General features: G+C 50.5%; 61 protein-coding genes (1 of these 61 only partly in view). 40 read left to right on the top strand and 21 right to left on the bottom strand.

Annotated features, from left to right (window positions below):
- The 3 genes in view from AC4PME_RS05290 to AC4PME_RS05280 are tightly spaced (each overlapping or abutting the next) and all read left to right on the top strand, a layout consistent with a single transcriptional unit that may run on beyond the window.
- On the top strand, window positions 1-620 hold the end of the coding sequence (locus AC4PME_RS05290) for an autotransporter assembly complex protein TamA (RefSeq protein WP_119503174.1). The gene continues 1189 nt to the left of window position 1, outside the view; only the last 620 of its 1809 coding nucleotides appear in the window; the start codon falls outside the window, past its left edge; it ends in the stop codon at window positions 618-620.
- Window positions 617-4360 carry a translocation/assembly module TamB domain-containing protein gene (locus AC4PME_RS05285; RefSeq protein ID WP_491044832.1) on the top strand — a complete coding sequence of 1248 codons (3744 nt, stop codon included), beginning with the start codon at window positions 617-619 and terminating at the stop codon, window positions 4358-4360. Before AC4PME_RS05290 ends, AC4PME_RS05285 begins: the two co-directional genes overlap by 4 nt.
- Window positions 4360-5379, top strand: coding sequence for an LLM class flavin-dependent oxidoreductase (locus AC4PME_RS05280; RefSeq protein WP_491044899.1), 1020 nt, complete (start codon window positions 4360-4362; stop codon window positions 5377-5379). The genes AC4PME_RS05285 and AC4PME_RS05280 overlap by 1 nt, the downstream gene beginning before the upstream one ends.
- A gap of 8 nt (window positions 5380-5387) precedes the next feature.
- Here AC4PME_RS05280 and AC4PME_RS05275 read toward each other — a convergent pair whose 3' ends face one another.
- Together AC4PME_RS05275 and AC4PME_RS05270 are read right to left on the bottom strand one after the other, a co-directional pair.
- On the bottom strand, window positions 5388-5969 hold the full coding sequence (locus AC4PME_RS05275; protein ID WP_491044833.1) for a hypothetical protein: 582 nt from the start codon (window positions 5967-5969) through the stop codon (window positions 5388-5390).
- Window positions 5959-6459 (bottom strand): RNA polymerase sigma factor, encoded by a 501-nt coding sequence (locus tag AC4PME_RS05270; protein ID WP_491044834.1) that lies wholly within the window; start codon window positions 6457-6459, stop codon window positions 5959-5961. Before AC4PME_RS05270 ends, AC4PME_RS05275 begins: the two co-directional genes overlap by 11 nt.
- Window positions 6460-6621: 162 nt before the next feature.
- Here AC4PME_RS05270 and AC4PME_RS05265 point away from each other — a divergent pair, with 162 nt between their 5' ends.
- From AC4PME_RS05265 to hypE, 22 genes are all read left to right on the top strand, one after another.
- Complete coding sequence (locus tag AC4PME_RS05265) at window positions 6622-6891, top strand: hypothetical protein (RefSeq protein ID WP_491044835.1); 270 nt, start codon at window positions 6622-6624, stop codon at window positions 6889-6891.
- Between the two features lie 77 nt (window positions 6892-6968).
- On the top strand, window positions 6969-8297 hold the full coding sequence (locus AC4PME_RS05260; RefSeq protein ID WP_491044836.1) for a sensor histidine kinase: 1329 nt from the start codon (window positions 6969-6971) through the stop codon (window positions 8295-8297).
- Window positions 8290-9285 (top strand): NADH-quinone oxidoreductase subunit B family protein, encoded by a 996-nt coding sequence (locus AC4PME_RS05255; RefSeq protein ID WP_491044837.1) that lies wholly within the window; start codon window positions 8290-8292, stop codon window positions 9283-9285. Before AC4PME_RS05260 ends, AC4PME_RS05255 begins: the two co-directional genes overlap by 8 nt.
- A 10-nt stretch (window positions 9286-9295) precedes the next feature.
- Window positions 9296-10747 (top strand): nickel-dependent hydrogenase large subunit, encoded by a 1452-nt coding sequence (locus tag AC4PME_RS05250; protein ID WP_491044838.1) that lies wholly within the window; start codon window positions 9296-9298, stop codon window positions 10745-10747.
- A gap of 12 nt (window positions 10748-10759) precedes the next feature.
- Window positions 10760-13114: a carbamoyltransferase HypF gene (gene hypF / locus AC4PME_RS05245; RefSeq protein WP_491044839.1), complete on the top strand. Its 2355-nt coding sequence runs from the start codon at window positions 10760-10762 to the stop codon at window positions 13112-13114.
- A 245-nt stretch (window positions 13115-13359) separates the two neighbouring features.
- Window positions 13360-14430, top strand: coding sequence for a hydrogenase small subunit (locus AC4PME_RS05240; RefSeq protein ID WP_491044840.1), 1071 nt, complete (start codon window positions 13360-13362; stop codon window positions 14428-14430).
- A 5-nt stretch (window positions 14431-14435) separates the two neighbouring features.
- Complete coding sequence (locus tag AC4PME_RS05235) at window positions 14436-16241, top strand: nickel-dependent hydrogenase large subunit (protein ID WP_491044841.1); 1806 nt, start codon at window positions 14436-14438, stop codon at window positions 16239-16241.
- A 24-nt stretch (window positions 16242-16265) separates the two neighbouring features.
- Complete coding sequence (gene cybH, locus AC4PME_RS05230) at window positions 16266-17009, top strand: Ni/Fe-hydrogenase, b-type cytochrome subunit (protein WP_491044842.1); 744 nt, start codon at window positions 16266-16268, stop codon at window positions 17007-17009.
- Window positions 17010-17012: 3 nt separating this feature from the next.
- A complete protein-coding gene (locus AC4PME_RS05225) occupies window positions 17013-17393 on the top strand; it encodes a HigA family addiction module antitoxin (RefSeq protein ID WP_491044843.1) in 381 nt (126 codons plus the stop codon).
- A 152-nt stretch (window positions 17394-17545) separates the two neighbouring features.
- Window positions 17546-18178: a HyaD/HybD family hydrogenase maturation endopeptidase gene (locus tag AC4PME_RS05220; protein ID WP_491044844.1), complete on the top strand. Its 633-nt coding sequence runs from the start codon at window positions 17546-17548 to the stop codon at window positions 18176-18178.
- Window positions 18178-18492: a HypC/HybG/HupF family hydrogenase formation chaperone gene (gene hypC / locus AC4PME_RS05215; protein WP_491044845.1), complete on the top strand. Its 315-nt coding sequence runs from the start codon at window positions 18178-18180 to the stop codon at window positions 18490-18492. The genes AC4PME_RS05220 and hypC overlap by 1 nt, the downstream gene beginning before the upstream one ends.
- Window positions 18493-18502: 10 nt before the next feature.
- Window positions 18503-18934 (top strand): hypothetical protein, encoded by a 432-nt coding sequence (locus AC4PME_RS05210; protein WP_491044846.1) that lies wholly within the window; start codon window positions 18503-18505, stop codon window positions 18932-18934.
- Between the two features lie 10 nt (window positions 18935-18944).
- Complete coding sequence (locus tag AC4PME_RS05205; RefSeq protein WP_491044847.1) at window positions 18945-19814, top strand: hydrogenase expression/formation protein; 870 nt, start codon at window positions 18945-18947, stop codon at window positions 19812-19814.
- Window positions 19789-20046 carry a rubredoxin gene (locus AC4PME_RS05200; protein WP_491044848.1) on the top strand — a complete coding sequence of 86 codons (258 nt, stop codon included), beginning with the start codon at window positions 19789-19791 and terminating at the stop codon, window positions 20044-20046. Before AC4PME_RS05205 ends, AC4PME_RS05200 begins: the two co-directional genes overlap by 26 nt.
- On the top strand, window positions 20046-20594 hold the full coding sequence (hybE, locus tag AC4PME_RS05195) for a [NiFe]-hydrogenase assembly chaperone HybE (protein WP_491044849.1): 549 nt from the start codon (window positions 20046-20048) through the stop codon (window positions 20592-20594). Before AC4PME_RS05200 ends, hybE begins: the two co-directional genes overlap by 1 nt.
- A complete protein-coding gene (locus AC4PME_RS05190; protein WP_491044850.1) occupies window positions 20591-21691 on the top strand; it encodes a hypothetical protein in 1101 nt (366 codons plus the stop codon). The genes hybE and AC4PME_RS05190 overlap by 4 nt, the downstream gene beginning before the upstream one ends.
- A complete protein-coding gene (hypA, locus tag AC4PME_RS05185; protein WP_491044851.1) occupies window positions 21684-22025 on the top strand; it encodes a hydrogenase maturation nickel metallochaperone HypA in 342 nt (113 codons plus the stop codon). The genes AC4PME_RS05190 and hypA overlap by 8 nt, the downstream gene beginning before the upstream one ends.
- A 2-nt stretch (window positions 22026-22027) precedes the next feature.
- Window positions 22028-22966: a hydrogenase nickel incorporation protein HypB gene (gene hypB / locus AC4PME_RS05180; RefSeq protein WP_491044852.1), complete on the top strand. Its 939-nt coding sequence runs from the start codon at window positions 22028-22030 to the stop codon at window positions 22964-22966.
- Window positions 22963-24441 (top strand): sigma-54-dependent transcriptional regulator, encoded by a 1479-nt coding sequence (locus AC4PME_RS05175; RefSeq protein WP_491044853.1) that lies wholly within the window; start codon window positions 22963-22965, stop codon window positions 24439-24441. The genes hypB and AC4PME_RS05175 overlap by 4 nt, the downstream gene beginning before the upstream one ends.
- A 9-nt stretch (window positions 24442-24450) precedes the next feature.
- Window positions 24451-24735: a HypC/HybG/HupF family hydrogenase formation chaperone gene (locus AC4PME_RS05170; RefSeq protein WP_491044854.1), complete on the top strand. Its 285-nt coding sequence runs from the start codon at window positions 24451-24453 to the stop codon at window positions 24733-24735.
- On the top strand, window positions 24732-25859 hold the full coding sequence (gene hypD, locus AC4PME_RS05165; RefSeq protein WP_491044855.1) for a hydrogenase formation protein HypD: 1128 nt from the start codon (window positions 24732-24734) through the stop codon (window positions 25857-25859). Before AC4PME_RS05170 ends, hypD begins: the two co-directional genes overlap by 4 nt.
- Before the next feature lie 6 nt (window positions 25860-25865).
- On the top strand, window positions 25866-26906 hold the full coding sequence (gene hypE, locus AC4PME_RS05160; RefSeq protein ID WP_491044856.1) for a hydrogenase expression/formation protein HypE: 1041 nt from the start codon (window positions 25866-25868) through the stop codon (window positions 26904-26906).
- Window positions 26907-26981: 75 nt separating this feature from the next.
- Here the strand turns inward: hypE and AC4PME_RS05155 are convergent, their stop codons facing one another.
- The 4 genes from AC4PME_RS05155 to proB form a co-directional block, all read right to left on the bottom strand.
- Window positions 26982-27563 carry a HupE/UreJ family protein gene (locus AC4PME_RS05155; RefSeq protein WP_491044857.1) on the bottom strand — a complete coding sequence of 194 codons (582 nt, stop codon included), beginning with the start codon at window positions 27561-27563 and terminating at the stop codon, window positions 26982-26984.
- A 228-nt stretch (window positions 27564-27791) separates the two neighbouring features.
- Window positions 27792-28721 carry a D-2-hydroxyacid dehydrogenase gene (locus tag AC4PME_RS05150; RefSeq protein WP_491044858.1) on the bottom strand — a complete coding sequence of 310 codons (930 nt, stop codon included), beginning with the start codon at window positions 28719-28721 and terminating at the stop codon, window positions 27792-27794.
- Entirely contained in the window at window positions 28722-29153 is a 432-nt protein-coding gene (locus AC4PME_RS05145; protein ID WP_119503180.1) for an acyl-CoA thioesterase, read from the bottom strand. It lies immediately after the preceding gene.
- Window positions 29154-29204: 51 nt separating this feature from the next.
- Window positions 29205-30305 (bottom strand): glutamate 5-kinase, encoded by a 1101-nt coding sequence (gene proB, locus AC4PME_RS05140; RefSeq protein ID WP_349590869.1) that lies wholly within the window; start codon window positions 30303-30305, stop codon window positions 29205-29207.
- 245 nt (window positions 30306-30550) lie between these two features.
- Between proB and AC4PME_RS05135 the strand changes: the two genes are divergently transcribed.
- The 4 genes from AC4PME_RS05135 to AC4PME_RS05120 all read left to right on the top strand — a co-directional run bounded on the left by AC4PME_RS05135 (window position 30551) and on the right by AC4PME_RS05120 (window position 35209).
- Window positions 30551-33010 (top strand): M1 family metallopeptidase, encoded by a 2460-nt coding sequence (locus AC4PME_RS05135; RefSeq protein WP_303572496.1) that lies wholly within the window; start codon window positions 30551-30553, stop codon window positions 33008-33010.
- Between the two features lie 10 nt (window positions 33011-33020).
- The gene (locus AC4PME_RS05130) at window positions 33021-33533 is read left to right on the top strand and encodes a DUF6702 family protein (protein WP_119503567.1); all 513 of its coding nucleotides are present in this window, start codon (window positions 33021-33023) and stop codon (window positions 33531-33533) included.
- 81 nt (window positions 33534-33614) lie between these two features.
- The gene (locus tag AC4PME_RS05125; RefSeq protein ID WP_491044859.1) at window positions 33615-33896 is read left to right on the top strand and encodes a hypothetical protein; all 282 of its coding nucleotides are present in this window, start codon (window positions 33615-33617) and stop codon (window positions 33894-33896) included.
- Window positions 33893-35209: an ABC1 kinase family protein gene (locus AC4PME_RS05120; RefSeq protein WP_491044860.1), complete on the top strand. Its 1317-nt coding sequence runs from the start codon at window positions 33893-33895 to the stop codon at window positions 35207-35209. The genes AC4PME_RS05125 and AC4PME_RS05120 overlap by 4 nt, the downstream gene beginning before the upstream one ends.
- On the opposite strand, the gene AC4PME_RS05115 is transcribed toward AC4PME_RS05120, so the two are convergent.
- On the bottom strand, window positions 35203-35511 hold the full coding sequence (locus tag AC4PME_RS05115; RefSeq protein WP_303572498.1) for a DUF6482 family protein: 309 nt from the start codon (window positions 35509-35511) through the stop codon (window positions 35203-35205). The two genes, AC4PME_RS05120 and AC4PME_RS05115, sit on opposite strands and share 7 nt — an antisense overlap.
- Window positions 35512-35872: 361 nt before the next feature.
- Here AC4PME_RS05115 and AC4PME_RS05110 point away from each other — a divergent pair, with 361 nt between their 5' ends.
- The 6 genes from AC4PME_RS05110 to AC4PME_RS05085 all read left to right on the top strand — a co-directional run bounded on the left by AC4PME_RS05110 (window position 35873) and on the right by AC4PME_RS05085 (window position 40841).
- Window positions 35873-36721 carry a DUF3014 domain-containing protein gene (locus AC4PME_RS05110; RefSeq protein WP_119503185.1) on the top strand — a complete coding sequence of 283 codons (849 nt, stop codon included), beginning with the start codon at window positions 35873-35875 and terminating at the stop codon, window positions 36719-36721.
- A complete protein-coding gene (locus AC4PME_RS05105) occupies window positions 36711-37265 on the top strand; it encodes a DUF1285 domain-containing protein (protein WP_474842415.1) in 555 nt (184 codons plus the stop codon). The genes AC4PME_RS05110 and AC4PME_RS05105 overlap by 11 nt, the downstream gene beginning before the upstream one ends.
- Before the next feature lie 73 nt (window positions 37266-37338).
- Complete coding sequence (locus AC4PME_RS05100) at window positions 37339-38622, top strand: metal-dependent hydrolase family protein (protein ID WP_491044900.1); 1284 nt, start codon at window positions 37339-37341, stop codon at window positions 38620-38622.
- Window positions 38623-38631: 9 nt separating this feature from the next.
- Complete coding sequence (locus AC4PME_RS05095) at window positions 38632-39216, top strand: YqaA family protein (protein ID WP_491044861.1); 585 nt, start codon at window positions 38632-38634, stop codon at window positions 39214-39216.
- Between the two features lie 70 nt (window positions 39217-39286).
- Entirely contained in the window at window positions 39287-39748 is a 462-nt protein-coding gene (locus AC4PME_RS05090; protein WP_491044862.1) for a hypothetical protein, read from the top strand.
- Between the two features lie 289 nt (window positions 39749-40037).
- Window positions 40038-40841 (top strand): DUF1206 domain-containing protein, encoded by an 804-nt coding sequence (locus AC4PME_RS05085; RefSeq protein WP_491044863.1) that lies wholly within the window; start codon window positions 40038-40040, stop codon window positions 40839-40841.
- A gap of 51 nt (window positions 40842-40892) precedes the next feature.
- Here AC4PME_RS05085 and tusA read toward each other — a convergent pair whose 3' ends face one another.
- The 4 genes from tusA to AC4PME_RS05065 form a co-directional block, all read right to left on the bottom strand.
- Window positions 40893-41147 (bottom strand): sulfurtransferase TusA, encoded by a 255-nt coding sequence (gene tusA, locus AC4PME_RS05080; protein WP_119503191.1) that lies wholly within the window; start codon window positions 41145-41147, stop codon window positions 40893-40895.
- The gene (pyrE, locus tag AC4PME_RS05075; RefSeq protein WP_119503192.1) at window positions 41134-41778 is read right to left on the bottom strand and encodes an orotate phosphoribosyltransferase; all 645 of its coding nucleotides are present in this window, start codon (window positions 41776-41778) and stop codon (window positions 41134-41136) included. Before pyrE ends, tusA begins: the two co-directional genes overlap by 14 nt.
- 9 nt (window positions 41779-41787) lie before the next feature.
- Window positions 41788-42501 carry a ribonuclease PH gene (gene rph, locus AC4PME_RS05070; protein ID WP_119503193.1) on the bottom strand — a complete coding sequence of 238 codons (714 nt, stop codon included), beginning with the start codon at window positions 42499-42501 and terminating at the stop codon, window positions 41788-41790.
- A gap of 142 nt (window positions 42502-42643) precedes the next feature.
- A complete protein-coding gene (locus AC4PME_RS05065) occupies window positions 42644-44617 on the bottom strand; it encodes an alpha/beta hydrolase family protein (protein WP_491044864.1) in 1974 nt (657 codons plus the stop codon).
- A gap of 242 nt (window positions 44618-44859) precedes the next feature.
- Here AC4PME_RS05065 and AC4PME_RS05060 point away from each other — a divergent pair, with 242 nt between their 5' ends.
- Window positions 44860-45723, top strand: coding sequence for a YicC/YloC family endoribonuclease (locus AC4PME_RS05060; protein ID WP_491044865.1), 864 nt, complete (start codon window positions 44860-44862; stop codon window positions 45721-45723).
- A 409-nt stretch (window positions 45724-46132) separates the two neighbouring features.
- A complete protein-coding gene (fic, locus tag AC4PME_RS05055) occupies window positions 46133-47236 on the top strand; it encodes a protein adenylyltransferase Fic (protein WP_491044866.1) in 1104 nt (367 codons plus the stop codon).
- A gap of 96 nt (window positions 47237-47332) precedes the next feature.
- Here fic and AC4PME_RS05050 read toward each other — a convergent pair whose 3' ends face one another.
- Window positions 47333-48610, bottom strand: coding sequence for a DNA cytosine methyltransferase (locus AC4PME_RS05050; RefSeq protein WP_491044867.1), 1278 nt, complete (start codon window positions 48608-48610; stop codon window positions 47333-47335).
- Between the two features lie 99 nt (window positions 48611-48709).
- Between AC4PME_RS05050 and AC4PME_RS05045 the strand changes: the two genes are divergently transcribed.
- Window positions 48710-49168: a very short patch repair endonuclease gene (locus AC4PME_RS05045; protein ID WP_491044868.1), complete on the top strand. Its 459-nt coding sequence runs from the start codon at window positions 48710-48712 to the stop codon at window positions 49166-49168.
- A 65-nt stretch (window positions 49169-49233) separates the two neighbouring features.
- Window positions 49234-49710 carry a nuclear transport factor 2 family protein gene (locus tag AC4PME_RS05040; protein WP_491044869.1) on the top strand — a complete coding sequence of 159 codons (477 nt, stop codon included), beginning with the start codon at window positions 49234-49236 and terminating at the stop codon, window positions 49708-49710.
- Window positions 49711-49763: 53 nt separating this feature from the next.
- Here the strand turns inward: AC4PME_RS05040 and AC4PME_RS05035 are convergent, their stop codons facing one another.
- The 3 genes from AC4PME_RS05035 to AC4PME_RS05025 form a co-directional block, all read right to left on the bottom strand.
- Complete coding sequence (locus tag AC4PME_RS05035; protein WP_490707854.1) at window positions 49764-50408, bottom strand: YiaD family glycine zipper/OmpA-like lipoprotein; 645 nt, start codon at window positions 50406-50408, stop codon at window positions 49764-49766.
- Window positions 50409-50612: 204 nt separating this feature from the next.
- Window positions 50613-51809: an HD-GYP domain-containing protein gene (locus AC4PME_RS05030; RefSeq protein WP_490707853.1), complete on the bottom strand. Its 1197-nt coding sequence runs from the start codon at window positions 51807-51809 to the stop codon at window positions 50613-50615.
- A 73-nt stretch (window positions 51810-51882) separates the two neighbouring features.
- On the bottom strand, window positions 51883-52236 hold the full coding sequence (locus tag AC4PME_RS05025) for an MGMT family protein (RefSeq protein WP_490707852.1): 354 nt from the start codon (window positions 52234-52236) through the stop codon (window positions 51883-51885).
- A gap of 32 nt (window positions 52237-52268) precedes the next feature.
- On the opposite strand from AC4PME_RS05025, the gene AC4PME_RS05020 reads away from it, so the two are divergent.
- Window positions 52269-52847 carry a tRNA-uridine aminocarboxypropyltransferase gene (locus tag AC4PME_RS05020; RefSeq protein WP_491044870.1) on the top strand — a complete coding sequence of 193 codons (579 nt, stop codon included), beginning with the start codon at window positions 52269-52271 and terminating at the stop codon, window positions 52845-52847.
- Between the two features lie 7 nt (window positions 52848-52854).
- Here the strand turns inward: AC4PME_RS05020 and AC4PME_RS05015 are convergent, their stop codons facing one another.
- The 6 genes from AC4PME_RS05015 to atpD all read right to left on the bottom strand — a co-directional run.
- Window positions 52855-53457 carry a glutathione S-transferase family protein gene (locus tag AC4PME_RS05015; protein WP_491044871.1) on the bottom strand — a complete coding sequence of 201 codons (603 nt, stop codon included), beginning with the start codon at window positions 53455-53457 and terminating at the stop codon, window positions 52855-52857.
- A gap of 47 nt (window positions 53458-53504) precedes the next feature.
- Window positions 53505-54470 carry a hypothetical protein gene (locus AC4PME_RS05010; RefSeq protein WP_491044872.1) on the bottom strand — a complete coding sequence of 322 codons (966 nt, stop codon included), beginning with the start codon at window positions 54468-54470 and terminating at the stop codon, window positions 53505-53507.
- Between the two features lie 142 nt (window positions 54471-54612).
- Window positions 54613-54975, bottom strand: a complete 363-nt coding sequence (locus AC4PME_RS05005; RefSeq protein WP_491044873.1) for a VOC family protein — start codon at window positions 54973-54975, stop codon at window positions 54613-54615.
- On the bottom strand, window positions 54965-55399 hold the full coding sequence (locus AC4PME_RS05000) for a GFA family protein (protein WP_491044874.1): 435 nt from the start codon (window positions 55397-55399) through the stop codon (window positions 54965-54967). Before AC4PME_RS05000 ends, AC4PME_RS05005 begins: the two co-directional genes overlap by 11 nt.
- Before the next feature lie 119 nt (window positions 55400-55518).
- Window positions 55519-55935 (bottom strand): F0F1 ATP synthase subunit epsilon, encoded by a 417-nt coding sequence (locus AC4PME_RS04995; RefSeq protein ID WP_119503207.1) that lies wholly within the window; start codon window positions 55933-55935, stop codon window positions 55519-55521.
- Window positions 55936-56002: 67 nt separating this feature from the next.
- Window positions 56003-56886 (bottom strand): F0F1 ATP synthase subunit beta (atpD, locus tag AC4PME_RS04990; RefSeq protein ID WP_491529511.1); only part of this gene is annotated, 884 nt, incomplete at its 5' end.

Raw genomic sequence — 56886 nt, 5'->3', positions numbered from 1 at the left:
GTTATCTGGATCGTAACGACCCGCTGAATATCACCAGAGGCACCTACCTCCAGGCGTTTTTCCAGTTTGGCCGTGACAACGCCGGTTCTGACATCAATATCACTAAGACCGTTTTGGAAGGCGGCATGATCCGTACACTCAATAAACACTGGCTGATGCTGAGAGCAGAAGGCGGTGCCATTGAGACCAATGACTTTTACCGTGTACCTGCATCACTGCGGTTTTTCGCCGGTGGTGATCAGAGTATCCGGGGCTTCGCTTACCGCGATATCTCACCGAAAAAGAATGTTTATATTGACCCGGAAACTGGTGAAGAGATTGTTGACGTCATTATCGACCCGGAAACCGGAGAGGAACTTACCGACGTGTCGGTGGGCGGCCGCTACCTGGTGACGGCCAGTGTTGAATACGCCTACCGTATAGCCGAAAACTGGCGTGCTGCGGTCTTCACTGACGCCGGTACGGCAACCAACGACTTTGACGAAGGCCTGGCTTATGGCTTTGGTGTGGGTTTTCACTGGTTATCGCCTATTGGACCTGTGCGGGTTTATGGTGCCAGAGGTCTGTCTGAATTCGAAAACAGCTGGCGGCTTCACTTTATTCTGGGGCCGGAACTATGAGCAGACGGAAGTTCACTTTCTGGTTTTTTACCACTCTGCTGCTGATTGTACTGGTTGCAGGCCTTATCATCAGTCCGTTAGGTACGCCTGTGATCCGCTATATTGCGAACAAGGCTGTCGATGGATTACATATCGAAAATATCAACGGAACGGTACTCAGTGACTTCTCTGTAGAAGGCGTAAGCTGGCAGAACGAACAGTGGTCGGTAAACGTTAAGCGGGCTGAAATCAATGTGGTTTTAGGCTGTCTCATCACATCCAAAGTGTGTATCGACTATCTGAACGTTGATGGCACCCGTGTTGAGCAACTCTCCGAAGCACCCGCTGAGGATGAGCCGGAACCGGAAAGTACAGAACCGGTTGAAATTCCGGTTCCGGTGAAAATCAATACATTAGGTATTACGGATGTGTCGGTTAAGTTGCTGGCAGGTCACATCACTCTGCAGTCTTTGTCACTGGAAGGTCAGGTCTTTAAAGAGGTGACGCTGTCACCGGTAAATATTGAAGGACTTATTGTCGCACTGCCAGAAAGTACAGAGAAAGCAGCGGATAATGCCGGTGATGACAAACCGGTGAGTTATGCACTGAGCTATAAAGCGCCGGAACTACCTGAAATAGTCATCCCCATCCCGGTCACCGTGGAAAATTTCACCCTGCGTAATACAAAGTTAAAGCAGGGCGACGTGGTGACGCAGGAAATGGCGCTGCTGAGTTTCAGTACCCTGACACTGGAATCGAGCGATATCGCACTGGATAAGCTCCACGTGGAACATACGCTGGCCAAACTCGATGCGGATGCAAAGGTGACCTTGTCCGGTGATTATCCTCTGTCTTTAGCAGCCAGTGCTGATGTTAATGCCGCCGGTGTGGAGGAGCAGGTCAACGTGTCTGCCGACGGCTCCCTGAAAGCACTAGCGCTGGATGTTGATGCCAGCGGAACATATTCAGCCAGCGTGGCCGGTAACGCCAGCATTCTGGATGATACACTGCCACTCGAACTCTCTGTTAGCTGGCCGGAGCAACCTGTACCTGACGTTAAGGACACCAGATTGTGGGAAGGTGCGCTGGATCTCACAGGTACCATGGGCAACTACCATTTTACCGCCAAAACCGGTGCAACCTTGCCGGATATCGGCGATATTCCCGTTGATGCCGACGTGGTACTTAACAGCAACAACATCACGGTGAATGCCCTGACAGTGGATATTCTCGAAGGGAAAATTACCAATACCGGCACACTGTTTTTAAATGAATCTGTCAGCTGGTCGGGAAAAACCAGACTTAACGGTATTTCAGCGCGCAGTTTGTCGCCCTATGCACCATCGCAAATTGAAGGCGGACTAACCAGTCTGATGCAGCTCACCGACAAGGGCGTTGAAGTCAGCGTTACCGATCTTGCAGTGGACGGCATCAGGGACGGTAGTGAGCTGAACGTGACAGGATCACTGGTGTACTCTCAGGCCAGCGACTTAATTGTTACCAATCTGGGTGTTGTGCAGGAAAAAAACCGGGTTCACGTTGCCGCGCAAGTATTTAACCAGCGTTATATTAATGCAGATATTGACTTGGACGTAGACGCCACTGAGCAGCTTTATCCTGATGTATCCGGTCAGATAAAAGGTCGTATCAAAGCCAAAGGTGAATGGAGCGATCCGGTGGCGGAAGGTGACATCACACTCACCGGCGTAAAAGTATCGCCGGTACTGAGCGCGCTGGCCGCTGAACAGGGAGAAATGAACGGTAATCTGGGGATCAGCGGCTCGTTATCAGCACACAATTTTAATGTGGATCTCACCCTGCCTGATCATCACCTGAAACTGGAAATGGACGGCGCGTGGAAAGACGAACGCTACACCGCCGACATCACAAACAGCCAGCTGGGATTACTGACAACACGGTGGCAGTTAAATCAGCCTTTCCGGGTTGCAGTGCGGCCAGAACCTTTCAGCATGAAAATATCTGAGAATTGTTGGGAGTCCCGTGAGAACGGTGAGCTTTGCATCGAAGATGTGTTGTTCAAAGATGAACGGACAAAATGGATTGTCAAAGCGAACGGTCTGCCACTCGGGTTGTGGGCTCATGAGCTGCTGCCCGACACATTTACAGCCAGTTCTGATGCGAAGCTGTCGGTGAATACAACCGGTGAATTTGGCAAGAATGCGCCAATGACAGCGAATTTTGATCTGGCAGTCACTCCGTCTGTCTGGACAATGGGGCCTGAACAGCAACTGAAGCTGAACCTCGATGAAGTCTCCGCCAAAGGCCGCTATGAAGACGATTTGCTTACCTCCACACTGAACATTCTCAGCGAACAGCTGGGGGCGGTAAACGCCGACATGAAAGTCAGACCCGTTGAAGAAAACATTCCGCTGGAAGGGACGGTGAATATCGACAATATCCGCATCGCACCGTTCAAACCCATGTCAAAAGCGATTAGGGAACTGGAAGGTTCACTTAACGGCCAGCTGGCAATTAAAGGCACGGCAAGCTCACCGTCGCTCACAGGCAGCGTGAAGCTGACTAACGGCAATGTGGATATTGAAGATATGCCGGTGAAAATAGGCGACTGGGAACAGACTATCGAATTCGTCAACCGCAGTGCCACCTTTAACGGCGCGTTTTTGCTTGGTGAAGGAAAAGGGACATTATCCGGCGATGTAAACTGGGAGGATGAGCTTACCGCTAATGTGAACCTCAAAGGCAAACGCTTCCAGATTAATCAGCGTGATATCCGCATGCAGGTGTCGCCTGACATTACGGCCAGCATCAAACCGGGCAACGTAAAGGTGACCGGCAATGTGAACCTGCCCTGGGCCAGAGTAAAAATTGAAGAACTGCCTGCCAGCGCGGTTTCGCCATCCAAAGACGTGCATTTACGGGGCGAACCGCCGGTTGAAGACCCGCTGGATATTATTGATGCCACTGTCATGGTAAACATCGACAAAGACAAAACCGGCGAAGTAAAGCTGGATGCTTTCGGGCTGACAGCTAACCTTTACGGCGGCATTGAAGTCAGAACCCATCCTGCGCTGGTGGGATACGGCGATTTGCAGATCCTTGACGGACGCTATCAGGCCTATGGTCAGGACTTGATTATTCAGACCGGTGAAGTGCAGTTTAACGGCCCGCTGGATCAACCCATGCTGCTGGTCGAAGCTATCCGCGACCCGGACAAAACAGAAGATGGTGTGGTCGCGGGTATCCGCATTGACGGCGCGGCTGACAGCCCGAATATAAACTTATTCTCTGAGCCGGCAATGAACCAGAGTAACAGTCTGTCATACCTGTTAACCGGCTCCGGCCCGGGATCATCCAGTTCTTCTTCGCCAGACTACAACGCCTTGCTGCTGGGCTTCGGTTTATCCAATACAGAGAAGCTGCAAGGCAAAGTGGGCAGTGCGCTGGGGATTGAAGATTTCAGCGTCGGCACCACATCAAGTGCAGGGGGCGGCGCAACGAAGTTATCATTGAATGGCCGCATAAACGATCGTCTTACTGTGCAATACAATGTTGACGTGGGCCTGAGCGGAGACAACAGCAGTACGCAAACACTGAGACGACGTCAGGAGCCACCCGACCTGGCACTGCGTTATCGTCTGCTACCCAAACTATTTGTAGAAGGTGTTCAGACTACCATTGAAGAACAAACGGAATTTGCTATCGATTTTTATTATGAGTTCTTTCTGGGCGGCCCGCAGGAAGCAGAGAAAAAAGCTGATGATGAGGCTGACGAGGAGTAATCATGCAATCTGTACCGTTTTCCATTCTTGACCTGGCGCACATCGGTGAAGGCCAGACGGCAGCCGATGCCTTTGAAAAAAGCAAAGCCATTGCGGCAGAGGCAGAAGCACAAGGCTACCAGCGCCTCTGGCTGGCAGAACACCACGGTATGCGGGGTGTAGCCAGTGCAGCAACAGCGGTATTACTGGCGGCTATCGGTAATGCCACCCGCCATATCCGTATCGGGTCTGGCGGCATTATGTTGCCCAATCACTCACCGCTGGTCATTGCCGAACAGTTCGGTACGCTGGCGACACTGTTTCCGGGCCGGATTGATTTAGGCCTTGGCCGTGCACCGGGTACAGATATGGCGACGGCCATGGCGCTTCGCAGAAATATGCACGCCAGCGTGGATGACTATCCCGCCGATGTGCAGGCTCTGCAGGCGTATTTGTCTGATGACAAAGGTGGCAAGGGAGTTATCGCCATGCCGGGCGCAGGCACCCGTGTACCACTTTGGCTGCTGGGCTCCAGCCTTTACTCGGCAAAACTTGCTGGTCAGCTCGGTCTACCCTATTCATTTGCCTCCCATTTTGCACCGGAAATGTTGCAGGATGCCATAAGCGTTTACCGCGCCAGCTTCAGACCCTCTGAACAGCTGGAGAAACCTTTTGTATCCGCCGGTGTGATGGCAGTAGTCGCAGATGACGAAGACGAGGCTGCCCGGCTGTTTACGTCGGTCCAGTTGCAATTTGCTAACCTGAGAAAGCAGGCCAACAAACCCATGCCGGCTCCGGTGGATCACATTGAAGCCGTATTGTCTGAATACGAAATCGCGGCCATCAATAACACCCTCCGCTTTGCCATTACCGGCACGCCGCAGCAGGCTGAGCGCCAGATTGCACAGTTTATTGAGGCTACCGGCGTAGATGAGATGATTTTCTCATTCCCGGTCACCGATACCGGAAAATGCTTACAGGCAATCCGTCATGTTGGCAGCCTGACGTCAGTGATGACTAAGCAGGACTGGGCCGCCTGAACAACGCCTCAGGACTGGTTTTTAATCAAAGCCAGTTCCTGAAGCCTGGCTCTGAAGCGGCGTTCACGGCGCTGTCCCCACAGGTAACAGTGCAAAGAAAACACCACTCCCAACCCCAGAGCCCCGTAGAACCGCATTGAAGAAAAGTCCGGTTGAGCTGCTTTTTCCCCGGTCATCAGTTCCCATCCCAGTATGCCGGCCAGATACAAAACAGCGACCCAGCAGGAATGCTTCGTTAACATGGCAATTTTCACATTGTTGGCTATCTGACGGTACAGCACATCCACATATGCCTGAGTGTTTACGGCAGTGCTGAAAGCTGCATGCCGGCGCAGCCAGAGCAGGTATCCCACCAGCGGAATAGTGATGATAAGCAACCCCCATATCACAGTACGGGAGAAAGACGACAGTTCATCTGCCATGATGTACAACATGAGTATGAGCGGCACCGGGCTTAGCAGATCGATCAGGATGTACAGCCGCTGCTTGCGGCGCTGACCGGTGAGTTCACGCCGTAACTTGTCGATGTCTATGGTCTGCACGTCCTGCTTCTGCCACAGGGCAGCCAGATCATCCGTATTATTCGTCATGATTTAACCTCCTCACCACTTCTTCTTTTGTGCGTTTCAGCAGCACACCGGCGTGGCTGGTTGTGATCCCGCAAACATCTGCAATTTCCCCGTAGGACAGCCCTTCAAGGGATAAAGTCAGCACCTGACGCCCCGGCAAAGGAAGGGTACGTACCACCGAGAGCAGCACTTGCAATTGCTTGTCCTGTGCGGTGGCGTCTTCAGGATTTAGCAATGCAGATACGCCGTGTTCAGTGTTTTCATCCAGTTCATCAGTGCGGGGAAGCCGGGCATTAGAGGCAACATGCGTGACCGCACGGTTATGGGCTATCTTCAGAATGTAAGTTTTCAGGCTGCTTTTGTGTTCAAAACGCTGCAGTCCCTGCCACACAGCAACGGCAATCTCCTGCAACAATTCCTGACGCAGTGCTTCATTAGCCTCGTAACCGGCGGCGACACGGCTCAGTAATCCGTTATACTGTTTTAATATACTGGCGAAATCTGCAGCCAAAATGGGTTCCCGTTCATACAAAAATTCCCTGTTTCCAATGCCATAGTCGCGGGACAAAGAAAAAAATTACAGTTATTTGTAATTTTTTTTATCCCGGCAGGACTACCTGATCAACACGCCGCCATTGCGGTTCAAAACAACCCTGATTACCCGGAGACAACCATGACCATTACCGCCGTGATAATTATCCTGAGTGTGCTGTCGGTTTCCCTGACCGTATGCTTTCTTGATGCCCGCTATAACCTGAAACTGGTCGCGTGGATGAACGGAGAGGTCACCAACCCGTTTATGCAGGCTTCGTTCAGTGAAAAAGTCTCAGCAAAAAAACGGGAAGATACAGAAATGGCAGCCCTGAAAGCCCGTATCGCAGCCCTTGAAGCCATCGTGACAGAGCCTGCCTACGAGTTGAATCAGAAACTCAACCGGCTGTAGCAAAGAGTGAAAGCTTGAACCGGCACCGGCTTCGGTATAGTTTTAAGGGATGAACACCATACCTTCAGTGGTCTGAAATGACCCGTCAGCAAAACACCGGAGACGATGCCGCCATTCAGGCCGATGTCGCCTGGGTTGATGTTATCCACAAAATGGATGAGGCCTATGCCGATCTCGTTCGCTCCCAGGTGGAAATTGAAAATAAAAACGTCGAATTAGAAGAAGCCCAGCGATACTTTGACAGCGTGCAAAGTTCGATGAACGACGTACTGATCGTGTGCGATAACGACGGTATCATTGAAGGGGTTAACCGTGCTCTGACAGAATTTACCGATGAGGCGGAAAGCCACCTTCTGGGATGTTCTGTCGAAGAATTCCTCCGTTGTCCCGGCACTGCACTTTTGCCTTTACTGAAGCGGGTGGATAACCGGCACATTGAGCGGGATGTGGAAGTTATTTTGCAAGGCAGCTTTGGCGACGTGCCCCTGTCGGTAAATTGCTCTCCGCGTATCAACCACCGCGGACGCAAAGTAGGCGTGGTAATGGTAGGCCGTCCGGTGGGAGAACTTCAGCGCGCTTACAAAGAACTGAATGAAGCCCATGCTGAACTGAAAGTCGCCCAGCAACGTCTGGTACAATCTGAAAAAATGGCATCACTGGGTCGCCTGGTCGCCGGCGTAGCCCACGAATTAAATAATCCCATCAGCTTCGTTTACGGCAACATGCACGTGTTGCAGCGTTATACCAATAAGCTTCGCAGTTATTTTGATGCCGTCAGTGACGGAGCAAGCCGTGAAGCACTAAGGGACATGCGTTCTCAAATGCGGCTGGATAAAGCCATTAAAGATCTCGATTCGCTGGTGGAAGGTACAATGGAAGGAGCCGTACGGGTAAAAGAAATCGTGGATGATCTGCGTCAGTTTTCCTCTACTCAGGCGTCGGCCAAAGCCAGCTTTGATATTACTCACGTGGTAAAAACAGCACTGCACTGGATCGTCAAAGAAAGTAAGTTTGATGTGCAGGTTGAAGACACCATGCCGCAGAAACTGCTCGCCTGGGGTCACAGCGGTCAAATTCATCAGGTCATTGTAAATCTGATCCAGAATGCTTTCGATGCGATGGCAACCAGTGATAAAAAAACAATTCACCTTCATGCTGAAACTTGTCACAACGGCGTATTGCTCACCCTGAGAGACAGTGGTACCGGCATTTCAGACACCGACGCCCCGAACCTGTTCGAACCCTTCTTCACCACTAAACCCGTAGGTAAGGGCACCGGGCTGGGCTTATCTATCAGTTACGGCATCATTGCTGAACATCACGGCGAACTGAGTATCAGCAATCACAGTGAAGGCGGTGCCATAGCCCGGCTCTGGTTGCCGGGTCAGGATGGTGATCATGCTTAATCTGCTGTGGCTGCAATCCGGCGGTTGTGGTGGCTGTTCCATGTCACTCCTGAACGCTGAATCTCCAGATGTGCTGGCCATGTTTAAAACTGCCGGTATCAACCTGCTCTGGCACCCTTCACTGAGCGAGGCCAGCGGCCGTGAGTTTATCAGTATACTGGACGGGATTCTGGCCGGAGAGGTGGCGCTGGATATACTTTGTATTGAAGGTTCGATGATGACTGGTCCCGCCGGCACCGGGCGCTTTCATATGATGGGCGGCACCGGAAAACCGATGATTGAATGGGTGCAGTCGCTGGCGGATAAAGCTGCCTGGACCGTGGCAGTTGGCTCCTGTGCGGCATACGGCGGCATTACTGCTGCGGCAGATAACCTCACTGATGCCACAGGCTTACAGTTCGACGGTGAGCAGCAGGGAGGCTTACTGGGCTCAGAATACCGCTCTCAGACAGGCAGTAAAGTGGTGAACATTGCCGGTTGTCCGGTGCATCCTGACTGGGTGACGGAAACATTGATGAGCATGGCAATGGGTGAGCATCAGAACGAAAACCTGGATGAATTAGCCCGGCCACGTATGTATGCCGATCACCTGGTACATCATGGCTGCAGCCGCAACGAATTTTACGAATACAAAGCCAGTGCTGAACAGTTAGGTGACCGTGGATGCATGATGGAAAACACCGGCTGCAAAGGCACTCAGGCACATGCCGACTGCAATATCCGTCCCTGGAACGGTCAGGGTTCGTGCACCAACGGCGGTTATCCGTGCATTAATTGCACAGCACCTGAATTCGAAGAACCCGGCCACAGCTTCTGCAAAACGCCCAAAATTGCAGGTATTCCGGTAGGATTACCCACTGATATGCCAAAAGCATGGTTTGTGGCGCTGGCCTCTCTGTCGAAAGCCGCTACGCCGGACCGGCTGAAAGAAAATGCAACGTCAGATCAACTGATATACCCCCCGACCATCTACAAGCGGGACAAATGAGAGCAACCCTATGAGCAGAATTGTTGCAGGCCCGTTTAACCGCGTGGAAGGCGATCTGGAAATAACCCTGGATATTGAAAACGGCATGGTTGCCGGCGCGCAGGTTAACTCCACGCTTTACCGTGGTTTTGAGCAAATCATGTCCGGGAAGCTTCCCCACGATGCGCTGGTTTATACTCCCCGCATTTGCGGAATATGCTCAGTGACACAATCGGTGGCAGCAGCGCAAGCCCTCGCAGATTGCATGGGCGCAGCTATGCCGCTGAATGGCCAGTTAAGTACTAACTTAATTCTTGCCAATGAAAATATGACGGATCTGCTGACGCATTTTTATCTCTTCTTCATGCCGGACTTTGCCCGTGATGTGTATCGCGATGAAAGCTGGTTCAGTGATATTTCTGCCCGCTTCAAAGCAACGTCAGGCAGTGCCACTGCCGCAATGCTGCCGGCAAGAGCGGCTTTTTTACATTTAATGGGGCTGATGGCAGGTAAGTGGCCACACACACTGACGATACAACCTGACGGTTCAGCCCGGGCTATTGATAAAGCGGAGCGCATCCGTGTACTGACCATCATCTCGGCATTCCGCCAGTTTCTGGAACAAGTGCTGTTCGGAGATGATCTCGATACGATTAACCAGCTTGGCTCTGTCGCTGAACTGAACGCCTGGCGGCAATCGAAACTCTGGCAACACAGCGACTTTACCCGCTTTTTGCACGTCAGTGATGCACTTTCTCTGCATACTCTGGGCAAAGGGACCGGTAACTTTTTAAGCTACGGCGCCTATCCGGCACAGCAAGGCTATTTATTTGCTCCCGGGCAAATCACCGGTGGCGTGCAATCCGCTGTAGACTTGTCTGCCATTACAGAAGATCACGCTCACAGCTGGCTGGTGAACCGTGATACACCATTGCATCCGGCTGACGGCGAAACGATTCCGGATATCAATAATCCGGACGCTTACAGCTGGTGTAAGTCTCCCAGACTGAATAAACAGGTCATGGAGACGGGTGCAGTAGCCAGGCAGATGGTTAACGGCAATCCGCTGATCCGTGAACTGGTTGCCCGTGACGGTGCAAACGTTCACTCCAGAGTCGTGGCGAGACTGCTTGAACTTGCGCTTGTCATTCCGGCTATGCAAAGCTGGATAAAGGCCATAGATCCTGCTGCGCCATTCAGGCATCACGGTAAACTTCCTGAAAACGGCAGCGGCACGGGGCTGGTAGAAGCAGCCAGAGGTTCGCTGGGACACTGGATAGAAATTAAGAAAGGCAAAATTCACCAGTATCAGATTGTTGCTCCCACCAGCTGGAATTTTTCTCCCCGTGACGGCGATGGTGTGCCGGGTGTGCTGGAGCAGGCGCTGAAAGGCGCTCCGGTGCGGGACGGTGAAACTGAACCGGTGGCCGTACAACATATTGTGCGTTCATTCGATCCCTGTATGGCATGCACCGTACACTGATGAGGTAAGTCTTTGCACAGCGAAGTGAACATCGACCGGATAAGGGTGACCGGACTGGTTCAGGGCGTGGGTTTCCGTCCTTATGTGTGGCGTATCGCACGGTCTCTGCAGGTTTGCGGTCATGTATTTAATGATGGCAGCGGCGTAGTCATTGAGGTGCTGTCATCTCCCGCGACAGACCATCTTGCAAGCGCTGTTAAGGATGCGCCACCGCCATTGAGCCGCATAGACAGTATCATCACCGAACACAATGTCAGTGCATCAGGGACAGCGGTTCCGGCAGAAGGCTTTCACATCACAGAGTCGCAAAGTTCTGAAGTCAGAACAGGTTGTCCGCCGGACGCCGCCATGTGTGACGCCTGTCGTGATGAGCTTTTCGACGAAAACGACCGCCGCTACAGATATCCTTTCCTCAACTGCACCCACTGCGGTCCCCGGCTGTCGATCATAAAAAACCTGCCCTATGACCGCGCCTCAACAACCATGTCAGACTTCACATTGTGCGAAACCTGTAACGCAGAATACCATGAGCCGGCAGACCGCCGGTTTCATGCTCAGCCCGTGGCATGTGCCGCATGCGGCCCGGCAATGTGGCTTGAGGACACACAAGGTAACCAGATTGACGCCGGCGATCCCTTTGAGTGGATAGCAGCGCGACTTAAAAGCGGAGATATTCTGGCGCTCAAAGGACTGGGTGGCTTTCATCTGGTATGCGACGCCACCAACCTGGAAACTGTTACCAGACTGCGGGAACGGAAACGCCGTCCTCATAAAGCCTTCGCCCTGATGATGCAGAGCATTGAGCAGGCAGAGCGTTACGTTACCCTCAGCGAAACAGAAAAAGCATTGCTGATGTCTCCCCGGTCTCCGGTTGTGCTGGCATCACCTTTACTTCAAAGCGCCGTTACGGATAAAGCACTTGCCGGCAACATAGCGCCGGACACCAACCGTCTTGGTGTAATGTTACCGTATACACCTTTACACGCTTTAGTCATGGAAGCCGCCGGGATCCCGCTGGTAATGACCAGCGGTAATGCATCCGGGCAGCCTCAGGCGACAGATAACATTGATGCAAGGCGGCAACTGGCCACCATTGCAGACGGTTTTGTTATGCATAACAGGCCGGTACACAGCCGTGTAGATGACTCTGTGGCACAGGTTGCGAACGGACACATTCATTACTTTCGTCTTGCACGGGGATATGCCCCTTTAGTGATGCCTCTGCCCGAAGGGTTTACTGCTGATCTTCAATGCCTTGCTACCGGAGCGGAATTAAAAAATACCTTCTGTATGACGCAGGCAGGCAAGGCCATTATCTCCCAGCACATGGGCGATCTCAGCGACGTACAAACCTGTGATGCTTTTGAACACAGTATTGCGCTGTATCAGTCGCTGTACCAATTTACTGCTGATGTGGTCAGTTGCGATCTTCACCCGGATTATGCCTCCACACGATTTGCCGGCACTGTCATCTCTTCTGCCAGTGATCTGGCTGCGGACGGCGCGGCGCTGTATAAGGTTCAGCATCATCATGCTCACCTGGCGGCCTGCCTGGGCGATAACGAAATCCCGCTGGCATCACCGGCGGTACTGGGAATTTGTCTCGACGGCACAGGTCTTGGCAGCGACGGCACACTTTGGGGCGGCGAAGCCCTGTTTGGTGGTTACCGCTCAGTGGTACATGCAGGAGGGCTCTCAGCGGCGCCGTTACCCGGCGGCACACAAGCAATACTGTCACCCTGGCGCACCTTATACGGACGGCTTTACGGCGTGCTGAACGCACAGCAGACAAGCGCACTGGCTGAATTCGTCCCTGCGCTTTCATCGCCGGTTGCCGCCACGCTCGGGCGGATGATAGACAAACAGCTTAACTGCCCCTTAAGCAGTTCCGCCGGCCGGTTATTTGATGCCGTTGCCGCATTACTGGGTTGTTATGCGACGGGCATTACCTACGAAGGTCAGGCTGCTGTGGCGCTGCAGGGACTAGCTGAACAAGGTCAGCCTCTGGCGCAGTGCTACCGCTTTGCCTTGACTAACGGCAGGCTCGACCCGCTACCGGTTTTACTTGAGATGATTGAGCAGCGCAGGACCGGTGTCAGTACAGCGAGTATGGCACACAACTTCCATCTGAGTCTGGCGCAGGCTTTCACTGAGCTGACCATATCGCTGAATCAGAAATACAGCTTCGATACCGTTGCACTCACAGGCGGTGTTATGCAGAACACTCTGCTGCTGTCGATGCTGAAACAGGGTCTCAGTCAGGCCGGTTTCCGCGTGTTAACCCATCGCTCTTTGCCTGCTAATGATGCAAATATTGCCTACGGTCAGGCGCTGGTGACGCTGGCAAATCATTCAGACCCTCGCTGATAAGACACTTTCCGTTTTCGCCGCAGAACGGAAAGCTGGATGACTACTAAAATCCTGAAAAACCGTTAACCATTTGTTATTAAAGCATTATTTATTGTGGTCTGGTGCTTGCTAACTTGCTGTTGCAACAAACAAAAAACAAAAACAGCTGAAAGCCCGGATAACTTGCTTATTACCCACATATCGAACAGGCTCGGTACAAGCGGATTATTGCGTCTTCAGCAGGAGTATGCGGAGGACCCACCATGTCCCAATTGGAAACTTTTTATAACGTCATGCGCCGGCAGGGTATTACCCGCCGGAGCTTTCTCAAATACTGCAGCCTGACTGCCGCCGCCTTAGGACTTGGCCCTGCATTCGCGCCGCGGATCGCTCATGCCATGGAAACCAAAGAACGCACACCGGTTTTATGGCTGCACGGACTGGAATGTACCTGCTGTTCTGAATCCTTCATCCGTTCTGCACACCCGCTGGTTAAAGATGTGGTGCTGTCGATGATCTCACTGGATTACGATGACACATTGATGGCATCAGCGGGTCATCAGGCCGAAGCGATCCTGGAAGAGACAATTCAGAAGTATAAGGGCAAGTACATCCTTGCGGTTGAAGGCAATCCGCCACTTAATGAAGACGGCATGTTCTGTATAGTTGGCGGTAAACCGTTTCTCGACCAGCTGAAGCATGCCGCCAAAGATGCTGCGGCCATTATTGCCTGGGGCTCCTGTGCATCGTGGGGTTGCGTTCAGGCTGCCAAACCAAACCCCACACAGGCAGTGCCTATTCACAAAGTGATTAAAGACAAACCAATCATCAAAGTGCCCGGCTGTCCGCCCATTGCCGAAGTCATGACCGGCGTGATCACTTACATGCTGACTTTCGGGAAAGTGCCGGAACTGGATCGCCAGGGCCGTCCGAAGATGTTTTACAGCCAGCGTATCCACGATAAATGCTATCGCCGCCCGCACTTCGATGCCGGCCAGTTTGTTGAAAGCTGGGATGACGAAGGGGCCCGCAAAGGCTATTGCCTCTACAAAGTAGGCTGTAAAGGCCCGACGACATACAACGCCTGTTCTACCGTTCGCTGGAATGAAGGTACCTCCTTCCCTATTCAGGCTGGTCACGGCTGTATCGGCTGTTCAGAAGACGGCTTCTGGGACAAGGGGTCATTCTACGACCGCCTGACCGATATCAAGCAATTTGGTATTGAAAAGAATGCCGATGAAATAGGCATGACTGTTGCCGGAGGTGTCGGCGCGGCCATTGCTGCCCATGCAGCGGCCAGTGCAATTAAACGCGCACAGCACAAAGGAGAATAACAACAATGAATCCGTTAAATGCCAGTAGTCTGGACAACAGTGGCCGCAGAATTGTTGTCGATCCGGTTACCCGGATTGAGGGCCATATGCGCTGTGAAGTAAACGTCGACAGCAACAATATTATCCGGAATGCCGTATCCACCGGCACCATGTGGCGTGGTCTGGAAGTCATTCTCAAAGGACGGGATCCCCGTGATGCCTGGGCGTTCGTAGAGCGTATCTGTGGTGTGTGTACCGGCTGTCACGCCCTTACCAGTGTGCGGGCTGTAGAAGATGCACTTGGCATCGATATTCCGCTGAATGCACACATTATCCGTCACCTGATGGATAAAACCCTGAACATTCACGACCACGTTGTGCACTTCTATCACCTGCATGCACTGGACTGGGTAAACCCGGTGAATGCACTGAAAGCTGATCCGGTGAAAACCTCTGATCTGCAGAAGAAAGTATCCATCGCCCATCCGAAGTCCAGCCCGGGCTACTTCAAAGATGTTCAGACCCGTATCAAAAAATTCGTTGAAAGCGGTCAGTTAGGTCTGTTCGCCAATGGTTACTGGACTAACCCTGCATACAAACTGCCTCCGGAAGCGGATCTGATGGCCGTAGCGCATTATCTTGAAGCGCTGGATATGCAAAAAGAGATTGTCAAAATCCACACCATTTTCGGCGGTAAAAACCCGCACCCGAACTACATGGTAGGTGGTGTGGCCTGCGCAATTAATCTCGACGGCACCGGCTCATCCGGCGCGCCGGTTAATATGACCAGCCTGAACTTCGTGCTTGAGCGTATCCGCGAAGCAGAAGCATTCATCAAGAATGTCTACATTCCTGACGTAATGGCGATAGCCACGCTTTATAAAGACTGGCTTTACGGTGGAGGCCTGGCGGCATCTAATGTGCTTAGCTATGGCACACACACCGTGGTACCCGGCGACCGTTCAACAGATTTGGTGCCGGCCGGTGCCATCATTAACGGAAACTGGGACGAGATCCATCCGGTGGATGTTCGCAATCCTGATGAAATTCAGGAATTCGTAGACCACAGCTGGTATCAGTATGCCGGCGGTGCAAAAGGGCTGCATCCCTGGGATGGACAGACAGAAGCCAAATTTGAGCTCGGGCCGAACTTTAAAGGCACCAAAACCAATATCAAAGAACTGGACGAGAGCGCTAAATACAGCTGGATCAAAGCACCACGCTGGAAAGGGCATGCCATGGAAGTGGGTCCGTTATCCCGCTACATCATTGGTTACGCGTCCGGTAAGGAATACATCAAAGAACAGGTCGACCGCTCACTCTCCGGCTTTAATCAGGCCACCGGCATGGATCTGACTCTGAAGCAATTCCTGCCCTCTACTCTTGGCCGCACCCTCGCCAGGGCACTGGACTCTGAGCTTTGCGTAGACTCTATGCTGGATGACTGGCATCAGTTGGTGAACAACATTAAAAACGGCGACAGCTCAACAGCAAACGTCGAAAAATGGGATCCGTCAACCTGGCCGAAGGAAGCGAAAGGCGTGGGCACCAATGAAGCGCCCCGCGGTGCACTGGGCCACTGGATAAAGATTAAAGACGGCAAAATCGAAAACTACCAGGCAGTGGTTCCCACCACCTGGAACGGCTCGCCGCGGGACGAAAACGGCAATATCGGCGCTTTTGAGGCGTCACTGCTGAATACGCCAATGGAGCGTCCGGACGAACCCGTTGAAATCCTGCGTACCCTGCACAGCTTTGACCCCTGTTTAGCCTGCTCCACTCACGTTATGGCGGAAGATGGTCAGGAACTGACAAAAGTGAAAGTGCGGTAAGCCGTTCAGGACCCGGAGAATGTTATGGCTTCAACCATTGAGAAAAAAGAGCTGACCAGCAATCATCATGACGGCAGTGAGAAAGAACTGGTCCGCAAACAGACAGCGGTTTATGTATATCAGGCGCCGGTAAGACTGTGGCACTGGGTAACCGTACTCAGCGTACTGACTTTATGTGTCACCGGTTATTTCATCGGCGTTCCGCTGCCAACCCAGCCGGGGGAGGCCAGCGAGAATTTCCTGATGGGGTACATCCGCTTTGCGCATTTCACTGCCGGATACGTAGTGACAGCCGCCTTCATTGGCCGTATTTACTGGGCCATTGTAGGTAACAGTCACGCCAGAGAGCTTTTCTATCCGAAAATATTTAATGCCCGCTGGTGGAAAGAAGTCTGGCACGAAGTGCGCTGGTATCTTTTCATGGAAAAAACGCCGAAGAAATACATTGGCCATAATCCGCTGGCTCAACTGGGTATGTTTGTACTCTTCATCGTTGGCATTGTATTCATGATCATTACCGGTTTCGCACTCTATGCCGAAGGACTGGGGCAGGACAGCTGGGCAGACACACTGTTCGGATGGGTTATCCCGCTGTTCGGGCAAAGTCAGGATGTCCACACCTGGCACCGCCTCGGTATGTGGTGGATCATTACCTTTATCATGATCCACGTTTACGTTGCCATTCGTGAAGACATCATGTCCAGACAGAGCCTGATCTCAACCATGATCAGCGGCTGGCGGATGTTTAAAGACGATAAACCGGACTAAAAAATGCGCGCCGTACCGGCACGTACTAAAACCATGTGTGATTTCCCAACCAAAACCGCCTGTGCGCCCGGATGTAAAAAGTCCGAGCACCCGGGCGTTTTTCTTGCCCGCTGCTATTTGCAGCCACTGAAAATTTCCCAGTCTGAACTGGCACAAACGTTAGGCATATCCCGCCGCCGCATCAATGAAATCGTACAGGGCCGCAGAGCCATTTCTGCTGATACAGCACTGCGTCTGGCACGGCATTTTCAAACCCCGGCGATGTTCTGGCTGGAAAAGCAGCAGCGCTGGGACCTGTATCAGGCGCAATCCGCCAGCAAGGAAAGAAACCTTCCACAAGCAAGCAATAGCGAAAAGAAACCTTCCGATAACTCATCACGGTAAAATGTAACGCACCCCGTTACACCCCGCCCGGACTGGCCTTACAGGAAACCACCGGCTCTGGCACAGACTTTGTAATACCTTTTCTGTAACAACAAAAAAACTAAAAAGTAAGAACAAAATTTTAACCTGGTTCATTCAGGTGGCAGGCGCATATGAAGAATAAGAATGTACTGATTTTGGGAATTGGTAACGTACTCTGGGCAGACGAAGGTTTCGGGGTGCGGTGCATCGAAACCCTGAACCGGGATTACCAGTTTACTGACAACGTCACCCTGATGGACGGCGGGACGCAGGGCATTTATCTGGTGCAGCACGTTCAGCAGGCTGATGTGTTAATCGTATTCGACGCCATAGACTATGGCTTACCTGCCGGCACGTTAAAGACCGTATACAACGACGATGTCCCTGCTTTTATGGGGGCGAAAAAGATGAGTCTTCACCAAACCGGCTTTCAGGAAGTTTTGGCGATGGCTGGTTTCACCGGCCATTACCCTGCCGATCTGCTGCTAATCGGATGTCAGCCTGCTGAGCTGGAAGATTTCGGCGGCAGTTTGCGCCCTCAGGTAAAAGCACAAATTGGTCCGGCCATCGAAACCGCACTGGACTACCTGGCTGGTTTCAATATACAGGCTGAAAAACTGTCAACCGCCGCTCAGGCATTGTCACCGGAGCAGCTGAACCTGTCGGATTACGAACAGGGTCGTCCGGATGAGCAGGCAGCCTGCCGCACCGGCGACATCCGCTTCTTTCCCACTCAACCCGCCACCAACGGGGAGTCTCACTAATGTGTACCGGTATTCCGCTTCAGGTAATAAGCAGCCAGGGCCTGCGGGCACTGTGCGGTGACGAACAGGATGAGCAGTGGGTAGACATGTCGCTGACCGGTGCACAACCGGACGGCACCTGGGTACTGGTTTTTCTGGGCGCCGCGCGGGAAGTGGTCAGTGCAGAACGCGCGCGGAATATCGCCAATGCGTTACGGGCACTAACACAGGTGATGAATGGTCAGCTGGATTACGACGCCAGTCTGTTTGCCGATCTTATTGACCGCGAGCCGGAATTGCCCGCTCATTTACAAGCTAACAAAACAACCATTTAAGAAGACGATTATGCCCTCTCCTCTAGTGCAGCGACTCACTGACGAACTCGGCTACGCCGGCGTAGATGAAGACAATTTCGACGCCTTTATCGAAAGTACCCCCTTTTGCGTTTTATTTTTTACCGAACAGCCAAAGCAGTTTCCCGAATCCAATGACGTTGCTGTGATCCTGCCGGAACTGATTAAAGCCTTCCCGGCCTTAACACCGGCAGTTGTATCCACCAGCCACGAACGGACGTTGCGGGGTCGCTATAACTTCCGCGCCTGGCCTGCTCTGGTGTTTCTGAAAGAAGGTAAATATCTGGGTGATATCACCAAAGTACGAAACTGGGACGAATATACCGCCCTGATCCCGGATATTTTAGCCAGGAAGCCTCAGCCTGATCCGGGGATCGGTACACCGGTAGTTTTTAATCCCGGTCCGGCCGGTTGCGGGCAGTAGGAGAAAAACAATGAATAATAATCAGATTCCCGTGATCAATGTCGGCACCGTACCTGTGGGTCCCGGCAGTCAGGATGAGGGAGACATGGTACTGGATTACATGAAAATGCCCGGTGCGATGAATACCTATGATATGCCGGTATTACCGGAAAGTGATGACATTAAAGCTTGTCCGCAGGCCGTGTTGGTTCTGGAACAATTACAACAGGGACTGGATCATTACCGTGAAGACAGCCGTCACCCTGCCATTCCGGTCAGAACATTACCGGCTGCTGACCTGCAGCTGCTGAATAATCTGTTAGGTGAAGGGGAAGTCAGTATACGCATTGAGGGTACTGAATCTCTGACCATTCAGGAAACGGTTATGGCCGGAGTATGGCGTGTCCGTTCTCATATTGGCGACGAACTGATTTCTGATCATCTTGAAGTTGCTGCCATCCCGGCGGCGGTGCAGGCGATGGCTTTCAGTCATGCAGAGCCGCTGGCCCCGAAACTTCCTTCGTTACCGGCGAATCTGCTGAATGCACCGTCAGTGCTGGTTGAGATCAACGATATATCAACCAGGTATACCCGTGGTGAGTGTCACGATGCACACGTCATCAACTTATCTTTATTACCGTTTTCCCCTGAAGATCACGGATGCCTGACGCAGGTAACCGGTACCGGACCTGTCACAATTTTATCCCGCGGGTACGGTAACTGCCGCATCACAGCCACCAATGTGGATTGCCTGTGGCGGGTACAATACTTCAACAGCACCGATCAACTGATTCTGGATACGCTGGAAATCGTCGATATTCCCGCTGTCGCCTGCGCAGCACCTGAAGATCTGGCGGACTCAGCAGAGCGGTTAAATGAAATCCGTGATGTACTGGTGTGAGGCGCTGATGACTTATCAAGGGTTTGAAGGAAGCTACCTGGGCGATGCCAGCCGGATTGCAGATGACGCCTGTCTGGAATGCAAAATTTGCTGGTACGTTTACGATCCGCAGCAGGGCGACGATATTGAACAAATTCCGCCAGGCACGCCTTTTACTGCTTTGCCTGAGCACTGGCGCTGTCCGCAATGCGACGGTGACAGAGATCAGTTCATGGTCACCGGAAAAGACTGATGACAGATCACCAGGATATTGAAGCATTTTACCGGCAGGCAGAATCTGCCATGCAGGATTTGCCCTTTTATAATTCTGCTCTGGACGTGTTTTGCAGTGAACAAACGGCAACGCCCTGTGGCCGGCAACTCTGTGTGGCAGTGACGCCCTGGTGTATGAATCTGGTGCTGACCGGAGATGACATTCCGTCAACCGGCGAACCGCTGCAAATTTCACTGCCTTCCGGCGACTACATGTTTACGGCAGCCAGTGACGGAAACGACGGGCGTTACGCTATTTGCTCTTTATTTTCTCCGGTGACGGAATTTTCCAGCCAGCAGGTGGCTGTACAAACAGCACTGGCAGCACTGAGCTGTGCCATGGACGGTGCCATGACAGACAGCAGGGAGCGACAAGCGCTGAGTACGGAAATAAAACGTTTCCGTGACGATATCAAAGCCGCTGAACCTGAAGTTGCCTCTGCTGAGGAAGCGCACTCAGTTTCCCGCCGCGCGTTTTTACGGGGAAAATTGTCAGGACATCATTCAGACGGGCAGACAGAACTGTGAGCCGTTTCAACGCCGGAGAAATTCAGGTAAATGCGACCTGGGAACAGGGAAGGCTGACGGCGATCTCCGTTGATAACACCCGGCCTCTTCACCTGCCGCTGTGGTTTCGCGAAAAACCTGTCTCGCAAGTGATCAACGCCATGCCGGTCATTTTTAATGTGTGCGCAGTCGCGCAAACCGTTGCCGCCCTTTCTGCAATTGAAGCTTCGATTGGTATTCAGGTACCGGAAGAAACACGGCAGGCAAGACAATTTCTGATCATGGCAGAACACGCCAGAGAGTCCGGCCTGAGTCTTTTGCAAAACTGGCTGCCTGAGCATGCCGTAATGATGCACAAGCTTACAGCCTGGTATACACGGTGCAGGGATACAGCAGGGTGGTCGCTGAAACTGGATGCCCGTCCGTCCCAAAGTGACAGCAGAGACATTGAGAGTCATATTGCCGCCCTTGAAACGCTGTTCATTGCCATGTTTCGCGCGCCGCTTGATGAACTTCAGGACGGCGGCGTACTGGCCGGCCGTGTTCAGCAGCATTTTCCGCAACTGACAGCTCTGTTTGACCGGCTGATGATCCCCACCGCAGCAGCTCCGCTGAATTTGCACGACGATGCCGTTTACCAGTCGGTGATGAAGCACATAAGCGATCAGCAAGACCGTCAGACATTTTGCAAAGCCCCCCATGTTGACGGAGAAGCAAAGGAAACCGGTTGCTTTGCCCGCTTTCCTGACCGTGATGATAAACTCGGAAATATCTTTGTGCGCCGTCTGGCGGCGCTGATTTTCGATATGTGCCGGCTCCCCCGTCACATGCGGGAACTCGCCGGTGAAGCAATTGAAGAAATCCGGCCCGGCGTGACCGAAACGGCCAGAGGTACCTTACTGCATCATGCTAAAGTGGTACGTCGTGACTGGCAATTTTATGTGGAAGACTATGCTATTGTGGCTCCCACAGAGTGGAACTTTCACCCGCAGGGCAGCTTATACCTGTCTTGCCATCAGGTAGAGATGAGCAGGCACGACACCACACAAATCATCGATACGCTGATCAAGCTTACTGACCCCTGTGTCAGTTGGAAAAGCGAGGTAACCTATGCATGAAATGTCAGTAGCAGAAGGCATTTTACAGGTGCTGGAAGAACAGGCCGTTCAGCAGCAATATAACAAGGTCAATACAGTGTGGCTGGAAATCGGTCCGCTGGCCATGATTGACAGCGACGCTCTGGCATTTTGTTTCGAAGCAGTGATGAAAAACAGCATCGCCGACGGTGCCACACTGCATATTATCAAGCTGCAAGGTAAAGCGTTCTGCTTACAATGCACAGAAACCGTCACCATCACCCAACGTTACGACAGTTGCAGTCACTGCGGGAGCTATCAGCTGCAGGTGACTCAGGGAGATGAAATGCGAATCAAAGAACTGGAGGTAGCTTAACCATGTGTACCGTATGCGGCTGTTCAGACGGCGAAACCAAAATTGAAGGTCATGATCATCACCACACTCATGATCATGGTCATCACACTCATCATCAACATAGCCATGCTCACAGTCATGCGCACCATGATCATCAACATGACCACCAGCATGAACATCACGATACCACGGGCGATAATCTTCACTTCGGTAAGGGGCCTGCCCACGCTCATGCACCGGGTCTCAGCCAGGCCCGCATGGTACAGATAGAACAGGATATCCTCGGCAAGAACGATCAATATGCCGCCCGAAACCGCGCAGAATTTACGGCGTCCTCTATTCTGGCGCTGAATCTGGTTTCAAGCCCGGGTTCAGGTAAAACCACTCTGCTGACTGAAACCATAAAACAACTGGATGGCCAGTTTCCCATGGGCGTTATAGAAGGCGATCAGCAAACGGCCAACGACGCAGACCGCATCAGAGAAACCGGTATTCAGGCGATTCAAATCAATACCGGTAAAGGCTGTCACCTGGACGCCCACATGGTGGGTCATGCACTGGAACACTTCGGGAACCTCACCGGCGGCATTCTGTTTATTGAAAATGTCGGCAACCTGGTGTGCCCGTCAGCTTTCGATTTAGGTGAAGCGGCTAAGGTAGCCATATTGTCGGTGACTGAAGGAGAAGATAAACCCCTGAAGTATCCGGATATGTTCCACGCTGCCAGCCTGATGCTACTGAATAAAACCGACCTGCTACCCCATCTGGATTTTGACGTGAACAAGTGTATTGAATATGCCCGCCGGGTGAATCCGGATATTCAGATCATACAGCTTTCAGCCCGCAGCGGTGAAGGCATGGATACCTGGCTTGCGTGGTTAAATCAGCACCGCACTTCACAGGTACGCCAACGTCTGGAAAAGTTGGAGGCGGAAGCATCTGGCCTTCGGGATCTGCTATGACCCCTTTTAATCAGGACCGGCCCTCTGTTCTGTGTGTTGACGATGAGCTGCGCTCTCTGGAAACGCTGGAACGGACACTGGATGAAGAGTTCGACGTATTTACCGCCGCAAACGCCGGTGAAGCCCTGTCGGTACTGGAGAATGAAGCGGTTCATGTGGTGCTGTGTGATCAGCGTATGCCCGGACGCAGTGGCGTTGATTTACTGACTGAAGTTCGCGATAGATGGCCTCAGGTGGGTCGTCTTATTCTGTCCGGATACACCGAGTCAGAAGACATTATCCGCGGCCTGAATGATGCCGGTATTTACCAGTACATCACTAAACCGTGGCACCCTGACAGCCTGATTTCAACCGTACGCAGCGCCTGTAATATGGTCAGCCAGCAGCAGGAAAACGGCCTGCTGAACATGGAAATGCGGCTCACCGAAACCCAGGTTGCATCCGGTCTGCAGCAGAAACGGGAAAAATTACAGCAAAATTTCCGGCTGGAAGGTATTAAACGCCATGCCGAAAGCCCCCTCAACGATGCCTGTCAGCAGGTAGAGAAAGTTGCCCCTTTCGATGTATCGGTGCTGATCAGTGGTCCGTCCGGAGCCGGTAAAGAGCTGTTTGCCAGAGCTCTGCATTACAACAGCCTGCGGGCAGACAAACCTTTCGTCGTAGAAAACTGCGGAGCGATGCCCGATGAACTCCTTGCATCGGAACTGTTCGGCCATAAAAAAGGCTCTTTCACCGGTGCAATTACCGACCACACCGGATTATTCGAACAGGCTGACGGCGGCACCATTTTTCTGGACGAGATTGGCGAAATCAGCCCGGCCTTTCAGGTTAAGTTACTGAGGGTTCTGCAGGAACGTGAGATCCGTCGTCTCGGTGATCAGCAACGGCGGAAAATTAATGTACGTATCGTCGCCTCAACAAACCGGGATCTGGAAGAGGAAGTCCGCGCCGGACGGTTCCGGCAGGATCTGTATTTCCGGCTGGCGGAAGTCACACTGACTCTGCCTGCTCTGGCCAGCCGGAAGATTGATATTCCGGTACTGGCAGACAGTTTTCTCAGTGCTGCCATGGCGCAGTTCGACAAACACGTCAAAGGTTTCAGCGATGAAGCGCTTAGCTGTATGTCTCGCTATCACTGGCCCGGCAATGTTCGGGAGCTTCAGAACGAAGTGCGCCGGATGCTGGTGATGGCCGAAGGTGAATGGCTGACTGCGGACTTACTGCAAAGCCGTATTCTGCGGGCCTCACCGGAAGCCGAACAGGGCGAACTGGAATTGCTGGCCAATCTGGACGGTACGTTGAAAGAACGGGTGGAAATGCTGGAAAAACGGATTCTGCGGGAAACGTTAATACGCCACCGCTGGAACAAAACCAGCGCATCGATTGAACTGGGGCTTTCCCGGGTTGGTCTGCGCTCCAAACTTGAGCGGTACGATCTCGACAAAGGCGATATCACCGGCCGCGCCAGGCATTAGGGGAAATTTATGTGTTTAGGAATTCCCGGCCAGATTGTTGCCGTTAACGAAGACGGCCACACGGGTCTTGTCAGTATTCTTGGCGTGAAACGCACTGTTAACCTGGGCTGTGTGTACACACCGGATCAACCACCGTCAGATGTGATAGGCAGCTGGGCACTTATTCATGTGGGCTTTGCGATGAGCCTGGTTGACGAGGAAGAAGCCAGCAGGACACTGGAAATTCTCAGTGAAATCGGCGAGCTACAGGAAGAGTTTGCCGCCTTTTCTCAGTCGGGGAGCACCGCACAATGAAGTATGTTGATGAATTCAGAGATCCTGAACTGGCAAAACAGATTTTAAAGCGGCTGCACGAAGTCATTGCAAGCATCCCCCGCGCAGCAGAACGTCCGCTTCAAATTATGGAAGTATGCGGCGGTCACACACACTCAATTTTCCGCTACGGCCTGGAAGGCCTGCTTCCTGAAGGAATCGAAATGGTACACGGGCCTGGATGCCCGGTTTGCGTACTTCCCATGGGCCGGGTGGATGATTGCATTGCTATCGCAGAACAGCCGGATGTGATCTTCACGACTTTCGGCGACGCCATGCGTGTACCCGGCTCGAAAAAGAGCTTACAGCAGGCCAGTGCTGAGGGCTGTGATATCCGCATGGTTTACTCTCCCATGGACGCGCTGGATATCGCCCGCAAGCATCCGGACAAACGGGTTGTGTTCTTCGGGTTAGGATTCGAAACCACCATGCCCGCAACGGCTTTAACACTGATGCAGGCCAAACGGGAAAATCTGCGCAACTTTTTCCTGTTTTGTAATCACATCACTATCATTCCTACGATGAAAGCCATACTGGACGAACCCGGTATGTCTATCGACGGCTTCTTAGGCCCGGGTCATGTGAGTATGGTGATTGGCAGACAGCCCTATGAGTTCATTGCATCAGAATACGACCGTCCGCTGGTTATTGCAGGTTTCGAGCCCCTGGACATTCTCCAGTCTCTGCTGATGGTTGCAGAGCAGCTCAGAGATGGCCGTGCTGAAGTTGAGAATCAGTATGCCCGTATTGTCCCGGACAAAGGGAATCTGCAGGCAATGAATGCTGTGAATACCGTTTTTGAAGTCAGAGACTTTTTTGAGTGGCGGGGCCTGGGCTCAATTGCAGAATCCGGTGTACAGATAAGAAATGAATATGCTGATTTTGATGCCGAACGGGCTTTCTCCGTGGCAACACTGAAAGTGGAAGATCCAAAATCCTGTGAATGCGGTGAAGTACTTAAAGGCAGCCTGAAACCATGGGACTGCGCGTTGTTCGGCAAGTCCTGTACACCGGAAACACCGGTAGGCGCATTGATGGTTTCAACAGAAGGGGCCTGTGCGGCCTATTACAGTTACGGCAAAATTGACGTTCAGCGGGCAGGCTAATCCGGTATGGCAGGTAATAAAGTAAACGCGACCACGATCACAATGGCACACGGTGCCGGCGGCAAGGCAATGCGCGATCTGATAGATGACATATTCGTCAGCACGTTCAGTAATCCCCATCTGGATACACTGGAAGACCAGGCCAGATTCGACTTACAGGGCCTCGCTGCCACAGGCGGCAAACTGGCCTTCACCACAGATTCCTACGTTGTCGACCCGCTGGAGTTTCCGGGTGGCAATATCGGCACCCTGGCGGTGAACGGGACTGTAAATGATCTGGCGGTATCCGGCGCGGTCCCAAAATACCTTTCCTGCGCCATGATCCTCGAAGAAGGCATGGAAATCGCGCAGTTACGCCGTATCGTGAATTCAATGAAGGAAGCTGCCAGTGCCGCAGGTGTACTCATTGTTACCGGTGACACCAAAGTGGTCCCCCGGGGGAAAGGCGATAAATGCTTTATCAATACTTCCGGTATTGGTGTTATACCGGACGGTATCGATATTTCTGCAAAGCATTGCCGGCCCGGCGATAAAATCATTCTGAACGGATACGCCGGCGACCACGGCGCTGCAATTCTGAATGCCAGAGGCGATCTGGCGCTGGATGTTGAACTGCACACAGACTGTCAGCCACTTCACGAACTGATGCAAACTATGCTGGCCGTTTGTCCCGGTATTCATGCTGTCCGTGACGCATCCCGTGGCGGCGTGGCCACAGTGCTCAATGAATTTGCTCAAACAGCCGGGGTGAGTATTACCCTGAATGATGACGCGATTCCGGTTCGGGAAGAAGTCAGGGGCGTTTGTGAAATACTCGGTCTGGACGCGCTTTATTTTGCCAATGAAGGCAAGCTGGTTGCTGCCGTTCCGGTAGACAAAGCAGATGCTGTACTGGAAGCCATGCGGGGTCATCCTGCTGGCAAAGATGCCGCAATTATCGGTGAAGTCACTGACGGCAAGCCGGGCAGAGTGGTGGTAAAAACCTTCTTTGGCGGTGAACGGATTATGGATATGCTGGTGGGCGATCAGTTGCCCCGTATCTGTTAGCAACTCTGCTGCAAATACCATTCAGGCTGCAAAAGCAGCCTGAATTCAAACCTTCAATGTGCTGAACAGAGCAGCTCAAAAAGCCATCATTCCCGCACCGGCACATGCTACTCCTGCACCCGCGATGTAACGCAGCGCGGTAAAGCGGCGGGCAAACAGAGCATGACAAAGTGCACCCGTTGCGAACAATGCGCCACTGGACAGCATAAACCCGGCAGCAAACGACAGGGACGATCCCGCCGTCGCTTCTGCTCCGTGAGCGATACCGTGAAACACGGCGAAGAAAGCGGCAAAAAAAGCTGCCGCAGGCATTGCCAGATGGCGATTACGTAATAACAGCAAGCCTGCGAACAGCACTGACGCAGCGATTCCACTTTCTACGACAGACGTGGCAATACCGGTCGCACCGGCAATAAAGCCAAGAACCAGCATTGCAAAAAATGTAGTAACCACACCGCGGATCTGTTCTTTTGCCAGTGAAGCACTCCAGAAGCCTACGGCCAGCATCCCTGTAAGGTGATCCCAGCCGGAAACCGGATGCAATAAACCGGCAAACAAACCATGGGTGTGGAAGTCGTGGCCAGTATGAGCAAAGGCCACAGAAGGCAATAAAACAGTCAAGGAAGCCAGTACACCGGCTTTGGCAATCATTTTCATGGGTTAACCTTTTCGTTCTTTTATTATGTATAGCGATTGGATGTGTGATTTCCCGTTATCAGGAAGTTATAGCAAACCGGATGCCAAACCCCTTTATCAGCCATAAGTTCGTTAAAGTCTTATCAGCAAAGGGGTTTCACAGAAAAAGAGAATATACCCGCAGAAATGGCCGGCAACTAACTTTCCGCATTTCACGAATAAAGGCCACCAGCTTACCGGTTGGGAGACTTACTTTGACAGGAAAGCAGACAACCGTTCAGCAGCAATATTCACCAGTCTTTGACGCGCCTCTTTTGCCACCCAGGCAGAATGGGGAGTGATAAGCAGATTAGGCAGACCGGTATTTAACAGGGGATGATCTGCCGGGGGCGGCTCTGTCGACAGGCCATCAAGTCCGGCGCCGGCAATGTCCCCGTTTTTCAGCGCCTGTAACAACGCCGCTTCATCAATCAGCGCGCCTCTGGCGGTATTAATAAGAAAAGCCGACGGCTTCATTTTACTCAGCCGCTGCGCATTGATGAGATGATAGGAATCCTCTGTCAGTAAACAGTGCAGCGACACCACATCAGCATCAGGTAACAAGCTGTCCAGCGACGGTCTGTCGTCATCCGGCTTACCCGGTCTGGCAGCAACCGTGACACGCATACCCATCGCTTTTGCCATTTCAGCAAAACGCTGACCAAGTTCGCCATAGCCCACAATCACCAGGTGTTTGCCCGCCAGCTCCATGGCCGGATGGTCCAGCAAGCAAAAGTGCGGCCCTGCAGACCACTTGCCGGCGTTAACATCGCGGGCGTAAGGGGCAAACGAGGTAGACAAATTTAACAGCAGCATCAGTGCATGCTGGGCAACGGCGTCAGTGCCGTAACCTTCCACATTGGCAACCTCGATACCTTGCTGCGCGCACCAGTCTTTATCAATATTATTGGTACCGGTTGCCAGAACACCTATGTACTTACATTGCTTTGCATGACGCAACACATCAGCGTCCAGCACCACTTTATTTACCAGAATGATATCAGCATCGTGCACTCTCTCCTTGCGCTCATCCGCTGTTGTGGTGGCATATTGTGTCAATGACACAGGCAGGTCAGTCAGGCAGGAAATATCAAGTTCTTCCGGCTTCAGCGTATCAGCATCCAGCAACACGGCCTTCATTCAGAATTCCTCCCTGATGGATTCCAGTGCGTCTTTGATATCAGCGGGAACAGGCACGGCATGATCGGTCTGCCGTTCAACATAAACATGGACAAATTGTCCGTGTGCTACGCGGCGCTTTGCATCGCCGGCATACACAGACAGCCCGTAAGTCACTGAACTGCGACCGACTTTAACCACCCGCAGCCCAACAAAAATACTTTCAGGATAGGAAGCGGGAGAAATGTACTGACACTGGGAACTCACCACATAAGCGACGATATCCCGCGAGGCATCCGGACAACGCTCTTTGAGAAAACGGCTCACACCGGTATCAAAGAAGCTGTAAAACGCCACATTGTTGATATGGCCATTTTCATCGTTATCCTGTAACCGTGTGGTTAACTCTACATGCCACGGGTAGTCACTTAATCCCGGTGTAAAATCCGTCATCCGTTCACTCCTTCTGCTTCGCAGCTAAACCACCTGCGGGCTTATGTGCGTCTAGGGCAACAACACCAGGTCGTCGCGGTGGACAATCACCTCTCCATAGTCATAACCGAGAATATGGCGGATTTGATTGCTTTTCTGCCCTTTTATCTGGGCCAGATCTTTGGCGTCGTAAAGTGCCAGACCTTTCGCCAGCGCTTTCCCGTCGCAATGCAGCTCCACTGCATCTCCGGCAACAAATTTACCTGAAATGCCGGTGACACCGGAAGGCAGCAAAGAAGCGCCACGGTCTGTGATAGCCCGGCGGGCACCCGCATCAATGTCGATGACACCGCGGGTTTTTAACGTATGGGTTAACCATAAAGATCGGGCGGTCTGACTGGACTGCCTTGCAGTAAATAATGTTCCCGGGCACTGGCCTTTGAGCAATGCATCAAAGACTTTGCCATCACGGCCGTTGACGATGAGCGTTTGAATACCGCTATGGGTACATTTATCCGCTGCCTCAATTTTCGTACGCATTCCGCCGGTGCCCATGGACGTTCCCGCTCCGCCGGCTAATGCATAGATGTCCGGCGTAATGGAATCAACAACAGGGATCAGAGTAGCTGAGGCATCTTTGCGGGGATCGGCGGTGTACAAACCGTCGATGTCCGAGCACATGATCAGGGTATCAGCCTGTGCCACCAGCGCAGTATATGCACCAAGATTATCGTTATCGCCGACTTTAAGTTCGGCCACCGCCACGGTGTCATTTTCATTCACAATGGGCAGCGCTTCATGTTTAAGCAGTTCGCGCAGGGTGTTTTTAATATTGACGTACCGGGTACGGTCACGAAGGTCATCCGCAGTCACCAGGATCTGGGCACAGGGACAGTCGAAAAAACGCTGCCAGTTCGCCATCATCTGCATCTGTCCGATCGCGGCCATGGCCTGTTTTTCGGCAATAGAAGCAGGATGGTTGATGGTTACCCGTCCCCGTCCGGCAGCAATACTGCCTGATGACACAACAATCACTTCTTTTCCTGCAGCACGGCTTTCGGTAATGAACCGCGCCAGGGGCAGTAAATACTTAGCACTGACATGTAAACCATCAGGTGCAATTAACGCGCTGCCGACCTTTACGACGGCACGCTGCCAGGTGAAATTACTCATGAAGATAACTGATAAACAAAGAGAGTTTGAGAATACTGCAAACCCATTCAGAAAAAAACGCATATCCGCGCTTTCCCAAAGAACAATTTGTCACACTGCAGTTTATTCTGATCTGAAACCCGCTGCCGTATGCCTCAGTTTGCGGTGAGACCGGAGCTATCTACGGCTAAAAACTGGCATCTGCGGGGGAAAATTCATTAAAATAGATGTTTGGACTTTAATGTCTTAAATAAGAAGGAAATTGAATGAGCACGCGACAAAAGCGACTGCTTTGGCTGGCTCCTGTACTGGGTTTACTGGTTCAGGCTCCGTTTGCCTCCGCAGCGATAAAACAAACAAAGGGCGACTTCGAAGATAAATTCAGACAACTCGACGAAGTACTTCCTACCCCTAACGTATACAGAAACGCTGCCGGTGAAGCTGGTCATCAGTACTGGCAGCAGCAAGTCGATTACGTCATCAATGCAAAACTCGACGAAGAAAAACGCCGCATTGATGCTTCTGAAAAGATTTCTTATCACAACAATTCACCTGACACGCTGAAGTATCTTTGGATCCAGCTTGATCAGAACAAGTTCCGTGATGATTCTATGTCAGCCCTCACCACTACCTTTGGCGGCATCGGTAACCGTGGTCCGGCGACTCAGTCAGCCAGCGGCGACAGCCCGGCTAAACTGAGTATGGGTGCACTGCGCCGTCAGCAATTCGTTGACGATCACGAACTGGGCTATCAAATTAAAGCCGTCGAAAGTGCCGGCAAAGCGCTGCATCACGTGATTGTAGGTACGCTGATGCGTGTAGACCTGGCAACACCGCTGAAGCCGGGCAAATCAGTCGATTTCACCATCGAATTCGGTTACAACATCGTTGAAGAAGACGCAGTCTCTGCCCGTTCAGGTTATGAACACTTCCCTGATGACGAACGCGAAGGCGGCAACGACATCTTCCTGCTGGCACAGTGGTTCCCCCGTCTGGCGGCTTACACTGACTACGAAGCCTGGACCAACAAAGAATTTATCGGCCGCGGTGAATTTACCCTGGAATTCGGTAACTACGATGTGTCTATGACCGTACCGGCTGACCACATTGTTTCTTCTACCGGTGTGCTGCAGAACCCGAAAGATGTACTTACCAGCACTCAGCGTAAGCGTCTGGAAGAAGCGAAAACCGCTGATCGTCCGGTCTTTATCGTAACCGCCGAAGAAGCGCTGGAAAACGAGAAAGAAGGCACAGGCAAAACCAAAACCTGGCGTTTCAAAGCAGACAACGTGCGAGACTTTGCATGGGCATCTTCACGTAAATTCATGTGGGATGCCAAAGGCGTAGAGCAGGACGGCCCGCAGAAACACGTTATGGCCATGTCTTTCTATCCGAAAGAAGGTGGTGATCTGTGGAAAAAATATTCTACAGAGTCAGTGGTGCATACGCTGGACGTATATAACCGTTTCACCTTCAGCTACCCGTACCCTACAGCCCAGTCTGTTAACGGCCCTGTTGGCGGTATGGAATATCCGATGATTTCCTTCAACGGCCCGCGTACTGAGTTACAGGACGATGGTTCACGTACTTACTCGCTGTCTGAAAAGCGCTTCCTCATCGGTGTGGTTATCCACGAAGTGGGTCACAACTACTTCCCGATGATCGTTAACTCTGACGAACGTCAGTGGACCTGGATGGATGAAGGCCTGAACAGCTTCCTGGACGGCGTTGCCGGCCGCGAGTGGGATCCGAACATTCCATGGGGTGTTGAACCCCGCGATGTTACCGGCTACATGAAATCTTCATCTCAGGTACCCATCATGACCCAGTCTGACTCGGTACTGCACCTGGGTCCGAATGCTTACACCAAGCCGGCAGTTGCACTGAACATTCTGCGCGAAACCATTCTTGGCCGTGAGCTGTTTGATTTTGCCTTTAAAGAGTATGCACAGCGCTGGATGTTCAAGCGTCCTACGCCGTCTGACTTCTTCCGGACAATGGAAGAAGCTTCAGGTGTCGATCTCGACTGGTTCTTCCGTGGCTGGTTCTATACCACCGATCACGTCGATATTTCACTGGACCGTGTGTACAAGCTGCGCCTGGACACGAAAGATCCTGACATCGACCTGGCCCGTCAGCGTGAAGCTGAAATGGAAAAGCCTCTGTCTCTGACCGACGAGCGTAACCGTGAAGAAGGCCGCAAGCTGTGGGTTGAGCGTTTCGACGACATCAAAGATTTCTACGATGACAACGATCAGTACACACCAACCAACAAAGACCGTAACAAGTACCGCGAATTCCTGAACAAACTGGAACCGTGGGAACGTGAAACCTTTGAGCGTGCTGTACGTGAAGACAAAAACTACTACGTCATGGACTTCAGTAACCTGGGCGGACTGGTTATGCCAATTCTGCTGGAAATGGAATTTGCAGACGGTACCAAACAGTCAATGCGTATTCCTGCTGAAATCTGGCGTCGTACACCGAAAGCCGTCTCTAAGCTGGTCGTGACTGACAAAGATAAAGAGCTGGTAAGCGTTACTGTGGATCCCCGCTGGGAAACTGCTGACGTAGATGTAGAAAATAACTACTACCCGCGCCGCATTATTCCTTCACGTATTGAAGCGTATAAAGCGAAGAAGAGCGAAGCCCGTACCTCAATGGATCTGATGCAGGACAGCAAAGCTGAACTGAAAACAGATGACGGAGAGGGTGATGACAACTAAGTCTCACCGCATGATTCAGTGGAGCCTTGCGGCTCTGCTGTTGATGGTTTGTCAGGCAGTCTCTGCCCATCAGATTAAAGCGGCAATCACCACGGTTCTGTTCAATCCGAGAACAGAAAATATTGAGGTGATGCACCGGTTTAATCTGCATGATGCGGAACATGCTGTAAAAGCACTTTTCGATAAGCGTGCAGATATTCTGGATGACAAAACCACTCAGCAGGCTTTCACTGATTACGTGATGGCCCGCTTTGCACTACTGAATGCAGATGGCGAAAGTCTGGGGCTGAAAACCGTAGGTTATGAAGTGGATGGTAAGTTTTTCTGGGTTTACCAGGAAACCGAACAACCACCGTCGCTGGAAGGTCTCAGTATCCGTCACGATGCACTCAGAGACTTGTGGCCGGCACAAATTAATACACTTAACGTGGAAGGACAGGGCGACGTAAAAACCCTGACATTCCGTGATAACGTGGAATTACTCAGTGTGGAGTTCGCTAACAGCTCTGCGCGCCACCACTAAAGTCTTATATCTTCACATTGACCCGCTTGCCCGTATTGCATCATAGTTAACCACACTGTTTTCGCGTTACGGGTAAGTGTTATGTCTGAAACGACTCCTCAAACCAACAGCTTCACTGACAAAAAGAATATTATGTGGGTGTTGCTATCCGGCGCTATGGCCATTCTTTTTGTTGCGCTGTTATTTATTCCGGGCGCCACCAGCCCCGACAGCACCCTTTCAATTTATGCCGCCATGCTATGGTGCGGTATTTTCTCCGCTACGGTTTTCCGTTATCTGGGCAAAAACGGCTGGACCGGATTTGCCGCAGGCAGTGCAGCAGGATTCTGTATTCAGCTCCTTTCTGCATTCGTGACAGTATGAGCGATGAGCCGGACGGCAAACCCGTCCCCTCTGGCAGGCTGTCGCGGGTATTAGGTCTGGGCTCTCTGGCTGGCCGTATAGCCGGCAATATGGTGACCAGTGGTGCCGGACAATTACTGAAAGGGCAGCGGCCGGCCATGGCTGACTTGTTGCTGACGCCGGCCAACATCACCCGCATAGCCGACAAACTGGCCACCATGCGCGGTGCCGCCATGAAAGTAGGGCAACTTATTTCCATGGACGGCGGAGATTTTCTTCCTGAAGAACTGTCCGCAATCCTTGCCCGTCTGCGGGAAGATGCCAGTCCGATGCCCAAAGTCCAGCTTACTGAAGTGCTGAGCAATGCACTGGGTGAAAACTGGCAGGATAATATGCTGTATTTCTCGTTTGCCCCTGTCGCCGCCGCGTCTATCGGTCAGGTCCATAAGGCCATCACCCCCGACGGCACAATGCTGGCGTTAAAAGTCCAGTACCCCGGCGTACGTGAAAGCATCGACAGTGATGTTGATAATGTGGCCACACTGGTTCGCATGAGTGGTCTTATCCCTAAAACGCTGGATATTGCACCGGTGCTGGAAGAAGCGAAACAGCAGCTTAAACAGGAAGCTGATTACCTGCGGGAAGCGTATATGCTGGACACCTACCGTTCCCGCTTGCAGGATGATGATGCGTTTATTGTGCCCCGCAGCTACCCGTCGCTGTGTACAGAAAATGTTCTTGCCATGTCTTTTGAAAAAGGGGATGACATAGAGTCGGTACTGCATCTGGAACAAGACCTGCGCAACGGGGTCATGAGCGCACTGATGCGGTTGTTTTTCAGAGAAGTCTTCGATTTTAAACTGATACAGAGCGATCCTAATCTGGCAAATTACCGCTATGACCCCGTTTCCGGAAAAATTATTCTGCTGGATTTCGGTGCCACCAGAGAAATTGCCCCGGCCATGGCTGAAGGATACCGTTCGCTGTTGCGCGCGGCGGCAAACAATGATGCTGACGCTATGCTCAGTGCGGCTTTGTCTATAGGACTTGTCACGAGTGAACATACCACTCAGCAGCAAACCAAAGTCGTTGAACTCGGCATGACCGCCTGTGAAGCGATACATGTTGACGGCAGCTATGATTTTGGTAACAGTGACCTGATAATGCGGTTACACAATATGGGTACCGCACTGACGTACCGGGAAAATTTCTGGCATGTGCCGCCGGCAGATGCCCTGTTCATTCACCGTAAACTGGGCGGATTATTCCTGCTGGCCAGACGGTTAAAAGTACAGATGAATCTACGCCAGATTGCTTCACCCTGGATTCAGTAGGGTAATGCCATAGTGAATGGTAACGCTACAGAATGTGACGCTTTCGGCGGGTTGCCAATCATCTCATCATAGGGGGTGTCATGCTTCATCACCGATTTTTCTACATGACAATGAGCGAACAACTCGCGGATCTGTCCGGCGCTGTAAAAACGCATGGGCTTATCTTCGTTATCGTAAACCAGTCCCGAACGCTGGCCGATGCAAATAAGTACCAGATATACGTTCATTTCGAATGACTGCACTTCAAGGTAATCAATTACTACAGGGTCGTTTTCGATATCGCGAAAGTAGAATTTGTTCATCGCTGCTCTCCGTTAACCTGTCTGAAGTGTACAATTACCATTCAGAAAGGACTACTTTTACGGACGGAATTCCCATTAAGATGTTGTAATGAAGCGCTCCGTTTTTTCGCATTTTTTCTGGTTATAACAAAGATAATGCGATCAAAATCAGGCTTTTCTGAGTAGAAAAGTGTTAGAAATGAGGAATTTGCTATTAGTACGGAACAAATTGATCCATTGATTCTCAAAACAGAGAACACATCTCTGGTAGTATGATAGCCGTGCTATCTCAGGACAGTTGAATTCAGCCAATTTCTGAGGCGAATGTCCTGAGGTAGCACGGGTTTATGATCCAGAGGGAACATTACAGGGTGAAAAGTTTATGAGTGATGATTCAGAGAAGAAAACGCTGGCGCCGCATATTTTAATTATCGCGGTGATTGTAGTGGTCATAATTGCAGTTCTTTTGTGGCCGTCGAAGGAAGAACCTGCACCGGTTACCGAAGAAGTGCCGGCAGAAGAAATGCCAGTTCTGCCTGATGAGCCGGACGATTTTCAGCCCGCCCCGCCACCGGAACCGGTAGATATTGATCCCGTTGACGAGCCGGAACCCATGCCGGAACAACCAGAGCCTGAACCGGAACCTCTGGATGTGTCAGATAAGGGCGTAGAAGAAGCCTTAAATGCTATTTCAGGTACGGAAGAAGCGAACAACCTGATTGTGAATGAGGGTCTTATTCAGCGCTTTGTTGTTACAGTGACCAATCTGGCCAATGATGAAATGCCGGCGGCCCAGCAGGTACCGTTAACCGCACCGGAGCAAACATTCAAAGTTTACCGTCAGGCTGATAAAGAGTGGATTGATGCTGCCAGCTACAAGCGTTACACGCCGTACGTCACCATGATGGAAAGTTTTGATAACGAAGCACTGCTTGACCTGTTCAAGCGCTACAAAGGGGAAATCCAGTCGAAGTATGACGAGATTGGACAGCCCGGCCAGCCGTTTGAATCTGTCGTGGTGGAAGCTATCGACCAACTGCTCGATACCCCGGAAGTACCTGTTCCGGTAGAAGTATACTCGGACTCAGTGGCCTACAAATATGCTGATCCGCAACTGGAAGAACTCAGCACGCCGCAAAAGCAATTGCTGAGAACCGGTCCGGACAATATGCGCCGTATTAAGGCGAAATTACGGGAATTGAAGTCTCTGCTTGCAGACGATGGATTTTAACCGGTTTCAGGCTCAGATAGAGTCGCACCCGTCAGATGACGGGTGCAACCTCCCTCCGGTAGAACAATGGCATCCGCCATTTTGCGGTAACATCGATATGTGCATCACTGCCTCCGGTGAATGGCAATATCAGCAATCTCCTGTTACACGATTATCCCTTGTCAGGCTTTTTTCCTCTGTTTTAGTAAAAGAAAATGACGATTATTTTCTGGTAACGCCGGTGGAGAAAGTCGGTATACAGGTAGAGGATGTGCCTTTTGTTATTATTCAGTGGGCAATGGAAGATAATCACCTCAGATTAACCACACAAACCGGTGATACATTCACTGTCAGCGCCTCTCATCCCGGCACACTGCGGGCTTCTTTAGACGGCACCTTTTTACCTTACGTGAATGTCCGCCGTAACTTGTGGGCCAGACTTCATCAGAATGTTTACTATCAGTTACTCAACGAAGCTGAGGAAAAAACAGCGCCCGACGGCACCACCCGCTTTACAGTTCAAAGCGGTGACTATGAGCTCATTCTCGGAGAAATCAGCGAATAACCTTTGCCGTACTGGCATCCGCACAGTCATTTCATTACAGTAGAAAACTCACACACTGATAACGATAATGACAATGAAAAAACTCTCTTTATGTATAACAGCCCTGTTGGGACTGAACACTTTACCTCTGCAGGCAGACACCCTCATTCATGCCGGCAACTTATTTTCCGCAACTGACGACTCTCTGCAAAGCCGGATGACAATTGTGGTCGACGGCAACAAGATAACCGCGGTGAAAAAAGGCTATATCAGCGCTCAAGACGGCGACACAGTGATTGACCTTAAAAATCATACCGTGATGCCGGGACTGATGGACATGCACGTTCACCTTTCCTCCCAGCAGGGCCCGTCTTCTTACATGGAACGCTTCACACTCAACGAAGCTGACTACACCCTGAAAGCGGCACACTTTGCGGAGAAAACCCTGTCTGCCGGCTTCACAACCGTGCGTAATCTGGGTGACGGATACAACGAAACCATCGCACTGCGAAAAGCCATTGATAAAGGTCTGGCGCAGGGGCCGCGTATTTTCTCTGCCGGTAAATCGATTGCGACAACCGGCGGACATGCAGATCCCAGTAACGGGATGGCACACAAACTTCGCCCTGATGTCGGACCGGAGCAGGGTGTTATAAACGGCGTTGCAGAAGCCCGCGATGCAGTGCGCCAGCGCTATCAGGATGGTGCTGACGTGATAAAAATCACTGCCACCGGCGGCGTTCTGAGCGTAGCGAAAAGCGGCCAGAATCCGCAGTTCATGGACGATGAACTGGAAGCCATTGTTGCTACAGCTAATGACTACGGCATGACAGTGGCTGTGCATGCTCACGGAAAAGAAGGTATGAAGCGGGCCATTAAAGCCGGTGTGACGTCTATCGAGCATGGTACTTACATGGACGATGAGATCATGGATTTGATGAAAGAACACGGCACCTGGTACACCCCGACTATTCTCGCCGGCGAGTTTGTGGCTCAGAAAGCGAAAATCGACGGATTCTTTCCGGAACTTGTCAGACCCAAAGCGGCCGCCATCGGCCCGTTGATCCAAAACACCTTCTCCAAAGCGTATAAAGCGGGTGTAAGCATTGTGTTTGGCACTGACAGCGGCGTTTCAGCACATGGCGATAACGCTCAGGAATTTGCACTGATGACAGAAGCCGGCATGCCTGCTGCTGAAGCATTGCGCAGTGCCATGGTTTCACCGGCGAAACTGCTGAATATCAGTGATGAACTCGGTACTATCGAAAGCGGTAAACTGGCCGACATCATTGCAGTTGAAGGTAATCCCCTTGAGGACATCAGGGTGATGGAGAAGGTTGTCTTTGTTATGAAGGACGGGGCAATCTTCAAACAATAACGGAAGATTATGCCCATAACGAAAAAGTTAAAACGTACGACGAAGAAAATGGTGGATTCCAGGCACATGCTGAAAGGCATTACCCTGGCGTCATTTCTGGAATCTACCATCGTACCTGTGCCCCTGGAAGCGATCCTCATACCGCTAATGCAGGCAAGAAGAGAAAAGCTCTGGAGCATTGCCCTGATGGCCACTCTGGGGTGTGTTATTGGTGCATTATTCGGTTATGCGCTGGGGTATTATCTTTTCGATTTAACCGGCGACTGGATCATTAACACTTTTTCTGACCCGGAACAGTTTAAGCAAGTTTCAGCTAAAATGGAGCAGCAGGGGTTCTGGTTTGTACTGACGCTCGGGATTGCCCCCATTCCGTTTCAGATAGCCATGCTGGCAGCGGGTGCAACAAAATACTCCCTGCTGTTGTTCTTACTGGCCACGGTCATCGCCAGGTCCATACGGTATTTTGGTCTGGCAGTGGCGGTATATGTTGCCGGAGACAAAGCTGAAGCGTTAATCAGGCGATATAAAACGAAAGCAATACTGGCACTGACTGCTGTCGTGCTGTTGATCTGGTATATCACTACATTGTTTTAACCGGGCAACAGCATTAAATTTAATTTGATAATAATTCTCATTTGCATTAATTTTAATTCAGGAGGTGCGTATGATGAAAACCCATTATCTTAGCCCGGAATACTGGAAGTGGCTGCAATCCCACCCGGAGCATGCCCGCAACCATTTTACACAAACCAGTCAAACTGCGCTGGAAAAGGCAAAGTCCGGTGAAATGGAATCCGCCCGCCAGACAGCAGGGGAAGCTTATGAGATCGCGCAGGCGGTATTGCTTTCTTTACAGGCACCGGAAACCTCCCCGGCCGCACAGAGAAAAGATTTGACCGCTTATGGTGCTGCTGCCATACAGCTTGCACGCAGCCATGCTGCTACAGGCAATATTGAAGATGCGGCCACCTGTCTTGATGCGGCATCACAGCAAATCTATGCGCTGGCCCCGCTGTTTGCATTACACCCTGAGTTACTGACGATGCTGCAACAAATCACGTTTTCACTGCAGAAAGGGCTGGCCTTCTACCAACGGCAAACATTATCTTCAAGGGTACTTCACTAGTGACCTTACCGGTGGACAGCCAGTCATCCACAACCATAACGCTGGAAGTGGATATCAGGCTTCTGAAGCATATGCTACGGCAGAGGATTCTGCACATCAGCGATCTCCGCTGCCAGTCTCATGATGACAAAGTGCGCTTACAGCGGCTCTTACTTCAGGCCATCACGGAAAGCCATTAATTTTAGCAACAGATAAATCGCTATCAGCAGTTATTTGCGTATTCAAATAATATAGGAAAAATCTTGCGGGTTTTCCCCCTGCCAGCGTAACGAATACCGGATAAGATACTGTGATCGCTTCAACTACTATCAGCTATATTGCCCGCGCCGGATATGGTGCAAAAACCGTTGTTTATATTCTTCTTGGTATCTTCGTTATAACCACAGCATTTACGTTTCTGCAGTCTGAAGAACCCACTCAGGACCATGTTTTCAGAACTCTCCTGGAGCAGCCTTTTGGATGGTATCTGCTGGCCGGCGTAGTGTGCGGGCTCGTTTGCTATATGTTATGGCGTCTTATCCAGGCCTTTCTGAATACCGAGAACCTGGATATGTCAAAAGCCGGCGATGTGATCACCAGAGCTTTCTTTGTATTATCAGCGACGATTTACGGAGTCGGGGCCTTGGGTGCAACCAAAGTGCTCATTGGTACCGGTAATTCAGAGCAAGACAGCAGTAAACAGGTTTCACAGGAATTAATGCAGCAGGCGTGGGGAGAATGGCTGGTTGCTGCCATCGGTACCGGTATTCTGATATTTTCTTTCATCCAGCTAAAGCATGCCTGTAAAGCCGATTTCATGGAAAAATTTAATACTCATCATATGCGGGACAGTGAGATTCATATCAGCCGTATTGCCGGCAGACTCGGCTATCTCGCGAGGGGAGTTGTTTACATCTTGGTAGGTGCTTTTTTTATTCAGGCGGCAATTGAACTGGATCCGTCAGAGGCCGGTGGACTTAAAGAAGCATTCAGCACTATTTTAAATCAGCGGTACGGGCAATATGGACTTGCCGCGACAGGTGCCGGTATAGCCATGTTTGGCATTTTCTGTGGCTTTGAAACAATTTACCGCATCACGCCGGGAAACCGGTAACAAAAAGCCGGCGTATCACCGGCTTTAAAAACAGTTTGTATGAGACGACGGCTACAGCCCTTTCTTAATCAGAAACTGATAGGGCAATGCATCAGTCTGGCTTGCCACCAGCGTGTGTTGCATAAACCGGCAAAACCCCGGGATATCCCGCTCTGTTGCCGGATCATCGGCGGTGATCAGAACCGTTTCACCTTCTTCCATTTTCCGCACTTTCAGACGCACCATCATCACAGGTTCCGGGCAACGGAGGCCCAGTGTGTCCAGTTCGTGATCCGGGCTGGCGAAGAGCGGATTATCCGATCCCATATGACTCACGGTACTGACGGATTGACGCCATGTGCTCTGCGTGCGCACCGGTTTCTTCCAGATAAGCAATTACGTCATTCAGAGACACGATGGAAACAACCTGTGTACCAAAATCACGTTCCACTTCCTGAATAGCAGACAGCTCGCCTTTACCCCGTTCCTGGCGATCCAGCGCAATCAGTACACCGGCCAGTGAGGCACCGTTCTGAGCAATCAGCTCCATTGACTCACGGATAGCTGTTCCGGCCGTGATCACATCGTCCACCAGCATAATGCGGCCTTCCAGCGGGCTGCCAACAAGATTACCGCCTTCACCGTGATCTTTCGCTTCCTTACGGTTAAAGCAATAAGGCACATCCATATCATGATGATCAGCTAAGGCTACTGCTGTGGTTGTGGCAATAGGGATCCCTTTGTAAGCAGGGCCAAACAGTACATCGAAGGCTATGCCGGAATCCGCCAGTGCAGCTGCATAGTAACGACCCAATTTGGCCAGATCGCCACCTTTGTTGAACAACCCGGCATTAAAGAAGTAAGGACTTGTACGGCCTGACTTCAGGGTAAACTCGCCAAATTTCAGCACGCCACGGGCGATGGCAAACTCAATAAATTCTCTTTTAAACGCTTTCATCTGCTCTCCTTACGCAAGAGACGCTTTCTGAACATCAAACAGTTCACGCAGGCCATGCTTAGCGATATCCAGCATTTCGTGCATTTCATCAAAGGAGAACGGTTCGCCTTCCGCCGTTCCCTGGATTTCAATCAGCTTGCCGGTTTCCGTCATTACTACGTTCATGTCGGTTTCGGCTGCTGAATCTTCGGTATACTCCAGGTCAGCAATCGGCGTACCTTCGTAAATACCCACAGACAATGCTGCTACCATGAATTTAAGCGGGTTAGTTTTGATAATGCCTTTAGCACGCATGAAGGTAAGGGCATCTACCAGTGCAACACAGGCACCGGTGATAGAGGCGGTACGTGTTCCGCCGTCAGCCTGAATAACGTCACAATCCAGTGTTATTGTGTTTTCGCCAAGCAGTTTCAGATCAAGTGCCGCACGCAAAGAACGTGCAATCAGGCGCTGAATTTCAAGGGTACGGCCGCCTTGTTTACCACGAGCTGCTTCACGCTGGCTGCGGGTATGCGTTGCCCGCGGCAGCATGCTGTATTCAGCCGTTACCCAACCCTTTCCCTGACCCTTCATAAAACGCGGTACACCTTCTTCCACCGTCGCAGTGCAAAGTACCTTGGTATTACCGAATTCGACTAAAACCGAACCTTCAGCATGACAAGTGTAATTGCGGGTAATCGTAACGGGACGGATCTGACTGGCGGTTCTGCCGCTTGGACGCATAGGAGTCTCCTGAGAAAAGGTCATAAATCTGTATTTTTTAACAGGCGCAAGTATAGCGTAAATACACCGGCAAATTGAATCCGGCGAGAAGGGAATTAAGGCGTAAAAAAGTAAAACGCCGCATAAATGCGGCGTTATCAGATTATTTTAATGTTTCAGACAGGAAATTCACGACCTTCTGATAGTACTCGCCGCGGTTGGTTTCATCATAGAAACCATGTGTTTCCGAGTCTTTCACGGACCACTCATACGATTTGCCTGCTTTGTCCAGGGCACTTTTCAGACGTTCGGCGTGCTCAAGGGGAACCCGGCGGTCACGGGCACCATGGGCAATAAGTACCGGACCGGACAGTTTGCTCACGTGGGTCACAGGGGAAAACGCGGTTAACTGAGCGGGGTCAGTACCCAACACTTTTTCCAGATACGCATCACCGGTGAGGAATTCAGTAATGTCACCTTTTTCCAGTGCCAGATTCAGATCATAGACGCCGGCATTAGCAACGGCACACTTAAACAGGTCAGGTGCCAGCTCTGCAGACATGACCGCAGAATAGCCGCCAAAACTGCCGCCCATGATACACACTTTGTCTTTATCGATATGTCCCTGAGAAATGATGTAGCGTGTACCGTCGATAATATCCTGCTGAATATCGTCACCCCAGTGCTTGTAGCCGGCAACCTGATAATCGCCGCCATAGCCACCTGAACCACGGTAGTTCACCTGAAGAACAGCATAACCTTCGTTCGCCAGTAACTGAACTTCACGGTCAAACCACCATAAATCACGTACATAGTGCGGACCGCCATGAACAAGAGTTACCAGAGGCACTTTCTGTCCCTGTTTCATCGTAACAGGGTAGGTAACGAAACCGTGAATTTTCATTCCGTCTGACGCTTCAAAACTCACTGGTTTAGTTTCAGAGAAGTCGTTTACGGAAATGTGTTCAAGGTTAGCAAACAGCTGGCTCAGGCTATTGGCAGATTTGTTGTAAAGATAATACGTACCGGCATCAATATCGCTGGTGGCATAGATGAGCCACAAATTGCCGTCTGCTGAACGGCTGACCATATTCACGTTGTAACCCGGCAGGGCACCCAGCAAGTCTTTAAAGATTCTGGCTTCTTCACCGGCACTGTCGAAAACCATGTACGCCGGCATACCGTCATCCACGCGGATAGCATAGGCAGAGGATTTGTCAGTTGTCAGATTTACCTGAGACAAAGACACTACATCATCGGTGTATATTTCTTTTCGCTCACCGGTTTTGAGGTTCATCCGGAAAAGGCCGACTTTGTCCTGTTCAAAATTATCCAGGTAAATCACTTCCGTGGCATCTTCGTTCAGAGATACCGGATGGAAAGCCTGCCCGAATTGCTCACTGATTTCTTCCCAGTCATCGCCTTTACGACGAAAAATAAGCGTATCGTCATTCTTATTTGTGCCGGTTGCCATGATCAGGTTGCCACTGTCATCAGTAAAAATGTCTGATTGCGGCGCGGGCGCGTAAGCCTTGGCGGGGTACAATTTGCCGCTGTAAACGTTCAGACGGTGAATTGATGCGATGCTGTCGTAGCTGGCAGAAAGACGCTGGACGAAACCAATCCGGTCTACGTTCATCGGCTCTGATGCAATCAGGATCTCATTGTCGTTATCCGGCATTGTGCTGATTACACGGGCCCAGCCATCTACGCTTTTCTTCCTTTTAATTCGGGTATTCTGACGCTCTTCGACGTTGAATCCGTAGATAATCTCGCCGTTAGTACCGTCGTAATTAATGGCGTAAAGTTCGCCCCAGAACTGAGGTTCAGATTGCCATGGCTCTTTACGCCATATTTCCATTACCAGGCGATCATTATTCGCCCAGTAAAAGGTACCGACCTCATTTCCCCCGCGCATGGCCATTCCGCCAACCGTTGAGAAATCTTTCATGTCCAGCACGGCAAGGTTTCTGATGCCATCCTGCACAACCACGATGGCCAGACGATCTCCGTCCGGTGATATTTTGGCATCTGCGTAAATAGCATTTTTAGCTATGTCCTGCGGTGTAAAAGCCGCAAAAGCAGAAAAAGAAAGGAACAAAAATGCGACCAGCGCACCTAATTTCTTATACGACATGTGGGTCATCCCTGAGTAAACATACTTCTGATAATGAGGCATTATCTCTTAAATCAGAATCCATTAAATGTAACAAATTTATCCGGTAACAGAATAGTCAGCAACACAGGTACAGGCAAGCAGGGACGATCAAAACCTGTCTGAACCTTGTACTAAAGTATGAACACAGTGAACATTACCACTGACAACCCGGTGATTCCTGCGTAGACTTACGCATAAATCCATACGGAGATTGAAAATTTATGATTTACAGCATGACCGCGTTTGCCCGCAGTGAAGTGAAAAAAGACTGGGGAACAGCCGTGTGGGAAGTCCGCTCGGTGAACCAGCGTTTTCTGGAAACTTACTTCCGTTTGCCTGAACAGTTCCGGGCACTGGAACCGATGCTCCGTGAGCGCTTTCGCAAGCGTTTGCAGCGGGGAAAGGTAGAGTGCGCGCTGCGTTTCAGTGCTAACGATGCCGCTGTAACCAAACTCACGCTTAACGAGGCACTTGCGAAAGAAGTCATGCATGCTGCTGACTGGGTGCAGTCACACGGTCAGTCCACCGGAGTTAACCCCCTTGATATCCTGCGCTGGCCCGGCGTAATTGCTGCCGAAGAAGCCGATATGGATGCCATTCAGGCGGATATTCTGGCGGCATTTGACGATACCCTGACTCAGTTCATCGAAGCCCGTGCCACCGAAGGTGATGCACTTAAAGCACTCATTGAACAGCGCCTGGATGGTATTGAAAAGGAAGCCGCAGCAGTTGCTGAAAAAATGCCGGCTATTGTTGAGTGGCAACGTGAAAAAATTCAGTCCCGTTTTGAAGAAGCCAAAGTAGAACTCGATCCCACCCGCTTTGAGCAGGAAATGGTCATGCTGGCGCAAAAAATTGATGTGGCAGAAGAACTCGACCGCCTGAATGCTCACGTTAAAGAAACCCGTAACATCCTGAAAAAAGGTGGCGCCTGCGGCCGTCGTCTGGATTTCATGATGCAGGAATTCAACCGTGAGTCGAATACACTGGGCTCCAAGTCAATAAATTCAGAAATCACCCAATCAGCTGTTGAGCTGAAAGTGCTGATTGAACAGATGCGCGAACAGATCCAGAATATTGAATAGTTTTTTACCCGCCCAATAATGTCTTAAGAGCCCTGTTTTTTACTTGTAAATCCAGGGCTTTATTATTTTCCCGTCCAAATAGGTTTGCAGATGTCCGCTACCAACTGCCTGTTTTTGGTGTTGGGTGTGCACAAAAGCGAATTGTGTGAAGCCATGTGGCGTGAATTTAGGCTTTGCCCATATTGCCCCAGATGCCCAACGAATGGCGTACTACCTTGAAGTTTCCCTCTCGAAACTCGGTTTAGATGAGCCATATGCATTGAGTGTTGATATGTCGAGTGTATCGACACATAAAAAACTTATGTCGAAATAACAGTAAAAAATCGACATATAAAATTGATATGTCGATCTAATCGACATAAACTGGCCCAATAGTTCATTTATGTCGATATAAAATAGAAATTTAAACATGACCTGGCAAGCAGAGCAGCCTTACAACCAATTACCCATATTACCGCCAAATCTAAATTCCATAGAGACGAAGGCCGTTCTGAAAGCCTGTATTTCTGCACGCGCCGCTGTAGCAGAATTAAAAAAGGCAGGGGAACTCATACCTAACCAAAGCATGCTAATTAACTTACTGCCTTTGCTGGAAGCAAAAGACAGTTCAGAAATTGAAAATATTGTTACCACTACCGATAAACTTTTTCAGTATGCGCTAGAAGATAAAGGCGCTGATCATGCAACAAAGGAAGCTTTACGCTACAGAACAGCGTTATATCAGGGTTATATACAACTTGAAAGAAAGCCGCTTTGCACAGCGACTGCCATTGAAATATGCAGTACGTTAAAGCACTCTGAAATGGATATTCGTAAAGTACCGGGGACTTTTATAGGCAACCAGACGACTGAAGAAATTATCTATACCCCGCCTGCGGGAGAGAGCGTTATCCGCGACTTGTTAACTAACTGGGAGCGATTTATTCATGATGACGATGATATAGATCCATTAATAAAGATGGCTGTTAGCCATTATCAATTTGAAGCTATACATCCATTTTATGATGGGAATGGTCGGACAGGACGTATTCTAAATGTTTTGTACCTTATTGAATGCGGTCTTTTAACGCTACCTATTTTGTACTTAAGCCGTTTCATCGTTCATAACAAACAAGACTATTATCGCCTATTGAACCAAGTGACCAAAGATCAGAATTGGGAAGATTGGCTGTTATTTATGCTAAAGGGTGTCGAGCAAACTGCCATATCGACTAGTGATAAGATCACAGCGATTAGAGCACTTATGGAAAGTACAACCGATTACATAAAAGCACAGCTACCTAAAATATATAGCTATGAGCTCGTTCAGCTTATTTTTGAACAACCTTACTGTCGTATCAATAATCTAGTTGAGCGTGGCATTGCAAAACGCCAAACTGCTTCAACGTATTTAAAGCAGTTAGCGGATATTGGTGTGCTGCAAGAAATAAATTCCGGTAAGGAAAAATTATTTGTACACCCGCGATTGATGACGTTAATGACAAAAGATAGTAGTAGTATCAACGCATTTTGAGCGTAAAAATGGCACTGTTTTTCCATTGCTAACCACTAAGATTTAGTAAAAGCCATAGGCAAGTGGTGGGCAGTTTGGTGGGCAAACAGGGCTTTTTTATTTCCGCCTCATAAACGCCACCATTTCACTGGCGACGGCCCTGATCACATTTACACAGACTGAGTTGCCAAATTGTTTGTAGATTTGGCCCTGAGATACGGCATCAACGATGAATGCCTCGGGAAAGCCCTGTAATCGTGCACATTCTCTTGGTGTCAGTTTACGCGGATTCTTGTTCAGTGCACTCTGGTCAATCAGGATCTCGGACCCGTCCTTGTAATAGCGGGCACTGATCGTGTTGGTGTAGGCGCTGTCGGGGGTAAACAGTGAATAGCCGAATCCGTTACCTTTTTGTTTATGCTCCGCTTTACGCTTCTGATGGCCCGCCCAGAGTCTGTCTGATAACGTGTAACGATCATCTTTAGCTGCCAGTTCAGGCGCACTTTCAAGAATATCGCCCACACGGGTTGGTGTGTTTGGTGGTTCCGGCCAGCGAAAATGTGCGTTGATATCCGCTTCGCTGAAATGATCTTTATCGAAGCCGATGATAAATACCCGTTCACGATTTTGCGGGGCACCGAAATCTGCCGCCCGCAGCACTTTATAGTCCACCCAGTAATTCAGCTTATCTGAGAGGGCATGGCGTGCTTCCTCACTGAGAGGCATATCATCCGGTATACTCTGATCAAAATCTCCCCGCAGGATAGCCTCAATGGTTTTAAGTGTCCGGCCCTTATCATGGCCTTTGAGCTGCTTTACGTTTTCCAGCAGGAATGCTTTCGGGCGCTTTTCAACAAGGATGCGCTGAATTTCAAAAAACATGGTGCCGCGGGTATCGCTGAATCCCTTTTTCAGACCTGCCTGCGAAAAAGCCTGGCAGGGAAACCCGCCCAACAGCACATCGTGATCCGGAATATCTGTCGCGCGAATTTGGGTAATATCGCCGTGGGGCATTTCACCGTAGTTAGCAAGATACGTTTTTTGTGCAAACCTATCCCATTCTGAAGTAAATACACACTTACCTCCTAACTCCTGAAATGGAAGCCGTATGCCACCCACTCCGGCAAAGAGATCGATAAATTTAAAGTGGTATTCTGAGCCGGTAGCTGCGAAAGGCGCTTCTCTGGCAAGTTGCACCATGCGTTTTTCCAGGGTTCTCACTGCTTCTGCTTTTTTAGCCGAAGGCAGATGCTCGCCATTTTCCCAACCGCGAACTGTCCGCTCGCCCTGATTGCCCAACCCCAAAAGATTTGCAAATTCTGTTCTGCCTAATCCCAGCCGCTCACGTATACACCTGATATCATCAGCGTTAAGATTCTGGTTTTGTTTACTCATGGGGAGACTTCTGTTTATCCGGTTTTTATCCCTGCGAGGTTAGCATCAGAACAGATCAGCTACCAGCGCTTTGTCATTCAAAACGGAAGGAAACTTTTATTGGCAGACGTACACGACAGAGCTACGCGAAGTAAAAACATGTCTGCGATAAAAAGCAGAAATACAAAACCGGAACTACTGGTCCGGCGGGCGCTGTTTGCCAGAGGGTACCGTTACAGGAAAAATGTTAAGCGGTTACCGGGCTCGCCGGACATTGTGTTACCCAAATACAGAACCTGTATTTTCGTGCACGGCTGCTTCTGGCACATGCACGAACAGTGTCATCTGGCACACTTGCCGGAAACAAGAACAGCATTCTGGCTCGCCAAACTTACGCAGAATACAGTGCGGGATAAACGCCACCAGCACTACCTGCTTAGTCAGGGATGGAAGGTAATTATTGTTTGGGAGTGTGCCCTGAAGGGTGTTGGCAAGCTGCCTTTTGAAGAAGTCATATCACGACTTGAGAAACTCATCCATATGAAGCACGGCCTTAAAAGAGCGCTGGAAATACGCTGACGGCAGAGACGTTTGTGACCACCCGCAAGTAATGTACTATACCGCTTTAGCAAAAGGAGAATGAGATGAAACGGTTAAGTTGTTGCTTATTGTTTATGCTGTCACTGTCGGTGTCAGCCAGTCCTCAGGAAGAAGTTAGCAACGTGCTGGATAAGTTGCATCAGGCTGCATCTGATGCCAGCTACACCACGTATTTCAGCCTCTTTTCAGCCAATGCAGTGTTCATCGGTACCGATGCGGGAGAAACCTGGCCGGTTGATGACTTTAAAGCCTATGCGAAGCCATATTTCGATAAGGGGCAGGGTTGGACCTATCATCCCCGGGACAGGCATATTTACTTTTCTGCTAACGGCGACACAGCCTGGTTTGATGAACTTCTTGTTAATGCCAGCTATGGTGTAACGCGGGGAACCGGTGTACTGGTGCTTGAAAATGATGAATGGAAAATTGCCCAGTATCATCTGACCATCCCTGTGCCTAATGGTCTGGCGAAAGAGGTAGTGAAGATGATTCGTCAAACTGACAACACAACTCAGAAATAACTTGTTGCATCAGAAAAGCCGGACGGTTGTTTCAACGCGTCCGGCATGTTGGTCTAGCGTGAATTACTTTGCGTCACAGGCTGGATTTTCAGTTCAACACGACGGTTAATCTGACGGTTTTCAGCCGAAGTATTAGGCACTTTTGGCTGATACTCTCCCAGACCCACTGTGGTCACCCGGGTAGGATTAACATTGAACGTGGTCAGCAGATTCTTAACAGATTGCGCACGGCGCTCTGACAACGTCTGGTTGTAAGATTCTGCGCCGGTGTCATCGGTATGACCTTCGATAAGCAGCACCGTTTTCTCGTACTGATTTACCACCGTTGCTACGTCCTGCAATACAGGATTGAAATTAGGACTGATAGACGCACTGTTAGTGGCAAACGTAATATCACCCGGCATAATCAGGCGCAGGTTATCCCCTTCCCGAACTACCTGTACGCCGGTGTCAGCCAGTTGCTCGCGCATTTCTTCTTCCTGGCGATCCATATAGTTACCAATCGCACCACCGGCAATAGCACCAACCACGGCACCCCAGGCATAACGGCTTTTGTCGTTATCCCCGGTCGCTTTACCCAACAGTGCACCGACGACAGCGCCAATCCCTGCACCTTTTTGCGTATTGTTAGGGCTTGTTGCACAACCACCCGCGACCAGAGAAGCGGTGATGAGTCCGACTGCGAAGACTTTCTTCATGATATCCCTCTTAAGATAATTACAACTGTACCGGTCAGGACAGCAAGACCTGTTCCATCATCCGGTTTAACGCCAAAATACGCGCCGGCAAATGAATACAAGCTGAATGGCCTTGCCCGCAGGGGATAAACGGGAAGTTAACTGCGATGATTGCACACACCGGCGGGTAAAATGTTCCCGGTGGTGTATGCAATTAAAGACAAATCAGGGAGAAATGTTCTGTGCAAAAAACTGGTTGAAGTTAATTTTGTAGTCACTGGCTTTTACCGCTTTTTCAATTTTTACCCGCTTATCATGGGAAAGGTCGATATCCCGCGGGGTAACATAGTGATTACCGGTCAGTGAATAGAATACTTTAACAACCGGTGTCAGCGGAGAATCATTCTGTGACAACACCATAGCCAGTTTATCGTTAGACAGAAGCACCAGACTGCCTACGGGATAGACGCCCATACATTTGATAAATTGCTGAACAAGTGCCTGGTCAAGTTTATGAGGACATTCCCCGATAAGGATCTGGAAAGCCCGCTGGCTCGGCATACCGGCTTTGTAACAACGGTCAGCAGTTAGCGCATCGTACATATCTGCAACTGCCAGCATACGCCCTGCGTTGCTGATATTGTCACCTTTTGTTCCTGCCGGGTAACCATATCCGTCAAGACGCTCATGATGTTCACTGACTGTTCTGATGAGGTCCGGGTTGAGGTTTACTTCATGCAGGGCATCCACACCATATTCGACGTGCTTCTTCATCACGTCCATTTCTTCATCAGTGAGTCTGCCGGGCTTATGCAGGATCTCATCCGGCACACGAATTTTGCCCATATCATGAAGGAATCCGGCAAAAGCCAGTTCCTGTACTTCGTCATCAGACATTCCCATATGGCGCGCAAAATTAGCGAGAATAATGGCAACGTTTAACGAATGCTCCAGCAGGTAATCATCTTTCTCACGGATGCGGGTAAGGCAAAGCAGTGCGTCAGGGTTACGCTCGACTGAAGCCACAAGGTTTTGCGAAAACTCACTGGGAATACGGTCGTCGAAAGGGAGTCCCTGCTGTACAGCTTTAAGTAAGGTTCTTTGAATTTCCTTACCCTGTTTATACAGATCTTCTGCCCGAACCAGTTCGGACGTCAGGCTCACACGGTTTTTTTTCTTCGCCGGAACCGGTTCTTCTGCAGGCACTGGCACAGCGGCTTCTTCATCGGGTTCGAATTGCTTTGATAAATCGATAACGAGTTTGAGGACGCCGCGTTTTCGCAGGGATTCCACCACAGCCTTACGGGCAACGCGCCCCTGGCTTTTGATTTTCACTTTTCCTGACTGCTCAATGATTTCATTGACGTACATGCCGGGCGCTAATTCGTCTATTGTAATTGTTTTAAATACGCTGTCGGTCACTTGCTATCACACCATGGAATAAATGAGTCTGTACACTGAGGTTCAAAGATTGCCGGTAGCTCTGTGGCCACATTCAGTACTTCAATGTAAAGAGTATAGTTGCCATATCAGGTTGCCACTGACAATTTCGCAGTTTCACCCGATTATCTTTCACCATGACTCCTTCAGCCATGAGCAATTCCCGTTGCTCCTTCGCTTTTTCAGAGCCGGGCGGAAAGGCTATTTTCCCGTCAGCCCGTAAAATACGATGCCAGGGAACCGGTTCCCCATTGAAATCAGCACGCAATGAACGACCTGCCAGCCGGGCTCTGCCGGGCAGACCGGCAAGATCCGCAATTTGCCCGTAGGTAGCAACCGACCCTTCCGGCACGGCCATAACGGTTTGCAGTATTTGCTTCACTTTGTCGTTGTTGCCAGTATCAGCCATAATGCGCTTTTATTTTCCAATAGAGTGTTCGAATGCGTCCATTTTGCTCAGTTTGCCGCTATCCGCAAAAAACCTGTGTATGCAGTGCAGTGACGCAGATTTGTACACCTGTTCAGTTTCTCATCATTCAGCATGAGAAAGAAGCCATTCATGCAAAAAATACTGCTAAATTAGTACAGCTGTGTTTACCTGATACACCCATACTTTCCGCAGGCGCTGATGAGGCGGAAACGGCAGTGGCAGATGCTCTTAATAATGCGGGATCTCCGGCGGTGATTTATCCGTCTCCGGAAAGCACTTCTTTAGAAAAGACACCACAATCAGGTACGCACGATCTCTTCATTCTGCTGGATGGAAGCTGGCGTCAGGCTTACGGGTTGTGGCAACGTTTTACACAACTGCACCCGCTCCCCCAGTATCATTTCAGTCATGCCGGCCCGAGTGATTACCGTATCAGGCACACCCGTTCAGAATCAGGATTATCTACGCTTGAAGCTGTTGCCCATGTGATGAAGGTAACGACAGAGACAGATCCGGCGCCGTTATACCGGTTACAACAGTTTATGCAGGCGCAATGGCAGGGACCTGCGGCACACCTGCGCCGCAAGTAAAGAAGGTTCAGCCGGCTTTCATCGGCGTGTAGCCTTTGTGATCTTCAACCAGTTTCAGCCAGTTATTCACCGCCGGATAGGCTGTCAGATCGAATCCGCCTTCGTGGGCCACATGGGTATAAGCGTATAAACTGATATCAGCCAATGACAATTGTGACCCGGTCAGAAAAGGGGTGCGTGAAAGCTGCTCTTCCATGACTGCCAGCGCTTTGTGCCCGCCAGCCTGTTTAGCTGCGTATTCAGCTTTACGTTCTTCGGGTAACCCCAGATATAAATTAATGAACCGGGCTACTGCAATATAGGGCTCATGGCTGTATTGCTCAAAGAACTGCCATTGCAGCATCTTAGCCAGATCGAAAGATGAGCGGGGAATGAGCGCGGAACCTTCAGCAAGGAAGTTTAAGATGGCATTTGATTCGGACAGCGTGCGGCCATCCTCCATTTCCAACAGCGGGATTTTGCCGTTCGGGTTCTTCTGCAAAAACGCGGGGGTTTGCGTTGCCCCTTTTAAAATATCGACTTCTTCCCAGTCGACTTGTTTACCCAGTATGGAAAGTAATAATTGAATTTTATAGCAGTTTCCGGAACGGCTATCTCCATAAACCAGCATGACCAACTCCTTTTTATCTACAGCACTCCAGCTTACTGACGTTTTTATCAGGTCACAAGATGTTCAATATAAATTAATGTCATCCAGGAAGCAGGGATTAGAAAGACGACGCTCAGCATGCGTTTACACTGTTCGAACGTAACCGGTGTAGCAGTAATGTTTTCCACTTCTTCAATTTCCTGCTGAATAGCATTGCGCCGTTCGTGATTAATGCGATCACTTTCGTCTTCACAGTAAATGGACGTCAGCCCGCGGGTCAGTTGATCCATTATCTTTTGCTTTCTTGCACCAATAAGCCGGTACACCTTTACGGCAGGCATGATGAGATACACTGTCAGAGACGATGAAAACAGGGTCACTATGGCAAGATCGATTGCCGGAATATCTTTTTTAAACCAGAAAACGGGGATAATGATCAACGCAGTGATACTGAACAGGGCATTCTCCATCGACAGTAGCGACACTCTTTTCAATGCTTTCAGTTCGCTGCTAGTGGCAATATTAATATGAATGAAATGCTTCATCATATAGTGGGTGGAATAGATCATCTGAAACAGGAAAAGCCAGAAAAAGAACCAGAAAGGTACTGCAATCAGATCAAGCACCAGCACTTGCATGTTCATATCGAAGGCAACCAGTTCTTCACTCATGATATAGACAGCCGTCATGGAAATAGCGAGGGTGGCGGAGGTAAGAATGTGGTTGCGCAGTTTCACCGCCAGCCGGGCACGATGCTGTGCAAATAAGCTCAGGGCGTTTTTATCCAGCAAATAACTCATGATGGCACCAGCCATTTGCTGTTGCTGAATGCGCAGGCTGATCCAGAAAAAGGTCGTCAGCAAGGGCATGCCTAAAGCAGCATTGAAGTCGCGTTGAGCCCGGAAATCATTGATAAGCTGGTAATCCAGCGCACCGGTGAAGTAATTGGCAATACAGCACACTACAAAATAAAGAACCGGCATGTGCCAGAAAGAAGCGGCAGAAGTTGAGGGATAATTAAATTCAGTCGTCATACGGCCTTCACGATAATACTCAGTAAAGTCCTTCCCACTGTTGTTCAAATTTTGTTTTTATTATGCCGCTAGTTTAATCATCCGCAGGCGCAATGCAACCTCTGCAATGCCGCAATTGCGCCTTTGTTTGTAATAGTTTGTATCACTCTTGCTGATAGCAGTCAGACCATGCTGCAAATTCACTTCCGCCCGGTTCGGTAAAATGAAACCGGTGACCGCCGGGAAAAGCAAAAACAGGCTGAGTAATAATTCCACCCGCACCAACAATTTCAGCTTCAAGGCTGGTCAGATCGTCACTGTAAAACACGGTGAGAGCTGCACCACAGGACGTAGTGCTGATTTCTTCACTGGCATAAAAGCCGCCGTCCACATTATCCAGAGAAAAGGCACAGTAAGCCTCACCGTAATCTGTGAAGGACCAGCCAAACACAGAAGCGAAAAACGCCTTGGTCTTTTCCAGTGATGCTGAAGGATACTCCAGATAATTTAATGATTTATTTTTCATTATCGCCTCCCTGCTGAAAAGCAGCCATGACTTCAGCTCCGGTCATTTTCCTGCTGGTGGGATGCAGTTCGTAGTAAGGCCCTTTTTCATCGACAAATATTTCAGTTCCCATAGAAAAGTTATCACCATCGAACAAACCGGCAGGCACGAAATACTCACCGCTTTCTTTGTAGAGATAAAATAAATGGGTACCGCAGCGGTGACAAAAGCCTCTGTCAGCCCACGGAGACGACGAGAAGCGGGTAATGGCATCTTCCCCTTTAAAGGTGACCGCAACACCACAGTGAGCACTGTAGAAAGGGCCTCCGCTCCATTTCCGGCACATGTCGCAGTGACATACACCGACTTGTTCTTCTGCCTGCGTTGCATGCACTTCCACTTCGCCACACAAACAACGTCCGGTTAATCCTTTATCTGACATCATTGTTCTCCGGTGAATATAAACTGGATAAATACACAGTACACCGGTTTACAGCAAAACAGCAAGTAGCAGATACAAAAAACCCGGCATGTAGCCGGGTTTTTCAATTTTTTGCTGATGTATTACTTACGCAGTTTTTGAATCAGACGCAATTGAGCAATAGCTTCTGCTAACTCTTGTGCCGCTTCTGCATAGTTGAAATCAGCGCCCGGGTTGGCGATATGCTCTTCAGCACGACGTTTTGCTTCTTCTGCAGACTGCTCGTCCAGATCTTCTGCACGAACAGCAGTGTCAGCAAGAACAGTGACTATACCGGGTTGTACTTCAAGTACACCGCCGGCAACATAAATCATCTCTTCTTCACCGTACTGCTTAACCAAACGCACCATACCAGGTTTAATTGCAGTAATAAGTGGCGCGTGACCAGGGTGGATACCCAGTTCACCTTCACTTCCTGTTACCTGTAATGTTTCAACCAGACCAGAGAAAATCTCTTTTTCTGCGCTTACTACATCCAGATGAACGGTCATAGCTGCCATTGTAAACTCCTTAGTAAGGAACGTGAATCAAGCACGGGCAGACGTTAAGGCCTGCCCGGCTTCATTCTTATTTCTTGGCTTTTTCCAACGCTTCGTCGATCGAACCAACCATGTAGAAGGCTTGCTCTGGCAGGTGATCGTATTCACCTTCCAGAATGCCTTTAAAGCCACTGATAGTGTCTTTAAGAGAAACGTACTTACCAGGAGAACCGGTGAATACTTCTGCTACGAAGAATGGCTGAGACAGGAAACGCTGAATCTTACGAGCACGGGATACCACTTGCTTATCTTCATCAGACAGCTCGTCCATACCCAGGATCGCGATGATATCTTTCAGCTCTTTATAGCGCTGAAGTACAGTCTGTACGCCACGCGCTACGTCGTAGTGTTCCTGACCGATTACCAGTGGATCCAGCTGACGTGAAGTTGAGTCCAGAGGGTCTACCGCAGGGTAGATACCTAAAGACGCGATATCACGGGACAGTACTACCGTTGCATCTAAGTGAGCAAAGGTGGTAGCTGGTGACGGGTCAGTCAAGTCATCGGCTGGTACGTATACCGCCTGGATAGACGTGATTGAACCAGTCTTGGTTGATGCGATACGTTCCTGCAGAACACCCATCTCTTCAGCCAGGGTAGGCTGATAACCTACTGCTGAAGGCATACGACCTAACAGTGCTGATACCTCAGTACCTGCCAGGGTATAACGGTAGATGTTATCTACGAAGAACAGAACGTCACGACCTTCGTCACGGAACTTCTCTGCCATCGTCAGACCAGTCAGAGCTACACGCAGACGGTTACCCGGTGGCTCGTTCATCTGACCGTATACCAGAGATACCTTATCCAGTACGTTAGACTCGTTCATTTCGTGGTAGAAGTCGTTACCCTCACGAGTACGCTCACCAACACCAGCGAATACTGAGAAACCGCTGTGCTCGATTGCGATGT

The organism is Alteromonas sp. (assembly GCF_984505615.1).
This window is presented reverse-complemented; position numbering and strand designations above follow the sequence as displayed.

Bases quoted from the DNA above. Each gene is read 5' to 3' on its own strand.
- proB (WP_349590869.1), bottom strand. From the start codon at position 30,305: ATGAGTAATTTCACCTGGCAGCGTGCCGTCGTAAAGGTCGGCAGCGCG.
- AC4PME_RS05130 (WP_119503567.1), top strand. From the start codon at position 33,021: ATGATTCAGTGGAGCCTTGCGGCTCTGCTGTTGATGGTTTGTCAGGCA.
- AC4PME_RS05095 (WP_491044861.1), top strand. From the start codon at position 38,632: ATGCCCATAACGAAAAAGTTAAAACGTACGACGAAGAAAATGGTGGAT.
- hypE (WP_491044856.1), top strand. From the start codon at position 25,866: ATGGCAGGTAATAAAGTAAACGCGACCACGATCACAATGGCACACGGT.
- hybE (WP_491044849.1), top strand. From the start codon at position 20,046: ATGACAGATCACCAGGATATTGAAGCATTTTACCGGCAGGCAGAATCT.
- fic (WP_491044866.1), top strand. From the start codon at position 46,133: ATGACCTGGCAAGCAGAGCAGCCTTACAACCAATTACCCATATTACCG.
- AC4PME_RS05170 (WP_491044854.1), top strand. From the start codon at position 24,451: ATGTGTTTAGGAATTCCCGGCCAGATTGTTGCCGTTAACGAAGACGGC.
- AC4PME_RS05145 (WP_119503180.1), bottom strand. From the start codon at position 29,153: ATGACGGATTTTACACCGGGATTAAGTGACTACCCGTGGCATGTAGAG.
- AC4PME_RS05275 (WP_491044833.1), bottom strand. From the start codon at position 5,969: ATGACGAATAATACGGATGATCTGGCTGCCCTGTGGCAGAAGCAGGAC.
- AC4PME_RS05000 (WP_491044874.1), bottom strand. From the start codon at position 55,399: ATGATGTCAGATAAAGGATTAACCGGACGTTGTTTGTGTGGCGAAGTG.
- hypB (WP_491044852.1), top strand. From the start codon at position 22,028: ATGTGTACCGTATGCGGCTGTTCAGACGGCGAAACCAAAATTGAAGGT.
- hypD (WP_491044855.1), top strand. From the start codon at position 24,732: ATGAAGTATGTTGATGAATTCAGAGATCCTGAACTGGCAAAACAGATT.
- AC4PME_RS05225 (WP_491044843.1), top strand. From the start codon at position 17,013: ATGCGCGCCGTACCGGCACGTACTAAAACCATGTGTGATTTCCCAACC.
- AC4PME_RS05125 (WP_491044859.1), top strand. From the start codon at position 33,615: ATGTCTGAAACGACTCCTCAAACCAACAGCTTCACTGACAAAAAGAAT.
- AC4PME_RS05090 (WP_491044862.1), top strand. From the start codon at position 39,287: ATGATGAAAACCCATTATCTTAGCCCGGAATACTGGAAGTGGCTGCAA.
- AC4PME_RS05150 (WP_491044858.1), bottom strand. From the start codon at position 28,721: ATGAAGGCCGTGTTGCTGGATGCTGATACGCTGAAGCCGGAAGAACTT.
- AC4PME_RS05115 (WP_303572498.1), bottom strand. From the start codon at position 35,511: ATGAACAAATTCTACTTTCGCGATATCGAAAACGACCCTGTAGTAATT.
- AC4PME_RS05250 (WP_491044838.1), top strand. From the start codon at position 9,296: ATGAGCAGAATTGTTGCAGGCCCGTTTAACCGCGTGGAAGGCGATCTG.
- AC4PME_RS05175 (WP_491044853.1), top strand. From the start codon at position 22,963: ATGACCCCTTTTAATCAGGACCGGCCCTCTGTTCTGTGTGTTGACGAT.
- AC4PME_RS05265 (WP_491044835.1), top strand. From the start codon at position 6,622: ATGACCATTACCGCCGTGATAATTATCCTGAGTGTGCTGTCGGTTTCC.
- AC4PME_RS05260 (WP_491044836.1), top strand. From the start codon at position 6,969: ATGACCCGTCAGCAAAACACCGGAGACGATGCCGCCATTCAGGCCGAT.
- AC4PME_RS05200 (WP_491044848.1), top strand. From the start codon at position 19,789: ATGAAATCCGTGATGTACTGGTGTGAGGCGCTGATGACTTATCAAGGG.
- AC4PME_RS05060 (WP_491044865.1), top strand. From the start codon at position 44,860: ATGATTTACAGCATGACCGCGTTTGCCCGCAGTGAAGTGAAAAAAGAC.
- AC4PME_RS05005 (WP_491044873.1), bottom strand. From the start codon at position 54,975: ATGAAAAATAAATCATTAAATTATCTGGAGTATCCTTCAGCATCACTG.
- AC4PME_RS05240 (WP_491044840.1), top strand. From the start codon at position 13,360: ATGTCCCAATTGGAAACTTTTTATAACGTCATGCGCCGGCAGGGTATT.
- AC4PME_RS05205 (WP_491044847.1), top strand. From the start codon at position 18,945: ATGAATAATAATCAGATTCCCGTGATCAATGTCGGCACCGTACCTGTG.
- AC4PME_RS05220 (WP_491044844.1), top strand. From the start codon at position 17,546: ATGAAGAATAAGAATGTACTGATTTTGGGAATTGGTAACGTACTCTGG.
- AC4PME_RS05015 (WP_491044871.1), bottom strand. From the start codon at position 53,457: ATGCTGGTTTATGGAGATAGCCGTTCCGGAAACTGCTATAAAATTCAA.
- cybH (WP_491044842.1), top strand. From the start codon at position 16,266: ATGGCTTCAACCATTGAGAAAAAAGAGCTGACCAGCAATCATCATGAC.
- AC4PME_RS05255 (WP_491044837.1), top strand. From the start codon at position 8,290: ATGCTTAATCTGCTGTGGCTGCAATCCGGCGGTTGTGGTGGCTGTTCC.
- AC4PME_RS05235 (WP_491044841.1), top strand. From the start codon at position 14,436: ATGAATCCGTTAAATGCCAGTAGTCTGGACAACAGTGGCCGCAGAATT.
- AC4PME_RS05285 (WP_491044832.1), top strand. From the start codon at position 617: ATGAGCAGACGGAAGTTCACTTTCTGGTTTTTTACCACTCTGCTGCTG.
- AC4PME_RS04995 (WP_119503207.1), bottom strand. From the start codon at position 55,935: ATGGCAGCTATGACCGTTCATCTGGATGTAGTAAGCGCAGAAAAAGAG.
- rph (WP_119503193.1), bottom strand. From the start codon at position 42,501: ATGCGTCCAAGCGGCAGAACCGCCAGTCAGATCCGTCCCGTTACGATT.
- AC4PME_RS05100 (WP_491044900.1), top strand. From the start codon at position 37,339: ATGAAAAAACTCTCTTTATGTATAACAGCCCTGTTGGGACTGAACACT.
- AC4PME_RS05155 (WP_491044857.1), bottom strand. From the start codon at position 27,563: ATGAAAATGATTGCCAAAGCCGGTGTACTGGCTTCCTTGACTGTTTTA.
- hypA (WP_491044851.1), top strand. From the start codon at position 21,684: ATGCATGAAATGTCAGTAGCAGAAGGCATTTTACAGGTGCTGGAAGAA.
- AC4PME_RS05020 (WP_491044870.1), top strand. From the start codon at position 52,269: ATGCGTCCATTTTGCTCAGTTTGCCGCTATCCGCAAAAAACCTGTGTA.
- hypC (WP_491044845.1), top strand. From the start codon at position 18,178: ATGTGTACCGGTATTCCGCTTCAGGTAATAAGCAGCCAGGGCCTGCGG.
- AC4PME_RS05065 (WP_491044864.1), bottom strand. From the start codon at position 44,617: ATGTCGTATAAGAAATTAGGTGCGCTGGTCGCATTTTTGTTCCTTTCT.
- AC4PME_RS05010 (WP_491044872.1), bottom strand. From the start codon at position 54,470: ATGACGACTGAATTTAATTATCCCTCAACTTCTGCCGCTTCTTTCTGG.
- pyrE (WP_119503192.1), bottom strand. From the start codon at position 41,778: ATGAAAGCGTTTAAAAGAGAATTTATTGAGTTTGCCATCGCCCGTGGC.
- AC4PME_RS05040 (WP_491044869.1), top strand. From the start codon at position 49,234: ATGAAACGGTTAAGTTGTTGCTTATTGTTTATGCTGTCACTGTCGGTG.
- AC4PME_RS05110 (WP_119503185.1), top strand. From the start codon at position 35,873: ATGAGTGATGATTCAGAGAAGAAAACGCTGGCGCCGCATATTTTAATT.
- AC4PME_RS05105 (WP_474842415.1), top strand. From the start codon at position 36,711: ATGGATTTTAACCGGTTTCAGGCTCAGATAGAGTCGCACCCGTCAGAT.
- AC4PME_RS05025 (WP_490707852.1), bottom strand. From the start codon at position 52,236: ATGGCTGATACTGGCAACAACGACAAAGTGAAGCAAATACTGCAAACC.
- AC4PME_RS05050 (WP_491044867.1), bottom strand. From the start codon at position 48,610: ATGAGTAAACAAAACCAGAATCTTAACGCTGATGATATCAGGTGTATA.
- AC4PME_RS05035 (WP_490707854.1), bottom strand. From the start codon at position 50,408: ATGAAGAAAGTCTTCGCAGTCGGACTCATCACCGCTTCTCTGGTCGCG.
- AC4PME_RS05120 (WP_491044860.1), top strand. From the start codon at position 33,893: ATGAGCGATGAGCCGGACGGCAAACCCGTCCCCTCTGGCAGGCTGTCG.
- tusA (WP_119503191.1), bottom strand. From the start codon at position 41,147: ATGGGATCGGATAATCCGCTCTTCGCCAGCCCGGATCACGAACTGGAC.
- AC4PME_RS05210 (WP_491044846.1), top strand. From the start codon at position 18,503: ATGCCCTCTCCTCTAGTGCAGCGACTCACTGACGAACTCGGCTACGCC.
- AC4PME_RS05135 (WP_303572496.1), top strand. From the start codon at position 30,551: ATGAGCACGCGACAAAAGCGACTGCTTTGGCTGGCTCCTGTACTGGGT.